Here is a 57,671-nt window from a genome sequence, read left to right as displayed (position 1 = left end):
TTTGACTTTTGAGCAGTTAAATCAAGGGCATGGCTATGTCTGGTACAGCAAAAACTTTAATCAGCCCATTAAAGGAACTTTAAAGCTTGATGGATTAAGAGATTATGCTATTGTATATGTGAATGGAGAAAAAGTAGGAGAACTTAATCGTTATTATAAAAAATATGAATGTAATGTTAATATCCCATTCAATGGAAAATTAGATATTATAGTAGAAAATATGGGACGAATTAATTACGGTTCTGAGATTAATAAGAATACGAAAGGAATCATTTCTCCTGTATTTATTAATGACAGAAAAATAACAGGAGATTGGGAAATGTACGGACTCCCTTTTGAAAAGGCTCCTGTAATTGACGCAAAGCAAAAGTCAGATGTAAAAGAGAGCCGGCCGTCCATTTACAAAGGAAATTTTGATGTATCGGAAGTGGGGGATACTTTTTTAGATATGAGACCTTTCGGAAAGGGGATTGTATTTGTTAATGGAATTAATCTGGGGAGATATTGGTCGGTAGGACCGCAGCAGACCTTATATTTACCAGGATGTTATTTAAAAAAAGGTAAGAATGAGATTGTTATTTTTGAACAGAAGAATGATAAAATTCAAAAAGAAGTAAACACATTATCCGAACCTATTGTAGACAAATTAAACACTGAAAACGGGTCAAACTGATATAAATAATAAACTCAGCATGAGTAATTCATTTAACAGCAAAAATCATCCTCACAGAAGATATAATCCTTTGTTGGACGAATGGGTTTTGGTATCACCTCAAAGAGCCCAGCGCCCGTGGCAGGGACAACAGGAAAAAAGCCTGACAATAGTTGAAAATCACTATGATCCGGAATGCTATTTATGCCCCGGAAATTCAAGAGTTAATGGAAGTCAAAACCCACATTATGAAGGAGTGTATGTATTTGATAATGATTTTGGAGCTTTATTAAATGCAGAAGTAAACACAGATGATACTGAGTATGAAATGGGTGAGTTATTTAAAATGAAACCTGAAAGAGGAATCAACCGGGTAATCTGCTTTTCACACGACCACTCATTGACTCTTCCTGAGATGTCTCTTGAAGCGATTACAAAAGTAGTGTCGATCTGGAAAAAAGAATATCAGAAACTTGGGAAGCTGGATTACATTAATCATGTTCAGATCTTTGAAAACAAAGGGGCAATTATGGGCTGTAGTAACCCTCATCCTCATGGACAAATTTGGGCACAGGCATCCATCCCTTCCCAAGTGAGAAGAACACAGCAAAATTTGAGAAACTATTATGATAAACATGGCACAACTCTTTTATCCGATTATCTCCAAAAGGAAATTGAAATTAAAGAAAGAATTGTTATTGAAAATAAAGCTTTTGTGGCTTTGGTTCCATTTTGGGCAACCTGGCCATATGAAACCATGATTATTAGTAAAAAAACTTTAAACAGTCTATTGGCTTTTTCTGACGAAGATCAAACTTTACTTGCTCAAATATTGAAAGATTTAACTACAAAATACGATAATATTTTCTCAATTTCTTTCCCTTATTCTGCCGGGATACATCAGTCTCCTACAGACCAGGATCCCCATGAAGAATGGCATTTTCATATGCATTTTTATCCCCCTTTGCTCCGCTCGGCCAGTGTGAAAAAATTTATGGTAGGATATGAAATGTTAGCAGAAGCCCAAAGAGATATTACCCCGGAACAAAGTGCAGAAATTCTAAAAAAATGTTCAACAATTCATTATAAGAATAAATAAAATAGCTCTTAATAAAAATAGACGGTTTTATAAACTAGATAGAAATAAATGGCAGGTAATAAATATATTGATTCTTTAATTAATGAAGGTAATATTCCTCAATTTAGAGAGTTGTACGGACAAAATTCGGAATTATTATATCAGCAAGCAATCCGGTATACCAAAACATTATCCCGTTTCAAAAACATTTTTGGAGAAAAAGAGGTTTCTGTTTTTAGTTCACCGGGACGAACCGAAATCGGAGGGAATCACACGGATCATAATCATGGTCGGGTACTAGCGAGTGCTGTAAATTTAGATAATATTGCCGTTGCTGCTAAAAATAATTCAAATATAATCAGGATTGAATCTTCAGGTTATCCATCATTTGAAGTAGACTTAAATCACCTTATTCCCAAGAAAAATGAGTTTTTAACCTCAGGTGCTCTTGTTCGTGGAATTAATGCCCGGTTAAAAGAATTGGGATATACAATAGGAGGATTCGATGTTGTAATTGATGGATGCGTTCCTAAAGGTTCCGGATTAAGTTCATCAGCGTCATTTGAGGTTTTAATTGGTGCAATTGTGAGCCATTTATTTAATGAAGGTAATATCGACCCCATATTAAATGCCCGTATAGGACAATATGCAGAGAATGTTTTTTTTGGAAAACCTTGTGGATTAATGGATCAGGTAGCTTGTTCGGTAGGAGGATTGGTAATGATTGATTTTGAAGATGTAACCAATCCTGTTGTTAAAAAAGTAGATTTCGATTTTGAATCTACTGGTTTTTCTTTAGTGATTACAGATACTCGAGGGGATCATACCAATTTGAATGATGAATATGCTGTTTTACCGAAAGAGATGAAAGAAGTTGCAGCCCATTTAGGATGCAGTGTGCTGAGAGAAACTACATTAAAAAAAGTAATGGATATTGCTCCTTTTATCCGTAATAAAGTAGGAGATCGGGCTATTTTAAGAGCCATTCATTTTGAATGTGAAAATGATCGGGTAGCAGATCAAGTAGCAGCACTGGAGAATAATGATTTTAAAGAATTTTTGCAATTGGTAATAGATTCCGGACATAGTTCATATATGTACAATCAAAACGTTTATGTATCAAACAATATACAAGAGCAAGCCGTTTCACTGGGATTGGTCTACAGTGAATTAGTACTGAAAGGTGCTGGAGCATGGCGTGTGCATGGGGGAGGATTTGCAGGAACGATACAAGCCTTTGTACCTGAAAATTTGCTTGATGAATATACCGTAACTTTAAATCATTTATTTGGAGCCGGTTCATGCCACCCTTTATTCATCAGACAAAAGGGGGCTGTTAAATTAAACTTTTAAAAACGGTTTCATTAATCAAAAATAGGAGCATATACAAACAAAAAAACCTCTGACTAATCAGAGGTTTTAAAGTGGTTTCTCCAGGAATCGAACCAGGGACACATGGATTTTCAATCCATTGCTCTACCAACTGAGCTAAGAAACCATTATATTTTTGTTTGACTTACTTCATTGTTTTAAAGTGATGCAAAAGTAGTAAGTTTTAGTATACAAAGCAAGTATTCATCGTACTTTTTTTGAATAAAGTTAAAAACCTACTGATTATCAGCCGGATTATTTTCCTGCTCTTTTCTGATCTGTTCACTCATCTCTTCCAATACCGGTTTAATCGTGTTTTCCGGAAGATCACTGATTCGGATATACATCAATCCATCGATCGCATCATTGAAGTTTGGATCTACGTTGAAAGCAATTACTTTTGCGTTTTGTTTGATGTATTTTTTGATCAGGACAGGAAGTCTCAGTTCAGGTTCAAGATCATCAATAATCTTGTCCAGCTTGTTGAGGTCAGACTCCATTTCTTCAAAGAAAATATTTTTATCCCTGTCGCGAAGCTTTACCTTATATTCATTTCTTGGAGTGATATATTGTGCTACTGCAGAATCAAAATAATTGGAACGCATGAACTCAATCATCAGCGATTTCGAGAACTCAGAGAACTTGTTCGAGATACTCACACCACCCATAAGGAATTTATGGTCCGGATTTCTCAGACATACATGCACTATTCCTCTCCATAAAAGGAAAAGAGGAAGGGGTTTCTGCTGATATTCCTGGCAGATGTATGCACGGCCCATTTCAATCACCTTTTTGAAAAAAGGATGGATATCCTGCTCAAACTCAAATAAAGAGCTTGTATAGAACCCTTTGATGCCGTATTTCTTCATTACCTCTCTACCCAATGCCATTCTGTAAGCTCCGGCCAGTTTTTTCTCACCGTTATCCCATAGAAAAAGATGGTGGTAATGTTTGTCATACTCATCAAGGTCAAATGGAAGATTACTTCCTTCACCTACCGCACGGAAGGTGAGCTCTCTCTGACGTCCGATTTCCCTCATAATAGAAGGGATTTCCTCATAAGTCGTAAAGTAAATCTCGTAATTTCCGTTACTAAAAAGCATTTTTTCAGTTCCTCTCAGTTTATCAACATCTTTGATAATGTCTTCCAGAGGTGTTTCATCAATGATATTCTGAACAATATTTTCCTCTTTGAGTAAAGGAAATTTGACAGATAAATTTTGAAGGTTAATGCTTTGAGCAAGGGATTTTCTTTTTTCATAGTAAGATTTCATCATATAAACCTTACGTTTCAGAAACTCTCCCAATTCCTCAATCGTTTCCATGTCGTCCATTGCCTTTACGGTAATAGGACGTCCGATTCTGATTCTGATAGGTTTTTCCCTGTCATTCATCATTTCTGCAGGAAGCATAAGAGTTTGTAAATTCGGGTGAAGCTTGGCTACCTGATAAAAAAGTCTGCTGTTCTTGGCATGGAAATACATAGGAACTACCGGCACTTTAGCCATTCTGATAAGCTTAAGTGCCGTCTTTTCCCAATCTTTATCTAAAATCTCTCCGTAAGGATTGTTTTTGTTGGAAACTTCTCCTGCCGGAAAAATACCTACACAGCCTCCGTTTTGTAAATGCTTGAGGGTTTCACGCATTCCAGAAGAGCTGCTGTAAGCTTCTTTTCTGTTTTCAAAAGGATTTACAGCGATTACATACGGCTCCATAGGTTTGATCTTTTCCAAAAGAAAATTCCCCATTACCTTGAAATCCGGACGAACCTCTGATAAGATCTTGCACATCAGAATACCGTCAATAGCACCCAGCGGGTGATTGGAAACCAGAATAAACGGTCCCGTTTTCGGAATCTTTGCCAGATCCTCTTCAAAAGCTACATAGCTTAGGTTTCTTTCTCTCACAAATGAGTCGAAAAAGTCTTTGCCTTCCTTGTCTTTTAATTTATCGTATAATTTATTTACTTCGTTTATTTTAGCAATGCTCATCACAGCAGATGCTACCGGGTTCTTGAGAAACCCAATTTTATTTAAGCCGGAAGCTTTGATCAGATCGTTTTTCGAAATTAAACTCATGTGTGTTTAGTCGCAATTAATATTATTGTGTTACCATTTGAAGAGTATTCTTGGAGATTTGTTCCAATAATACATTTTTTTCATGGTAAAATTTATCAATGTGATCCTTCTTCGCATTTCTTACTGTGAATAAAGATACATTTTTAATTGCTTCGGTTTTAAAAATTTTTTGAAGCTCTTCATTGAGCTCATCAATATGATTAAATTTATCCTCAAGGCACAGTGCCAGAGAGATTGCAGAATTCTGCATCAGGGAAACTTTGATCTTATATTTGGATAAATATCCGAAAATCAGGCTCATATGGTCTTCTGCGATGAAAGAGAAGTCCCTTGTAGAGATTTTCAAAAGATCCTGGTTTTCTTTCAGAATATAAGATTCTTCCTGTTGGTTTTTTTCGGAAGCACCTACTTTTGTTCCTTCTTTGCTTGGATCCACGAAAGATTTTACATAAAAAGGAATATTTTTTTGCTGTAGCGGCTGTAATGTTTTCGGGTGAATAACACTGGCACCATAATAAGCCATTTCTATAGCTTCCTCATAAGAAATATTGGAAAGAAGGGTTACATCACTGAACTTTCTCGGATCCCCGGTCATTACTCCCGGAACATCTTTCCATATCGTCATTGCTTCAGCATTTAAGCAGTAAGCAAAAATAGCAGCGGAGTAGTCAGAACCCTCTCTTCCTAATGTTACCGTAAAATTGTTGTCGTCAGAACCGATGAACCCCTGAGTTACATAGCAGATTTCAGGATTAAGATGGGAAATAAATTCTTCCGTTCTTGTCCAGTCTACCGTACCTTCCCGGTATGAATTATCCGTTTTTATATAATCTCTGGCATCCAGCCACTGATTTGTAAATTGGATCTCATTCAGGTATTCACTCACGATTTTAGTAGAGATCATTTCTCCACAGCTTACCACCTGATCGTATACGAAGTTGTAGTTGGGAGATTTATTTCTTCGTAAAAAAGAATCAATATCATCAAAGAAAAGATTGATTTCAGCAAAAACCGCATGATTTTCAGGGAAAAGCCCTTCCGCAATCTCAATGTGCTTTCGTTTTATCTTTTCAATCTCAGTTTGATAATTATCTTTTTTGAAATAAAGTTCTACAACTTTTTCCAACTCATTTGTCGTTTTACCCATTGCTGAAATCACCAGCAAGCATTTGGTAAATCCCTGGCTTTTTAGAACCATGGACACGTTTTTTACACTGTCAGCATCTTTTACCGATGCTCCACCAAACTTGAAAATTTTCATTAAATTGTTAAAAATAAAATTGTTAGATAAAAAATTACATGAGTTTTTTACGGACGTCAAAATTATAAATTTACAACGAGATATGAAATAGCCTTATGCGGAGATAGAATTAAGATTTCCTTAAAATCAACAATTCATGAAATAATCTCAAATTTTTATGAGCATGAAACAGCAAATTCGGAGGCATAATTTTCAATAAAAGGTTTGTGTAATGTTATGTTTTGCTTGTATCTTTCTGAAATACAGTGATTAATCTCTTTTTTAATTAAATTTTCTCAATGCGATAAATTTTCCGAAATTTGGGCAAAACGTAAAAAGAAAAATATGTCAAATCAACCATTACAGACTTTAGGAGAATTTCTTATAGATAAACAGGACGATTTTCAGTATTCTACAGGGGAATTTTCTCGTCTTCTAAGTGCAATAAGATTGGCTTCGAAAGTGGTAAACAGAGAAGTAAATAAAGCCGGAATTGTAGATATAACAGGAGCTGCAGGAAACCAGAACATCCAAGGGGAAGAACAGCAGAAACTTGATGTAATCGCTAACGAAATTTTTATTACGGCTTTGTCTCAGAGAGAGGTTGTTTGTGGTATTGCTTCTGAAGAAAATGATGATTTTATTGATATCAAATGCGGTGAAAACGGACATTTAAGTAAATATGTTGTACTGATTGATCCTTTGGACGGATCTTCCAATATTGACGTAAATGTTTCTGTAGGAACTATTTTCTCCATCTACAGAAGAGTTACAGAACCGGGAACACCTGTACAGCTGGAAGACTTTTTACAGAAAGGAATCAATCAGATTGCTGCGGGATATGTTATTTACGGTTCATCTACAATGATTGTTTATACAACAGGTAACGGAGTAAACGGATTTACACTAGATCCGTCTTTAGGAACATATTATCTTTCACATCCTAATATGACTTTCCCAAAAACAGGTAAAATCTATTCTATCAACGAAGGAAATTATATAAAATTCCCTCAGGGAGTAAAGAATTACCTTAAATACTGCCAGATGGAAGAAGGTGACCGTCCTTACACTTCAAGATATATCGGTTCTTTAGTGGCGGATTTCCACAGAAATATGCTGAAAGGAGGAATTTATATTTATCCTTCTTATTCACAGGCTCCGAATGGTAAATTAAGACTTTTATACGAATGTAACCCGATGGCATTCCTTGCAGAGCAGGCCGGAGGAAAAGCAACTGACGGATTCAGAAGAATTTTGGAGATAGAACCTACTGAACTTCACCAGAGAATTCCTTTCTTCTGTGGAAGTATCGACATGGTGGAAAAAGCAGAAGAGTTTATGCGTATCGACAGCGTAAAATAAATGGAAGCAACTTACTTACAATATTTATTACAATTTAAACGCCCGAGTGGAACATCTCGCGGCGTTTTGCTTGATAAAGAGACCTTCATTCTGACAATTTCCGAAGGGGGAAGAAAAGGAGTAGGGGAATGTGCTGTTTTCAGAGGACTGAGTTTTGATGACAGACCTGATTATGAAGAAAAACTGAAGTGGCTTTGTGAAAACATTAATCAGGATAGCGTTTTTTTGAAGCAGGAACTGCAAGAGTTTCCTTCGATCTGGTTTGGATATGAACAGGCTATGCAGAATTTAAAATATGGAGGCAGCCTGTATTTTCCAAGTGAATTTACCGATGGAAAATCTGCCATTACCATCAACGGTCTGATATGGATGGGCGATGCAGCGTATATGGAAGAACAGATTCAGGAAAAACTGGAAAAAGGCTTTCACTGTATCAAATTAAAAATCGGTGTGGATTGGAAATCTGAGCATATTATTCTTCAGAAATTAAGAGAAAAGTTTTCCAAAGATCAGTTGGAACTGCGTGTGGATGCCAATGGAGGATTCAATAAAGACGAAGCGGTGATGGTTTTACAGCAGCTTGCTGATCTTCATATCCATTCCATTGAGCAGCCTATCAAGGCCGGAAATTGGAATGAAATGGCTGAGTTATGTGCAAAAACACCTACTCCGATTGCATTGGATGAGGAACTGATAGGAATTATAGATCCTGAAAAGAAGAAACAGCTTTTGGAAACAATTAAGCCGCAATATATTATTTTGAAACCTGCATTAGTAGGAGGTTTTTCTGGTTCTGATGAATGGATTTCCCTTGCAGAAAATCAGAATATAAACTGGTGGATTACTTCAGCATTAGAAAGTAATATTGGATTGAATGCCATTGCTCAGTATACTTTTACCAAAAAAAATCCAATGCCTCAAGGTTTAGGCACTGGAGCTTTATTTGTCAATAATTTTGAATCCGTTTTAGAACTCAGAAATGAGTTGCTGTGGTTCAAAATATAACTGTGAAAGTTAATTAGCATAATGGTGGAGGTGAATCCGGGCATGTAGTTTGTCCACAGTAGTCAGGTGCCCATGCTCTGCAGCACATCACTGCAGTATATGTACTACTTGTCTGGTGGGATTAATAATAATTCCATCAGATAAATAATTCCACGAATATTTAGATAGTATTGAATATAGATTTGTATTTGTATGGTTTCAGTTTTTACCTGCAATCCCTTCCTGTTCAGAATAATTGAATTTTTTTAATCCGGTCTGTAGGAGGACCTGGCAGTTATAGATCGAATATTTTGTTGATTTAGAGGTTGTTACTCAATTAAATCACATCTTTTACGAAAATAGCTTTCTTTATATAGTTTAATATATTAGAAAACCTTTTTTTAATCTGTCCCATAATTAAAAATTGTAATTCCCTAACAAATGAATTAGCAATCATTGTGCCATACTGATGTTTTTTAGCTTATTTTTAACGTATAATTCATTTTTTGGAGATTATTTTAATTATTTGTTAAGAAAAAATTGTGAAAATGTTTTCATTATCTTTAGACCTGTTGGAAATAAGATTTCTGTCAATTCCATATAAATTTTGGAAAATATCATGCTGTACCTGCGAACTGGAAAGATATCCCCAATGGTTTCCTGCTTCATATTTAAAATTGTTAAGCAGATCATCTTTTACAAAGGTACAGTCGATAACAGACACAATATCTTTATATTGATCAATACCGCTCGGACCATTTTTACCAAGCCTTGGGGTAAGAATATTTTTCGTAAACTGAGAAGCCGCCAGAATAATATCCTGTCTGTTTAAGTAAATAGAAATCCTGTTAGCCAGTAAGGGAAGCTTATTAAATGAATCCTCAGCATCTTCAAATACTTTATAGCTCACGTCAGCATTTAACAGAAGGACCTGGTCGATAACACGGAGGATATTTTCCCTTTTAAGGCTGTATAACATACTTTGAAGTACCCTGTTTCCCATAGAGTGGGCCACAAGATGTATTCTTTGATTGCAGGGAGCAAGATCCCGGTTGGAAAAAATATCTTTTAAAAATTGAGTGTAGAAATAGAACAATCTCATCAAAGATGTTCCCGAATTGATGCTGGAAGCTTTATCATCAAAATAACTCAACGGGATTATACTGCCGGAGGCGGGCCAGCTTACAAATAAAATATGCTCTACAGGCGATGCCGGATTATCAATAAATATTTTTTTAAGGTCAAGTATAGCTTTTAATTCATCATCAAAATCATATAAATAACCATGGATGAATATCATTACATCACTTCTGTCTTTGGTAGAAGACATGTTTTTGTACAGTTCATAAAACATTCTTTGGGTTCCGCCAAGATTATTGGCTGTAAGAGAGGATTTTTTAATTCCTTTTTCGTTCAGCAGTACCTCCAGAACTTCTTCATAGCCCTGTTTTTCGGGTTCAGAAAAAAGCTTGTAATTTAAAATATTTCTGTTGGTATAATCCTTTTTCTTTTTGATTTGTGCTGAAGGCTCCTTATAGTTCTCAAAATTGCATTTGGCGATCCTGAAATTGGGAATCGAGTATTCTTCATTGGAAAAAGAGTCTACTCTTTCACCTTTATGCCGGATAATTTTCCGGTTGCTTAAGATATAAACAGCCATAACGGTTAATGGTTAAAATGGTATTAGCTTTCCGAAATTAGTGAAAAATATTGAAATACAACAGGTAATGCATTTAAATTACCACTTTTACAAAAGCTTATTTTTCCGTAACTTTGTGAAACTTTTTTTGCAAAAAAATAAAAGCTACTTTAATGGAAGAAGAAAAAAAATCACTCAATTTTATTGAGCAAATTATAGAAGATGATCTGGCAAACGGTCTGAAAAGAGAGCAGATTCGTTTCCGTTTTCCGCCTGAACCTAATGGTTATCTGCATGTAGGGCATACAAAAGCCATCTGCATCAACTTTGGACTGGGCGAAAAATACAATGCTCCCGTAAACCTTCGTTTCGACGATACGAACCCTGAAAAAGAAGAACAGGAATTCGTAGACTCTATTATGAAAGACGTTGAATGGCTGGGTTTCAAATGGGATAAAGTTTTGTATGCATCCGATTACTTCCAGCAGCTTTACGATTGGGCAGTTCAGTTGATTAAAGAAGGAAAAGCTTATGTAGATGAGCAGCCTTCTGAAGTGATTACCGAGCAAAGAAAAAATCCTGCAGAACCGGGAATTGAATCTCCATACAGAAACCGTCCTGTTGAAGAATCGTTAGATTTATTCGAAAGGATGAAAAACGGAGAGTTTGAAAGCGGCTCGATGTCTCTTCGTGCGAAAATCGACATGGTTTCGCCTAACATGAATATGCGTGACCCTGTGATGTACAGAATTTTGAATAAACCTCACCACAGAACAGGGACAGCCTGGAAAATTTATCCTATGTATGACTGGGCTCATGGTGAATCCGATTATATCGAACAGGTTTCACATTCACTTTGCTCCCTGGAGTTTGAGAACCACAGACCATTGTACAACTGGTATTTAGATCAGGTTTATGAAGAAGGCAGGGTTAAAAACAAGCAGAGGGAATTTGCAAGGATGAATGTTTCCTATATGATTACTTCCAAAAGAAAGCTGCAGAGACTGGTAGCTGAAGGGGTAGTAACCGGATGGGATGATCCTAGGATGCCTACTATTTCGGGGATGAGAAGAAAAGGATTTACTCCGGCTTCTATCAGAAACTTTATTGAGAAAGTAGGGGTTGCGAAAAGAGAAAACCTTATCGAAATTCAGTTGCTTGATTTCTGCGTGCGTGAAGACCTGAATAAGGTTGCCAAGCGTGTGATGGCAGTAGTAGATCCAGTGAAATTAGTGATCGAAAACTATCCGGAAGATAAGGAAGAATGGTTAGAAACTGAGAATAATCCTGAACAGGAAGATGCAGGGACAAGAGAAGTACCATTCTCAAGAGAAATCTATATTGAACGTGAAGACTTCAAGGAAGAAGCTAACAATAAATTCTTCAGACTTAAATTAGGAGGAGAAGTTCGTTTGAAGTCTGCTTACATCATCAAAGCCGAAAGAGTGGAGAAGGATGAAAATGGTGAGATTACAACGATCTACGCTACGTATGATGAGAAGAGTAAGTCGGGAAGCGGAACGGAGGAAAGTTTAAGAAAAGTAAAAGGAACTTTACATTGGGTATCTGCAAAACATGCTATTCCTGTAGAAGTAAGAATCTACAACCAACTGTTTACAGTGGAACAGCCTGATGCGGAAAAAGATGTAGATTTCTTAAACTTCATCAATCCTGAGTCTGTAACTACAGTGAAAGGATTTGCTGAACCAAGCCTGAAAGAGGTTGCTGTAGGAGAACCATTACAGTTCCAGAGAATCGGATATTTTACAAAAGATCAGGATTCTACTGAAGATACCTTGGTATTCAACAGAACAGTAACATTGAAAGATTCTTATAAACCTGAATAATTTTTTCAGGAATAGATAAAAATAAAAAGCAGAACTTCATTGGGAGTTCTGCTTTTTTGTTTCTGTTGGAAAAAGCAAAGACGTTAGGAAGTTTATACAGGTTGAATATTTTTAAGACGCGAGGAAATCGAAGATTTCCGGCATGTGTTATACTAATTAATTGATAAATGTTCTAAGCTCCAGGGATCAACAAATATCAATTTTATCGTAGATAAAATCTTTGCGTCTTAAAAACGGTTTAAAAAATAAACTTGCGCCTTTGCGAATTCCAACAGACAAAATTATAAATCAGAATTTAAGAATAATTGATTTTAATAGCTAAAAATCTGAAAATTATGATTCTACTTCAGGAAATCCTTGTCCTGATAGGCGGGATTTGGATATTTATAAAATCCTTCCCCGGTCAATACTCCCAGTTTTCCTTTATCAATATATTCTTTTTTTAATTTTTCTACAGCTTTTATCTTTAGTGGATCCTGAGTTTCTTCAGCTTCCATCTTATTGATATTATAAGCCGTCGTAATTCCTACAATATCCAGAATACCAAATGGCCCTGCTGGTGCTCCGGTAGCTACCATCCATGTCTTGTCAATCGTTTCTATATCTGATACTTCATCAACCCAGAGATTGACTGCAGCGCCAAGCAGCGGAACCAATAATGAATTGACAATATACCCAGGTTGTTCCTTTTGGATAGGCAGTGCTACCATTCCAATCGCTTTCGCAAATCTGATTACAGAATCAAATACCTCCTGAGAGGTACCCGGATGACGCATTACCTCTCCGGTATTATGCTTCCAGATTTCATTGGCAAAATGGAGTGCAACAAATTTCTCCGGTCTTCCTGTAGCTTCAGCGAACTGACTTGGAAGAAGAGTAGAAGAATTTGTTGCAAATACTGTTTTTTCAGGTGCTACCTGAGCCAGTTTATGATAGAATTCCGTTTTGATGGCTGGATCTTCTGGAACTGCTTCTATAAGGAGGTCGGCATCTTTTACTGCTTCAGCAAGATCAGATGAATAGCTGATATTTTTGAATGTGGCATCAAGTTGTTCCTGCGTTGCGCTCAGATCTTTTTTGTAAGCTTCACTTAGAGCAGTGAATTTACCTTTGGCTTTATCCAATACTTCATCATTGATATCATATACGGTAACTTTGAAACCGTGATAGGCAGTCTGGAAGGCGATCTGATATCCCAATACGCCGCTTCCCGCTATCGTTATATTTTTAAAATCCATGAGATTTATTTTTAGTCTTTTACTCCTTTTACCCATTCCTGAAATCTGGTTAAGAAAGACTCGTGTTCTTCTTTTTCTTCCGGACGGTTTACCAGAATATGTTCAAAATAAGTTCCTTTTAATATTTTTCTTAAGATTCCTTCTCCTAAGAAAGGTTTGTAATCATTCAGAGCCTGGGTCGCTTTTAATAAATGTCGGATGTCATACTGCAGCGGATTGATGTCCGGAACCTGTTTATTAAGGTTAAGAAGATTGTAAACAGCTATTCTCGCAGTTCTTACAGAGCTTTCCATGGTGAAGACAACATCATTATTGGTTTCTACAAACTGTCCTACAAGACCTAAGTTGGTACATCCTTCAGGAACCACTCTCGGACGGTCTCCCATCGCTCTCGGCATAAACATAGACGTGATATATGGCATGAATGCAGTACGTACAATGGTATTTTCTGTGACATTATCCAGCTGATCTGCTATTCCAAGGTGGTAGCACAGCTCGGCCATAATCTCGTTTCCGGTACACTGAGGCATTGCTTTTTTGATATAATTACCTTCTTTATCCATCAGTAAGGCATATACCCAAACTACAAGAATGTCATCCGGCTGAGTAGGGAAATGCGGTTGCCTGTTGCACGTAAAACTCATCACCCAATTAGAATCTGTGATGGTAATAATACCTCCTGTGGCTGTTCTTCCTGAATAAGGATCATTTACACACAGTTCTTTCAGTTTTTCTGTAAAAGCAGAAGGACGGCATGTTAAGGTAGCAGACTCCCATGAAGATTTTTCAATGTGGCTGCAGAATTTTTCAGGTTTCCCGAATACTTCAGATTTTGCAGCAAGATTTTTCCAAAGCTTCCATCCTGCACTTTGTCCGGCGCTGCTGTTGTCTATGGTGACTTCAGGAACGGTATTATTGTCTCCGTAGAATGTACTTTCAGTCATAGATCCGGTAGTCACAATTACGTAGTCGTTTTTACCAACCGGTATTCTTACTTCCTCTCCATTCTGTTCAGTAATGATTCCTTCTACAGTTTTTCCTTCTGTATTAATATGAATATCAAGATCTTTTACCAAAGTATTGAACTGGATCTGTACTCCTTTTTCCACCAGGAAGTTTTTTAAGGGAGTTACATACGTGTCATACTGGTTGTATTTTGGGAATACCAGACATGAGAAGTCTTTCATTCCGTCAATGGCGTGGAGGAACCTGTGCATATACAGTTTCAGTTCCAGTAAGCTGTGCCAGTTTTCGAAGGCAAACATAGAACGCCAGAAGAACCAGAAATTACTGTTCAGGAAAGATTCAGAAAAATAATCTTCAATCGTAAGATCATCCAGCTCTTCTTTTTTCTTTAGCAATAGTTTTACAATCGCCAGCTGATCTTTTTTCTCAAGTCCGAACTTACTGAAATCTTTGATCTGTCCTTGATTATGGATGAGTCTCGCTTTGGAATAATTCGGGTCGTTGTCATTGATAAGACGGTATTCATCCAATACGCTGTAAGGTGCAGGCAGCTCCAAAGCAGGAATATCCTGGAACATATCCCATAAATTTTCATAGGTCATATCCATTTCCCTTCCTCCGCGGATGATGTAACCATCTTTTGCGTTACCGGCACCATCCAGAGACCCGCCTTCCACATTCAGCTGATCAAGGAAAATAATGTTTTTGCCGGGTACACGGCCATCACGGATAAAATAATAAGCGGCAGACATTCCGGCAATTCCGCTTCCTACAATATAGATTTTACTGTTTTCGTAAGACTGCAGAGGAATACCTTTATTACGTTGATAATTTCCGATCTGATCGGAAAAAGGCATCGTTTTTTCAGGAGTGTTAATCTGAACTTCTTTACTTGAATCCGGTTCGTGGTTTACATTTCCAAACTGCTCAGAGGCATTTAAAACTTTATCGAATTTTGAATTGATCGTACTCATCTTTTATTGTTTTTAATTAACAGTATAAAGGTACCTCTATTCAGAAAGCGATATATATCCCCAAGTTCAGAATTATTATCCCCAAATTCTCATGACTGAATATTTTCTTTAGTTCTGTACTCCGAAGGGGAAAGTGTCGTATGTTTTTTGAAAAAACGGCCGAAAGCTGATGCCGAGTTAAACTGAAGCTCAAAGGCGATCTCTGATATGGTGACCTCAGGGTTTCCAAGCATGACATACGCTTCCTTCAGCAATGCTTCATCAATCACTTCATGAGGTGTTTTTCCGCTTGATTTCTTAATGATTTCGATGAGGTATTTATTGGAAACATGAAGTTGATCCGCATAAAACTGAACCGTTCTTTCCCTGGTGATATTTTCGCGGATCAGTTTACTGAATTTGAGATAAAGGTCTTTTTTTCCTTCTTCCTTTTCCGGATTTGCAGCATTTTCCTGTTCCATAATCTCAGCAGTCTCCAGCAGAAGATTGAAAATAATGGTACGGATAATCTCCTCTGTAAATTTTCCCTGCTTTTTCGATTTTTTATCGAGGTAATCCAGAAGATTTTGCAGAAGTGAAGAATTGGTTGCCGTAGTTTTTACAATGCTGTATGAACCTTTGGAAAAAAGATTCATTTTCTCAATGATAAAAGGATTGGAAATATTTTTAATCAGAAAGTTTTTGTCGAAGAACAGCAGTTTCATCGTAAAATCATTACTGGTTTTTCCAAATTTCACAATGGTAGAGGGGGCTGCAATAAGAAAGCTGTCAGCATCTACTTTGTATTTCTGACGGTCTATTTCAATATTGATTTCTCCTGCAGTACAGATACATAGTGCATAATAATCCATTCTGAAAGGAGCTTTTGGAAATTCAAAAATGGGTTTTCCGGAAGAAATGTAATAGGATTGGCAGCAGTCAATACTGTAAAAAGATAGCGTATCATGTAAATTTTCGTAGGTTATCATTCTTCAGTATTAGTTAAAATTTTATTATGTTTCTAAGTGAATTTAGTATAAAGGCATCTGTTGTTACTGCAATTTACGATTTTTATAAAAGTTTATTGTTTTTATATAGCAGATAAAATTTTTTTTTCAGATTAAAGTTGATTGTCTGTTGAAGGTTATTGATAAAAATAGAGTTTAAACAAAGACTTTTGGGTTATTTTTATCTAATTTTGCACTGTCAAATTTCCACAAAATATTATTGTGAGATTAATTAACGTATATACGAGTTCTTTCAAAGGACTCTCGCAGGAGAGTTGGATGCTGGCGTTGGTAATGCTCATCAACAGGGCCGGCTCTATGGTACTTCCGTTTCTGGGAGTTTATATGACGAATCATTTGCATTTCAGTATTGAAAATTCCGGAATTGTACTGAGCTTTTTTGGAATAGGTTCGGTTATCGGATCATGGCTTGGAGGTATGATTACGGATAAAATAGGAGAGTACAGGGTGCAGAGTCTGAGTTTGCTGCTCAGCGTTCCTTTATTCTGCTTGATTCCGCTTTTTACAACAGAAGCCGGATTGGCAGGAATTATTTTAGCCCAAAGTATTGTAAGTGAAACGTTCCGTCCCGCAAACTCGGTGGCGATTACCAAATATGCAAAACCTGAAAATATTACCCGTGCTTTCTCGCTCAATCGTATGGCCGTCAATCTTGGGTTTTCCATTGGTCCTGCGCTGGGTGGTATTTTGTCGGCTATTTCTTATGAATTTCTGTTTTTCAGCAATGCGTTGGCTGCTTTGCTGGCGGGATTGATGTATATCTGGTTCTTTAAAGACCGGGCACGATTAGCTAAACTGAAAGCAAAAAAAGTAAAAGAAACTATTATTATTAAAAAAGAAAGCTCACCCTACCGCGACAGTAAATTCCTGATTTATTGTGTATTCTGTATGCTGTTTTCCATATGTTTCTTCCAGCTGTTCAGTACCCTGACGATATTTTATAAGGATACAGCTCATTTGAGCCAGCAGAATATCGGATATATTCTGGGATACAGCGGCTTTCTGATTGTACTGCTCGAAATGGGACTGGTACAGATTGCTGAAAAATATTTTACTTTAGCCTTTACTATGCTGATCGGGACTTTCCTGTGTGGTATTTCCTATGCCATGCTCGCTTTCAATTACAGTCTGATTACCCTTGTGCTGTCTATGACATTGCTTTGTGTGGGAGAAATTTGGACACTTCCTTTTATGTCAACGATTACGGCATTACGTTCGGGAGAGAACAATAAAGGCGCTTACATGGGACTGAACGGAATGTCATTCTCCATCGCGTTTATTGTAACACCTTATATAGGAACACTGATAGCAGAAAAATTAGGTTTCAATGCATTATGGATCGGAACAGGAGTACTGGCGGCAGTTATTGCTATTGGTTTTTATTTTATCGTTCCATGGATGCTTAAGGATAAAAATAAGGTAGAAAAAGAGATGATATAACGCTTTTTATTTAATCAAAAGGTTTCGGGCAATTTCGTAGAAATTGCCCGAAACTTTTTTTAATATCTGTAATTTACGATGAAAATCTGGAAAGAATCGAATTGATGATCATGTTCGCATGAATCCTTGAATTTTCAATAAACCATAGATGAGTATCTTTTCCTCCGCATACAACTCCTGCAAGGTAAAGATTGGAAATATTGGTTTCCATGGTTTCAGGATGGTAAAATGGATTCAGGCAGTCTCCGTTGAGTTCTATTCCTGAATTTTTCAGAAAATCAAAATCAGGAAGATAGCCTGTCATGGCCAGAACAAAATCATTGTCAATTTCATGAATAGCTCCGTTCTCATCTTTAAAAACAACAGAGTTTTCTTTAATTTCGATCATTTCTGCATTAAAATGAGCTGTAATGCTGCCCTCTGCAATTCTGTTTTCAATGTCTGGTTTTACCCAATATTTTACACTTTTGGAAATCTCAGCATGACGGACAATCATCGTTACATCAGCTCCTTTTCTGTACGTTTCCAGGGCTGCATCCACAGCAGAATTACTGGAGCCTACCACCACAATTTTCTGCCTTGCATAGGGGTAAGGTTCCGTATAATAATGCTTAACTTTAGGAAGATTCTCACCGGGAATATTCATCAGGTTAGGAATATCATAAAACCCGGTAGCGATGACTACATTTTTAGCCAGATAATTTGTTTTGGTGGTTTTGATCTCAAATATTTCATCATTCTTTGAAACGCTCAGAACTTTTTCATACAGGTTAATATTCAGGCTTTTTTGTCTGGCAATTCCCTGGTAATATTCCAGAGCTTCCTGTCTTCCAGGTTTTGGAGCAGTAGAAATAAAGGGAATCTCATCAATTTCCAGCTTTTCAGCAGTGGAGAAAAAACGCATGTACAAAGGATAATTGTACAGTGAATTGACAATAGTTCCTTTTTCTATGATTACATAACTAAGATTGTTTTTTTGAGCTTCAAGGGCGCAGTTCAGACCAATAGGTCCGGCCCCGATAATCAGAATATCCAACATTTCCATCTAACAAATGTACGATGTAATTTTTAAAATGAGAAGCCGAAACCTTCCAATCCTCATAGTCTTTATCTCTTTAGATCATGTACCGCTTGGCATCAGTTTTGGTGTTTTTTACCCATTGCAAAATATAAAATATGAAAAAATTATTGATCGCGGTATTCGTTTTGAGTCTTGTTACAGCCTGTAAGAAAGAGGCCGGGAAACCTGTTCCGAACGAAATAGATTCTATTGCACAAAATAAAACAGACACTGCAGGTACGGTTCAGACCCATGCGGATAAAGAAGCCGCTTTAAAGTTGGCTAATGATGAGGTTTTGAAAGCACTGAAAGCTAAAGATTATGCAACTTTTGCTTCCTTCATTCACCCGCAAAAAGGGATCCGTTTTTCAATGTATGCTTTTGTTAATCTGAAAGAAGATAAACATTTTTCTAAAGCAGATTTTGAAAAATACCAGCCTACTAAAACCTTGTTTACATGGGGTACACAGGATGGTTCAGGAGATCCTTATAAAGCAACCATCAATGATTATCTTGGCAAATGGGTTTTTTCTAAAGACTTTACAGCTTCACAATATTCAGTGAATAAATTTATCGGCGGAGGAAACTCCCTGAATAATTTAAAAGAGATTTATCCTAAAGCTGATTTCACGGAAAATTATATCAAAGGAACCGAAAAATCCGGTAATATGGACTGGAAAACGGTTCGTTTCGTATTCGAAGAATTTGAGGGTAAATACTATCTGATTGCCGTTGTGAATGACCAGTGGACGATATAGAAGTTAGAAGTTAGAAGTTAGAAGTTAGAAGTTAGAAGTTAGAAGTTGGCGACTGGAATAACTTCCAGCTTCCAGCCTCTAACTTCCTTTCTTTTTTTATTTCAAAACTTCCGCCAGTTGTTGAGTAAGATTTTTTCTTGAGAACTGCTCAATATGCTGGGGGTTTTCAAGAATACTTCCGTTTTTCCAAAGATTGAATTTGTCAAGAATAAAGCTCTTGACTGCTTCTGTATCCTGATAGCTGAAATGTTTTCCAGCCTGGGTTTCTTCCAGAATTTTTGATACATCAGCTTTGTCAGGACCGAATGACAGGATAAGCTTTCCTGAAGCCAGGTATTCAAATATTTTTCCGGGGATAATTCCTTTTGAAGATTCATTGGGAAAATTAGTGATTAGAAGCAGATCGGAATTCTGCATCTCTTCTACGGCTTTTCCATGAGCGAGATATCCAAGGTTCAGAATATGATTTTTCAGGCTTGAATTTTCGATAGATTGTAGGATTTTATCATCTATTCTCCCTACAAATTTTAATTTAAAATCAGCCGCAAATTCAGCGTTTTCTTTGATAAGTTCATCAAGAGCTTTCCAAAGATTTTCAGGATTTCTGAGCTGTTCAAGAACCCCGATATAACTTAGAGTAAATGCTTGTCCATTTTGCAAATTTTGCCCTTCCGCTTTTTGACCAGAATCACTTTCATCATATCCATTCGTAATACAAACGGCATTGGCTCCTGCTTTTCTGAAGTTTTCGGCATCAGTATAACTTGTTGCCAAAGTGATGTCTGCATTCTTAAATACAGCACTTTCAAGCTGCCGGTGTTTTTTATCTGAACTTTTAGTTAATTTCAGATGTTTGTAGTAGGAAATCTCTGTCCATGGATCACGGAAATCGGCAACCCACTTCAGGTCCGGCATTTTATTTTTAAGCCCTAAACCAATCAAATGCAGAGAGTGTGGCGGACCGGAAGTAACGATGGTGTCTATTTCATTTTCTTTCAGGTATTTTTCCAGAAATGTAACGGATGGTTTTACCCAAAAAACTCTGGCATCAGGAATGAAAAAATTACCTCTTACCCAAATTGAAAGTTTAGATTTCCAACTTTGGTTTTTGCCTACATCAAATTGTCCGGCTTTGAATTTTTTATTGCTCTTATTCAGTTTTTCAGCCAGCTGATAAGGTTCCCATATTTTGGTTCTTACCATCTCAATGTTTTCGGGAACATCTTTCATCAATGTTTCGTCCAGCAATGGATAACTTGGGTTTTCCGGGGTATAGATAATAGGTTTCCAGCCGAAATCAGGCAGATATTTTGCAAACTTCAGCCATCTTTGAACACCAGGACCTCCCGCAGGAGGCCAGTAGTAGGTGATAATCAGTATTTTCTTTTGTTCCATTTTTTACTTAATGGTCTTTGTCATTCTGAACGAAGCGTAGCGCAGTGAAGAATCTCATTGCGCAACACTATTTATATTGTTTAAGCATTCTGTTCAGCTACAATCTCTTTTTTCTTGTTCTTATTCATCCAGAAAAGTCCAAATGCTGCCAACAGGATAAATAATCCGAATGAAAGAAGAGAAAGCCATTTCCCTTTTTCAATCACTTCAGGCTCGAAAACCATTCTGATATGGTGGTTTCCTGCCGGAACATGTACGGCACGAAGCAAATAATCTGCTTTGATGTATGGAACTTCTTTTTCGTCTACCAGTACTTTCCATCCGTGAGGATAGTAAACTTCAGAGAATACAGCCAATTGAGGCGTCTTCGACTGAGATTTAAATTCAAGTTCGTTAGGCTGGTATTTCGTAAGATTGATGAATGCGGTAGAATCTGCCTGAACAGGTTTGTTATCAAAATAAGATTTGTCAGATGAAGCAATGACAGCTGTTTTCTTGTTGTCAATAGTCCCGATAGCTTTTATTTCCTGATTAGGAGTATCTACGAATTTTAAATCACTTACAAACCATGCATTTCCATTGGCTTTTGGATTAGGAACAACCTGTGGCTGGTCAGGACCTCCGAAAATCATGTATTTGGCATTCAACAGGTTTAATACATTAGGTGTTTTTACACTGTCGATGCTGTTGATATATTCATTTAATACATCATCGTATCTTCTTAATTTTACAGCATGGTAACCACCAATGGAAGCCTTAAAATAAGAGGTATTGGTTTCGCTGGTAACTCCCAGTGTCTGATTGTAGATTCTGTAGTGAGTTTTGTCTTTTTCTGCAATCGTTTCCAATGTTTTGTTGATGTTGACATTGGATAAAATAGATTCCAGATTTGGATTTCCCTGTACTTTTTCAGCCAGCAGATCTGAACTTTCTGTCTGGAAAGGATTTTCAGCAAAGATTTTATCTACATAGTTTTCATCATTTAAGTAACGTTTGTTTACGGACCAAAGATCAAATAAACTTACCACTCCGATGATAACCAAAGCTATATTCTGGTTGAGCTTTTTCTTTAAAGTTAAGAATAGGGCAGCTGCAGTAATTGCTACATAAATGAATGCTTTTATGGCATCTATTCTGAACAGTTTGTACCTTTCATCTACTAGATAGTCGAGCAGGAAAGGAGGGAAATAAGTCTTTTCGTTTTCTGTAGCAAAACCTAATAAAGACTTTCCAAAGATTAAAAGAATCAATAAAAAGCCTAAAGTTCCTCCTCCTACGTAAAGAAGGATTTTCTGTTTGTATTCTTCAGTCAGTTTTTCATCCGTAAAGAATCTGTATAATCCCAGAATGGCAATTAATGGGAATAATAGCTCTACCACAACCAGGATTGAAGAAGGAGCTCTGAATTTATTATAGAACGGCACATAGTCGATAAAGAAATCAGACAATGGCATAAAGTTACTTCCCCACGCCAGTAAAATAGTAAGGATAGAAGCTCCCAGAATCCAGTAACGGTATTTTTTCCAGGCAAAGAAGAATCCTAATAAAGCAAGGAAACATACAATCGCTCCCTGGTAAGCAGGTCCTGATGTTCCCGGCTGGTCTCCCCAGTAAGTTACGCCGCTGAAACCTTTGGAAATTCTGTCCATTTCAGCCTGTGAACCCACATTTTCCTGAACCAGCTCCTGAACTCTGTTCATGATTTCTTTTCCTTCAGGTTCCTGGCTTCCGCCTCCCATTAATCTTGGAATAAAAAGGTTTAAAGTTTCCAGTTGCCCGTAGCTCCACATCAGCATACTTTCTTTGTCCATTCCGGATTTTCCTGAAGTATGGCTGTCGTTATTTAAAATCTGCTTTCCACGAACCGTTTCTTTTACATATTCTGAATTGGCCATGATTCTTTGTGAATTCATTCCAACCCCGATAACACATGACGCTGCGATAATTCCTGATGAAATAAGGAAGTGCTTCATCGGTGTTTTTTTCTGGATGGCTCTGATCAGTTCAGAAAGGAATAAGAATCCTAAAGCAAGAAACAGATAATAGGTCATCTGCGGGTGATTGGCAGCGATCTGAAGCCCCATAAAAAGTGTAGTGATGATGAATCCCCAGATGTATTGTTTCCTGATATACACCAGTAAAATTCCGGCTAACAGCGGTGCGAAATATTCAATGGTATTTACTTTACCATTATGTCCGGCTGCAATAATAATATAAAAATAGGTGGAAAGTCCGAAGAAAGTAGCTCCCAAAAGAGCATATTTCCAGTTTCTGACCACTACCATTCCCAAAAGGAAAAAACCTGCAAACAGCAGGAAGAGATAATTAACCGGCCTTGGCAGGAAATTCAGATTGCTGTCGATTTTTTTGATGATATCACCTTTGAACTGGCTTCCCATCTGATAAGTCGGCATTCCCCCAAACATGGAGTCACTCCAATAGGTTTCATTTCCGGTATTGGCTCTATAGTCGAGCAGTTCTTTTGCTCCTCCTCTGTACTGTACGATATCATGCTGGAAAAGCTGTTTCCCTGAAAATACAGGAGTGGAATATAAAAATGCTAAAACTATAAATACTACTAATGAAGCTGCAATATAAATTAAGTTTTTATTTTTTGCCATGCTGGTTATTATCTTTTATTTCTTGGAATTTACCTTTTGTCATTACTCTCTTTCACCTCTTCGTAGTCTACCGTTTCAGCATCCCACTTAAGGTTCTTTTTGTTATTCTTATTCGAGTTGTTGATGTCCTGCTGCCCGTTGTTTTGATTATTGTTATTAAAACGGTAACTATAGAATGTCTTAAAGAAAATTCTTTTCAGAATATTCCAGACAAAGAAAATAATAATGGCAGTGAGTACTAACTCAAGAATGTACTTCATAATTTTTTTGTTTAAAGTTCAGGGTTTAAGATGTAAACTTTAAACCCTGAATGTTTATTCAAGTTATTTAGCAGATGGGTTGACCATTACCGAAGAATTGGAAACGCTCTTCATAGACTGAGACTGTTTTCCATCTGAAATGGTTTCTATCTGAGTTGTTTTTACGTTGATATTCTGGTTGGTTATCCATCCCGTGCTTTCGTCAAACTTAATGGTTCCGTTCTGAACAAGCTCACTGCTCAGGCTATGGGTGATAGGTCCCTGAGTTTTCTTTTCTGTTTTCTTGGGAATGCCTCCGGTTACTGCAATTTCTGCAGCTCCGTTTCCTAAGCTTTTCATTACATAATTAGAGGTTACTTTAACAGCTCCGCTAGCGTCAGCATTTTCAGAAGTCGACCATTTTTCTCCGATTTTAACTCCTTTTTTAGGAATAATCATCAGGTTTTTATGGAACTGGTCTTTCAGTACTTTTTCGTTGAATGACTGCTTAAGACTTGCTACTACGCTTGCTTTTTCATTGGCATCTTTGATAAGTGTACCAACTGCGTTACCTACTTTTGTGTAAACAGCATCAAATCCTGTAATAGAAATCACATTCCCTTTTGTATCCATCTTCATCTGAAGTTTGTTTCCGGTAAGCGCTTTGTTTACATTCCAGATCATTTTAAGATCATCTTCTTTAGGAAGAGGAAGTTTGGTGTCTACTACTACCGTTTTTCCCTGTGCCGACTGAGAGCTTCTCTTTGCTACAAGGTTAAGGGTCATTTCATATACGTTTCCTTTGATGTCATCCACTACAAAATTCATTTCATCTGTAGATTCGCTGGTAGCGGTGATGGATTTCCCCTGAGGGTCAGTCATAGTCTTCACATCTCTCTGATAAGTGGTAAGAGGGTATGTTTTACCTTTTTCCAGCTTGAAAGTCTGTGTAATAACTCCCGCAGAATCTTTGATAGCCGGGTTTTCTGAAACTTTCGCTACAGAATCAGCAGGAACTTCTACCGTTACTGTTTTTCCGGTTTTAGGATCTACTTTCGTTATTTTTGCTGTTTCTTTTTTACAAGATACAAGAGCTATTGATGATATAAGCGCAAGCGCTGCAATATTCTTCATTCGATTTTTTTAACTTTATTTTTTACTACTGTTTCTTAATATATTATCTGCAATATCATGCAGTTTCCCCTGGGATTCTCCATCCGATTCATTGGAAAGTACTACGACTCCCATATTTTTTGATGGATACATCTGAAGAACACTTGAAAAACCAAATGTACCTCCTGTATGATAAACAGTTTGCGTTCCGTCTTCATAAGTGTGCAGCCTCCAATACAATCCAGTGCCATCTCCTTTACTATTTACAAGAGGAGTATGGGATGCTTTTACATACATATTACTCTCGTCCAGATGATACTGCATATATTTCACGAGATCCTCCGTGGTGGACATAATTCCACCGGCAGGAGCAAAGATTGTTGTGAAATTTTTCGGCATTATCTTTCCTTTTTCGTTATAACAAGTCAATAGCTGTGCAGAATTCGTACCAATAATGGTCTGATTCATTTTCAAAGGCTTTGTAATATACTCTGAAAGGAGGTCTGCATAACTTTTATGGTACACTTTTTCCAGGATATCCCCGGCAATCTGTGTTCCGACATTTGAATATTTATATTCTGTACCCGGAACAAAATCCACTTTTGCCTGATGAAGGTCTTCATAAAACTTTTTCCTTGAATAGTTCTTATAAAAATCAGACAGTGCCAGGGCAACAGAATCCATTGGTTTTTTGAATGTTTCAGACTGATCCGGCAAAAACTGTGGCAACCCCGATGAGTGATTGGTAAGAGTGCCAATTGTTATCGGATGCTTTTCAAATTCCAGATTAGGATAATTTCCATCCAGATGTTTCCGGATATCGTCATCCATTTTGATTTTTCCATCTACTAAAGCATGAGCCAGAAGTGTTCCGGTAAAAGTTTTGGTGATAGATGCAATCTCGTACAGACTTTTAGAGGTCGGAAGTTCTGATTTCCCTATTTCTGTTGTCCCATAATTATAAAAATAACTTTTACCATCTTTGAAAATGCCTATTGAAATTCCTACACGTGCAGGATCCTGCATGTAAGCAACAGCTTCTTTCTGAACCATCTTATCAAGATCAGTGGTAAGACGGTTGTCTGTTGCTATTTTTTTTGTCTGGGCGTTAAAAGCCAACGGGACAAAAAATAAGGGTAAAAGTGATTGTATTTTCATGGTTTATGGATTAGGTATCACGGACATTTTCTGTCTTACCGCTTCATACAAAATCGCTCCACATGCTACAGAAACATTCAGGGATTGGGTTTTTCCTTCAATAGGAAGTTTTATTTTTTCATCCGCATGATGCAATACTTCTTTAGAAATTCCGGTTTCCTCATTTCCCATAACGATAGCACATGGCTCAGTCATATTCACATCATAGATTAACTTCTGAGCTTTTTCGCTGGCTGCATATACGGAAATTCCGCTTTGCTGAAGGAAGTCTACCGTGTGGGCAAGATTGTTTTCCTTACATATTTTGATATTATAGATCGCTCCGGCAGAAGTTTTTATCGCATCAGAATTGATAGGAGCGGCTCCTTTTTCAGGAATGATTACTGCATCTATTCCTACGCATTCCGCCGTTCTGCAAATAGCTCCAAAGTTTCTAACATCAGTAAGTCTGTCCAGAATTAAAAGGAAAGGTGTTTTACCCTGCTCGAATAACTGTGGAACAATATCCTCCACTTTATGAAAAGGTACGTCCGAAATAAAAGCAACCACACCCTGGTGGTTTTTTCTTGTAAAACGGTTCAGTTTTTCAACCGGAACATAATTGGGACGGATTTTATTTTTCGCTAAAATGGCTTTTAATTCAGCATAAATAGGACCCTGAAGTGCATTCTGCACAAAGATCTTGTCAATCGTTTTTCCCGCTTCAATTGCTTCAATCACGGGACGCAGCCCGAAAATAAAATCGTCTTTCATTGAGTTGTTAAAATTTTATGTTTAAGGTTCAAAGTCTAAAGTTCAAAGTTTAAAGTTTTGAATTTAAGGTTTGTACTTTGTTCCTTTTAAATCTGTTGTATTTAAATATTTTATAAAAGAGCTGATCTTTTTACTTAACGTTTCTGTCTGCTCAATTAATGTTTCAAATTTTTCCTGCGAAATAAAGCTCCTGTCAAAAACTCTATACAATTGTGATCTGGTTTCTCCACAGGAAGCTTTCGCGATAGAAAGAAATTGTATAAATTCTTTATTCCCGTTTCTTTCAAATCCTTCGGCAATATTATCCATTACAGACCCCGAAGATCCATCAATTTGATTGCTAAGTTTAAAATTATTCTTAAGGTTTGTAGATTCAATAATATTATAAATCTCGTTACATAGTTGTCGGGATAATTTCCAGATCTCTAAATCCTCAAATCTATTAATAGTCCCCATAACCTTAAACTTTAAATCTTAAACTTTGAACTAATACTTCTCTCCTAAAATTGCTCTTTTTTGTGCCATCACATATCCATAGTGAAGGGTTTCGTGCATATTGTTGAAGATGATAGCATCCTGAATGCTTTTCAGATCCATTCCGAAACTTGTGGTGTAAGGAGTGTAGTCTGAGAAGAAATCACTGTCATAATCCTTCATTAAAATCTTTGAAGTTTCTGTAAGTAAAAATTCTAAATCTTCCACTTCTGATTTCTGAACATTTAAGTTGGGTAAAGTCCCTTTCTTATAGGTTTCAATCCAATACTTGTCTATACGGAAAGGATTTCCGCTCAGGTAATAGTGCAATAGCTGCTGTGTGGCAACAGTATGAGCAATATTCCAGTAAATATTGTTGTTGAAACCATCCGGAATCAGGATCAGATCTTCATGAGAGGTATTCTGAAGGATATCTAAAAGGTTCTTTCTAACCTGTCTGTGTGCTTGAAAATGATAATTCATTTTGCAAAATTTTTAATCACCAAAAATAGCTTAATAAACTGGAAATGACAATTTTTTTGGGTAGAGGATTAAAGTTAAAATTTTTTAACTATTTGAAAAAAGAGCAAATTAAGGTTGTTTTTTGGCAAATTTTTATTGATAACAGAGCATTTTTTGATGTGTATTAATATGTGATGATTAATAAAAAACCTCCCGTGAAAAGTTTCAGGGAGGGTTTGTTTGCATTATTTCTGAAAAATCTGTCGGCAGTTATTTTTTGATGATTTTATGGGTAAAGGTCGTTCCGTCTTTTAAAACAATATGTAGAAAATAAACCCCTGCACTGTATGAAGAAAGATTTATTCTGTTTTCGTTATAAGTTTCGGAAAGTTTTCGGCCTTCTGTATTAAAAATACTTATTGAATTGACTTCTGCTTTTGATTTTACATTGACAAATTCCGTAGTAGGATTGGGATATATGTTCACGTCAACTGTTCTGATATCTTTTACATTCAGTGCTGTATTGCTTTTTCCCTGCATGTAAACCGATAACCTGACTTCTCCCTGCTGTTGATTGAAAACAGCGGTTGGTATCGTATGTTTGAAGGTATGATTCCCGGCAGTCAAGCTAGGGAGTGTAAATTCTCTGATGGGAACAGAATTTCCCGGACACCAGTTATTCCATGAAGTCCAGTCAGCAAAGGTTTGGGGAGTAGAACCGTAGATTCCGTTTCCTTGGGTATTGTATACACGATAGGGTTCACATGAAATTCCTCCGGGAGTATAGGTGAGAACCTGTACATCATCTATATAGGTATAGTTTTGTCTTCTGACATATTCTTCACCGCCACTGTTGGCCCCATGGGGAGTAGAAATTACAAAAAAGCGGGCATTTGTAACAGGGCTTGGCAGATTAAAAGTAACAATTCTAACCGTTTCTCCGGTAACATCGGTGCTGTTGTAGTTATTGAGGCTGTTGTAACTTAAGAGAGGTACAACATTATTGCTATCTGCAGGAGTTGCTCCTGTATCCGTTGAGAAAAAAGTAAGGGTGCCTGAAAAAACATCACTTCTGTCTATGCAGCCTGAAACCTGGGTTCGAGCTGAATATGGAACCCCGAAAACATCCAGTTCCATATACAGATCGTACATATCGCGCAATGCTGTATCATGAAATATGCTGTACAAATTGCTGACATCATAGGTGTAAGGAACTTCAGAAGGCGTTTTGTTTTTATTCATAAAAGGAGTAATATACCTGCCTACTTCTATTCTTTTGACATTAGTGTCATTGATCGTATAAGTAGCTTGATTTTTAGGAACCATTGCTAAAAAGACTTCTCCAAGGCGGTCATAATTGTCACACAATGCAGCGATTGTTACCCGCATTGCAATCTTAGCTTTGAAAGAGTCTAATTCGGCGTCAGTAAGCTTTCTTGTGTATCTGGCGTTAGTCAGCCTGGTCAAGCCCGCAGGGGTAGGGTTGGATACTGTTTGGGCATAGCCATCATAGTACACGGCATCTGAAATGATATTGGTCATTGTCGTTTGGGCGAAAACGAAATTGGCAATGAAAAAACTGCAAAAGGATAGCTTTTTATACATAGTATTGATGTTTAGTGTAAATATATGAAATATGTATTAAAATTACATTTAATTTATTTTATTTTTGGTTGATTGTTTGATATTTTTGTTAAATATTTATTTTTTTTAAGCTTTAATTTATTTTTGTTTAAATTATTTCTTAGTATCGGGTTATGTGATGAAATATATTTTTTATTGCTATAATCAAAGTATTTATTATTAAATTAGCATTGTATTTTATATAAATGTTATTAATAATGAAAAGAATTTTACTTTTAGCTTTGTTTTTTATATTTGCGATAATGGATGCGCAAATCAATATCAATATTGGTAGTTCAAATGTTGGTGTTGCTCCGGTAAGCAGTTTTTTTTCCTATTCCTATGTACAGCAGATATATCGTAAACAGGAATTAAATGCCAGTACGGCAGGTTCTATTACCGGCCTTACATTTTATGTGGATTCTTCCTCCACCATTACTGAATCTTCAAACTGGACCGTATATCTCGGGCATACTTCAAAAACAGCCTTTTCTTCCGGCACAGACTGGATTCCTGCTTCGCAGCTGACACAGGTATTTACGGGAGCTGTCACCAAAAACAATAATAAAGTCGAAGTTGTTTTTACTACGCCATTTACTTATAATAATGTTGATAATTTAGTTGTTGCAGCAAAAGAAAACTCTCCGAATATTGATATTAATAATTTTGATGAAGCTTTCCATGTCTATCCTCATTTTCCATATTCAACACTGTATTATAAAGGAGATCGCGCTGTAGTGGATATTGCATCTCCTCCCGGAGGAATAAGAGCAGATTATAAATCAGCAGTTACAATTTCAGGTCTTATACCTAATCCTTGTCCTTCTATTATTTATCCGGAAAATAATACTCAAAATGTTTCTCTGTATCCTGGTTTCAACTGGTATCCTGTTTATGGTGCTGCATCCTACAAAGTTTCCGTGGGGACAAGTTCAGGAAGTTCAGATATTATTAATCAGCAGACCGTATCCGGAAATAGCTTTACCCCTTCTGCAGCTCTTCCGGCCGGAACAACTTGCTATTTAAGAATAACATCAGTTTCAGGAGGTATTGAATCTTCAGGATGTTCAGAACTTGTTTTTAAAACTGTACCTCCAACACCTGTAAATGATGCATGTGCGGGAGCATTGCTGGCCTCAGTATTTCCTTACAGCTACACTCAGGATGATGCTGTATCTACAACTAATAATGCAGGAAATATAAGTGTATGTACAAGTAATTGGGACACAGGAATGAATGATGGGACTTGGTTTAAGTTTACGGGTGATGGCAGTCAGTATAAGATTGAGGTGACTATGCCTTCCGGAAGTAGTTATGATCCGCAGGTAGCTGTGTATAGTGGCAGCTGCAGTAATCTGTCATGTACAGGGACTGTAGATACGGGTGGCGAAGGTGATACAGAAACGCTTACCATTACCACTGTAGCCGGAACAGAATATTTCGTAAATGTCGGAGCTTATGAAGATACTATTGATGCTCCTGAAAATATATTTACCCTTACAATAACCAAGCTTTAAACCCTAACAACTCTGGATTGATAATTTAGACACACAATTAAAAAAATGTTGCAGAAGTAATTTTGTAACATTTTTTTTCGATAGTATGAAGAAATAAAGGATGGCTTAATAGTAATAATTTGAATTGTTGGATTTATATATAGATAAGAAATTCAGTATTATAGCATTAAAAATATTGTTAATGCCGGAATTTTTAACAAACTTTAACTCAAAAATGGCATTTATTATGTTGATTAATGCAAGTATTTATCAGAAATTTACCACTTATTTTAAATCAAGCTATGTCAGAGATATATCAAGCTGAAGATATCCGCCAATTGACGGAAAAAGTAAAAGAAAAAAACTACTTATTTACTCTTCTGAGACAGGAAATCAACAAAGTTATTATTGGGCAGGAATACATGGTAGACCGTCTTTTGGTAGGGCTTTTGGGAAATGGACACGTTCTTCTTGAAGGAGTACCGGGACTGGCTAAAACCTTAGCGATAAAAACATTGGCAGATGCTGTTCATGGAGATTTTTCAAGGATTCAGTTTACGCCGGATTTACTTCCTGCAGACGTAGTGGGAACGATGATCTTCAATATCAAAGACAATGATTTTTCTATAAAAAAAGGACCGGTATTTGCAAATTTTGTTTTGGCAGATGAGATCAACCGTGCGCCGGCAAAAGTACAGTCAGCGCTTCTTGAAGTTATGCAGGAAAAACAGGTCACGATTGGTGATGAAACCATGAAGCTTCCAAAGCCGTTCCTGGTACTGGCAACACAAAACCCGATTGATCAGGAGGGGACTTACTTGCTGCCTGAAGCTCAAAGCGACCGTTTTATGCTGAAGTGTACCATCGATTATCCCGCTTTTGAAGATGAAAGACAGGTGATGAGAATGGTTTCAACCTCACATCAGCCGACAGTAAAACCTGTAATCTCCCTTCAGGATATTGTAGATGCGAAAGAGCTAATCAATCAGATTTATCTCGACGAGAAAATTGAAAAATATATCCTGGATATGGTATTCGCAACACGTTATCCGGAAAATTATGGTCTGTCTGAACTTAAGAATTATATCAGCTTCGGAGCTTCTCCAAGAGCATCCATCAACCTTGCTATTGCCTCAAGAGCCTACGCCTTCTTAAAAGGAAGAGCATTTGTCATTCCGGAAGATGTAAAAGCATTGGCAAAAGACGTATTGAGGCACAGAATAGGCTTAACTTTTGAAGCTGAAGCAGAAGAAATTTCAACGGAAGAAATTATTAACAGGATTTTAGCAAAAATACAGGCGCCGTAATGAGGGATGTGATCATAAGAAAAGCAGTTCAGCAGGACTGTGCTGCTATGCTGGATTTGATAAAAGAATTGGCAGAATATGAAAAAGCACTGCATGAAGTAACGGTGACTTTGGATAATTTTACTCAGGATGGTTTTGGTACTTCTCCTGTTTGGGGAGCTTTTGTAGCGGAATATGAAGGAGAAATAGTTGGAATATCCCTGTATTACGACAGATATTCAACCTGGAAAGGAAGAAGGCTGTATCTTGAAGATCTTGTAGTAACTGAAAAGCTAAGAGGAAAGCAGATTGGAAAAAAATTATTTGATGCAACACTGGAATATGGTCAAACCAATAATTACAGTGGAATGGTGTTTCAGGTATTGAACTGGAATGAGCCAGCCATCAATTTTTATAAAAAATACAACACAAAGTTTGATAATGAGTGGTCGAACGTATCCATTGAGTTTAATGACTAACCCAAAACCCGGATACCTCACCCAACATTAAACTTTGAATGTTAAACCTTGAATTTTGAACTCGTCTATGCAGATAAAAGATATTGTAAAAAAAGTAAAGCAGATTGAAATCCGTACCAGAAAAAAGACGGAGGCTGCTTTGATGGGGCAATATCACAGTGCTTTTAAAGGGCAGGGGATGACTTTCTCTGAAGTTCGTCCTTACCAGTTTGGAGATGAGATCAGAAGAATCGACTGGAATAAAACCGCACGTTTCCGTGAACCATTCGTAAAAGTAATGGAAGAAGAAAGGGAACTGACAATGATGATTCTTGTTGATATTTCCGCTTCCATGGATTATGGAACAAAAGTCCAGCTGAAAAGGGAATATGTAGCTGAAATTGCTGCCAGTTTAGGATTTTCAGCAGCTGGTAATAATGATAAAGTAGGATTGATCCTGTTTGCTGATAAAGTATATAAAGTCATTCCTCCTCAAAAAGGAAGAAAACATATCCTTTCCATTATCAGCAATATTCTCACTGCAGATTATGTTCCGGCAGAATCTAAAATAGATAAGGCAATGGAATATATGATGGGAATTTTTAAAAGAAAATCTCTGGTATTTCTGTTTTCAGATTTTGAGGATGCCTATGACTCCAAAATGCTGAGAGTAGCTTCAAAGAAACATCAGTTGCTGGGAATGAGGATTTATGATGAAAAAGATAATGAAATTCCTGACGTTGGGTATGCCCGATTACTTGATGTAGAAACCGGAAAAGAGATCTGGGCCAATACTTCCAGTGCAAGATGGCGGTATACCTTCGCAGAAGCTCAAAAACAAAAACTCAGAGCGCTGGAAGAAGACTTTGCCAACAGCTCCGCCAGTTTTATGAATATCAATACCGGTTCGGATTATTCAAAATTATTGTATAATTACTTTCAGAAAAAATAACATCGGGCTGAGCCCGTAACTTAAAAACATCAGGCGTTTTGCCTTATTATTTAACATTGAGAAAAATACTTTTAATATTATCTTTTCTGATCTGTGCAAATGCTTTTTCACAGATATTATCCTCTAACGTAGAAAAGAAAACCCTTGCTCTCGGAGAAATCAATCATCTTACCATAAAGATTGATAACCTTAATGAGCAGCAGGTAACTTCAGCAGCCAAAAATGAGCTGCTCCCTTTTCATTTTGAAGAAACCAAAGACAGTATCGGACAAACAGCCAACACCTATGAAAGGAAGATAGAATTTGCTGTTTTTGAAGAAGGGAAATTTACCATTCCGGAACTGGAATTCAAAGTAGGTGACAGAATACTTAAAACAATTCCTTACGAAATAGATGTTATTAATACGGCTCAAAAAGCAGATCAGATCAATGATATCATGAATAATAAGCAGGTGAAACTTGAACCCAAAGATTATTGGGAGCTTTATAAGTTTTATATTCTTGCGGCATTGGCTGGTATTGCATTGGTTATTGCCATTATTATGTTTGTAAAATGGGGAAGAAAATCAAAGAGTTCTCCTGTAGTGGCAACCAACCAGACCTTAAAAGAGCTCGACTCTCTTAAAAAGAAAAAATATATTGAAGGAGGAAACTTCCGTTCGTTTTATGTGGAACTGATCGATATTTCCAGAACCTTCATTACAAAACAATACCGCCTTCCGGCAGATGTACTTCTTACCGATGATCTTATTGAGGTCATGAAAAAAAATAATACCATCTCGCAGGACAACGAAAAAATAATAGAAGATGTTTTCCTTAGGGGAGACCTGGTGAAATTTGCCAAAACATTTCCTGATCAGGAAACCATGGAAAGAGATTTTGCCAATATCAGAGATTTTGTGAAAAGATCATCCAAAGATTTAGAATTCGAAAACTTAAGAAAGGATGTTTAATTTTGAGTTTTACAGCCCGTGGTTTTTGCTGCTTTTTCTGCTGTTTATTCCACTTTTAATTAAAGATATTGGAAAAAATAAAAGAAAGGGTATAAAAGTTCCTACCGTAAAAAATATGGATCACAGCGGGAGTATCCAGGGTGTACTTTTTTTGCTGAAAATATCAAAATATATCATTCTTTCAGCATTGATTATTGCCATGGCAAGGCCGAGAACGTTTACCATTTCTCAGGACAGAGATGATACAAAAGGAGTGGATATCATGCTATCCATTGATGTTTCTCTTAGTATGCTGGCGAAGGATCTGAGCCCGGACAGAATTACCGCCCTGAAAGATATTGCTGTAAAATTTGTTCAAAAACGCCCGAATGATAGAATAGGAGTCGTAGCATATGCTGCAGAAGCGTTCACAAAAGTTCCGGTTACCTCAGATCATCAGGTGGTTATTGATGAAATCAAAAACCTGAATTCCGCAGGTCTTGAACCCGGAACGGCTATAGGAGAAGGACTTTCCGTTGCAGTGAATCATTTGATTAAAAGTAAAGCCAAAAGTAAAGTGGTGATCCTGATGACGGATGGGGTAAGCAATATTCAGAATGCGATTCCACCACAGGTTGCTGCCGAACTGGCAAAAAATAATAATATAAAGGTATATTCAATCGGAATTGGAACCAATGGTTATGCGCTGATGCCGACATCGCAGGATATTTTTGGTGATCTCATCTTTACTGAAACAGAGGTTACCATCGATGAAAATACCTTGAGAGAAATAGCTCAGACAACGGGAGGCAGATATTTCAGAGCTACTTCAAACAGCAGTCTGGAAGAAGTATACAATGAAATCAACCAATTGGAAAAATCAGATGTGAAGGTTTCCAAGCTGTACAATTATGAAGAGTATTTCAAAATATTCCTTTGGGTTGCACTGGCCATGCTGGTGCTGGATGCATTGTTGAGATGGGTGTTTTATAAAATTTTAAGCTGATGAGTTGGTCTTTAGGAAATTATTGGTATTTATTTTTACTGTTGCTTCTGCCGTTGTTAGCTTCTTTTTTGATCCGTTTTTTACAATGGAGAAATAAAAAAAGAGAAATTTTTGCTGCCAGCCAGTTTCACGAGAATTTATTCGAAAAAAGATCAGGATTTACAAAGTTTTTTCCTGCATTATATTTATTGGGAACATTATTTCTGATATTCTCTATCATTGATCTTCTGAATGGCTCAGAAGAGGTAAAAAGTACCCAGAAACTGAATAATGTCATCTTTATGCTGGATGTATCCAATTCTATGAATGCTGAAGATATAGATCCAAGCCGTCTGACAGAAGCTAAAAATCTGATGCTGGCTACCATGAAGAAAATGAATAATGACAAAGTAGGTATAGTGATTTTTGCTGGGAATGCCATGTCTATTATGCCTCTTACAACGGATTATAATTCTGCGGAAACTTATATCAGCGGTATTGAAACCAGCTCTATGCAGATTCAGGGGACGGATTTTCTGAAAGGAATGCAGGCTGCTGTTGAAAAATTTAAAAATGTAAGCAAAGGATCCCGGAAAGTGATTCTGCTGAGTGATGGTGAAGATAATGAAGGAAATGATAATGCTGCCATCAGATTAGCTAATAAAGAAGGAATAAGCATTACTTCTGTAGGAGTAGGTACAGATGAAGGTGCTCCGGTTCCTGAATATGTGTTCGGACAGCTGATGGGATATAAAACCGATGCCAACGGTGGTACCGTGATTTCAAAAAGGCAGACAGAAGCATTAAAGAAAATGGCTGAATCCACAGACGGAACTTATATTGACGGAAATAATATCAATGAAGCTCCGGACAGGATTGTAGATGCAGTGAATAAAAAATCTGCCGGTGCGGAAACTATGGTGAAATCACAGAATGCCAATCATTATTATCAGTATTTTCTTGCAGTATCTCTTCTGTTTTTCTTTTTAATTTATATTTTTAATCCTAAAAAAGATTTTAATGTGTAGAATTCCTTTATTTATAGAAGAAATTCTACAAGTACTTTAACCGAACTTTAACAAATAAAACTCTGTTTCTTAACATATAAAGGAATAATTTTGCAAGTGATGAATACTAAAATCATATTTTTATCGTTTATTGTTGCCATTTCTTTCTCAGGCTTCATGTTTGGGCAGGAAAGCTATAAGAATTTAGTGTATGAAGGCAATCAGAAATTTGACGGTAAAGATTATGAAGGTGCCTCTTCGAAATATATGGAAGCGATAAAATCCAATGATAAAGATTTTACCGCTCACTATAATATGGGGAATGCATTGTATAAAAATAAAAAATACGAAGAAGCAAAGGCTGAGTTTGAAAAAGCAGAAAAACTTTCACAGACCCTTCCTGATAAAGCAGCTGCTCTTCATAATTTAGGGAATGCTTATATGCAGATGAATCAGCCGGAAAAAGCGGCCGACTATTATAAAAAAGCTTTGAAGCAGGATCCCCACAGTGAGGTAACCAGAAAAAACTATGAGATTGCCAAACTGAAAGAGAAAGAAAAACAACAGCAAAAAAACGAACAGAATAACTCAGGAAAAGGTGGCGGCGGAAATGATCAGAACAAAGGAGATGATCAGAAAGGCGACAAAGACAAAAAACAGGATCAGGGTAACGGCCCGCAAAACGAAGGTAAAAGTGACCAGGGTGACAATCCTAAGCAGAATCAAAATAATGAAGGCAGAATGCCAAAGAATCTTGAAAATGCGATCTTAGATAAAATAAACGAAAAAGAAAAAGAAACCGCCAGAAGAATTTTAAACAAAAATTCTTATTCGATGCCTGAAAGCAACGAGAAAGATTGGTGATGCAGCATAAATTGATTTACATATTGCTAACGCTGGCATCCGTAATTACTTACGGACAGGTAAATCTATCTATGGATGCAGATAAAACGGAATATGCTGGTAAGGATATCATCAACCTGACCATCGTTCTTGAACTTAACGGTAGTGATCTTGTACAGCAGACAGGTTTCCAGCTTCCGGATCTTTCAAAATTTAATATTATAGGAAGCGGGTCTGTTACGAATACCGTGATTGATCCGGCTACCAATACTTTAATTACCCAAAAAGTCTCCAGAATTGCTCTGGAACCTAAGAAAAAAGGGAAAATAAAAATCGGTTCCGTTCTTGTTACCGTCAACAACAGAATCTATAAAACCGAACCTTTTGATGTCAATATCCGTGATATTGTCGACAGAAGATCTCTGGCAGCAAATACTTCCAATGATGTGTATCTGAACATGGAAATTGATGATCGGGATGTCTATCAGGATCAGCCTACTGTAGCTGTTCTGAGAGTGTATTCAAGAAATATGGATAACCTGAGAAAGGTGAAAAATATCCACCTTCCGCAGCAGGACAATATCAACGTGCATCCTATTAATTTTAATAAGTCTGAGATAGATCCGTCCGGATATGGAAATATGCCTTCGCAGGTTCTGGCCATGTTTATGGTATTTCCTAATGAAGCAGGATATGTGGAAGTTCCCGGAGTATCTGCTTCAGTAAGTACCTATTCCAATAAAACAAAAATTGTTTCCAATAAAGTCAGAATCAACGTAAGAAAGCTTCCTGAAGGAGCTCCCGAATGCTTTAAAAATGCTGTTGGAAACTTTAATGTAAACGTATACAATGCTTCCAAAGAAAAACCGGAAGCCAAAAAGCCTCTGAATGTAGTGGTGAAAGTTTCAGGAGAAGGTAATTTACCTGATATGGAACTTCCTAAGATTGCTGCCTCTCCGGACTATGAAGTTTTTGCCCCGAAAATTACCTCAAAAGTTGCTCCGGGAACTTCCGGAATGAAGGGTGAAATCCTGGCTAATTATGTGATTATTCCTAAAAAATCAGGAGTAATTTCAATTAAAACGGAACAATTTGCTTTCTTTGATCCTGAAAGCAAAGAATACGTAGATCTTGGACAGAAAACACTGGATCTGAACGCATTTTCCCACGACCAGATTTTGGAAGCACGTTCTACAGTGGAGAAAGTAAATGAATATACCAATAACCTTTTGGAGACGGTCAATACTCCAGTATTAAAAACCACTTCTTTTAAAGTAAAAGAAAAAAGCAAATTCCACTGGAATATTCTTCTGACCAATATTGCTATTCTGATCAGCTTATTCGTTGCATATCTGCTATTTAAAAATTGGCAAAAAAAACGTACATTAGTTAGGGAAACTGTACCGTCAAAACCTTTAGGTTCAGTGGCCGAAACAGAAAAAGAGATCAGAGAATTGATGAAAACAGATATCAATGATTATTTTGGATATCTGGAAAACCTTAAAGATAACGGAGAGTATGAAAAGTTCTTTGTAACGCTGGAAGAATTGGATGAGGAAGTAAGAAGCCAGTATTTCCAAGGCTCTACCCCTGAGTTTAAGACTTTTCTTGAAAAACACAAGGGTTCTTCAGTTGCAGATGAATACAGCAGACTGCAGCAGAAAGTTCAGATGGAAAAATACAATCCTGTGAAATCTGCTGAAGCTTTGGAAGAACTTTTGAAAACTATTGTTAATTTATATTCACAAATTAGCAAATAGTCAGTTTATTTTCATATTTTTGCGAAATTTTTAATTACAAAGAGATGGAAATTTTTGATGGTTTTTCTTTTAAAGAGATTGTTACCAGCTTTATGGTTCTTTTTGCCGTTATCGATATCATCGGCTCAGTTCCTATTATCGTAAGCCTTCAGCAGAAGTTTGGACAGATTGAAGCCGGAAAGGCTGCCATTACTGCGGGAGCAATTATGATCGTTTTCCTGTTCGTAGGAAATAAGATTCTGAAGCTTATCGGAGTGGATGTAAATTCCTTTGCCATTGCCGGAGCTTTTGTGATTTTTGTCATAGCCCTGGAAATGATTTTAGGAATTGAAATCAATAAAACCACTGAAGCAAAGGCTGCATCCATTGTACCCATCGCATTTCCGCTGGTTGCAGGAGCCGGAACCCTAACAACCGCACTGTCTCTGCGAGCTGAATTTCATGATATTAATATTATCTGCGGAATCATTCTTAATACAATTTTCGTATATTTGGTGCTGAAATCAGCGAAATGGCTGGAGAAGAAAATTGGGGATGCTACTTTGATGATCCTTCAGAAAGTTTTCGGAATTATCCTTTTGGCAATTTCAATTAAATTATTCACCGCAAATTTTGCTCAACTCGTGCAGAATTATATTAATTTTTAAGAGTCATGAAGAAGTTTTATAAAGTATTTTTAGTACTGTTTATCGTATTCATCGCCATCAATCTTTATGCTATCAACTGGCAAGCGACAGATATCCTTGGAGATGAAGATAACATCAAGTTTGTATTCTCTGCTGGCGCTGCTGCCATAGGCCTTATCCTGCTTTTTGTAATGGATACCTGGAGCAGAATCGGTGTAAAGAAATAAATTGATTATTTCAATATAGATATAGACCTCTTTCTTTTGAAGGAGGTTTTTGTTTTTTAGGTGGTAGATAAAAGGAATTAGGTAGCAGCGATTAGGAATAAGGGATTAGAAATTAGGTGTCTTAAATGCAATACTGTTTTTTTGTATCAATAGGAACGGGCTTTAGTCCGTTCAAAAGAAGGAAATATATTCCATTGGCTTTGGAGCCAAAACTATAATTATCGCAATATTCTCACTTAGGTTTTTATGAATGGTCATAAACTCGTTTTACTCAGTAAGAAAATGCGCGCAAATATCTGTGCAAATCTGTGCGATCTGTGGGAGAATCTAAAAATATCAGGAAATAACCAGGTTTTTCAATATCGCTTCAGACTTCAGTTCTGTTTCTCTCCATTCCTTTTCCGGATCACTTTGAGCTGTTATTCCGCCTCCTACAAAAACATGTACCGAGTCTTTATAAAGTCTTGCACAACGCAGATTGACAAAGTACAGAATACTCTCATCCGTTTCAACCTTGATATAACCTGCATAAAATTCACGGGGAAATTTTTCATATTTACGGATATTCTCATTGCAAAAATCTTTTGGAATACCGCAGACTGCAGGAGTAGGGTGCAGATCCTGGATAATTTTATCAAGATCTTCAGGTTGTATACTGGTTTTAAAATCTGTTCGTAAATGTTTGATATTACCGGAAATATGGTCATAGGTTTCCGATTGTTCTACATGGTCAGAATAGTTTTTAAGAATATCCTGAATGTAGGCAGTAACCGGCTTTTGTTCTTCAATTTCTTTCTCAGACCATTCCTCAGACACAGGAAGAGTTCCGGCAAGAGCCATGGTTTCAAATTCGTGAGTCGTTTTATTAAACTTCCCTAATACTTCTGAGAAAGCTCCCATCCATGCATTTTTCCCATCATTAAACAGATATCTGAAAGCATTGGGGTAATTTTTACATACATTTTTGAAGCTCTCTTTATAATCGATGGAACTAAAGTCTTTGAAAATCTTTCTTCTGGAATAAACCAGCTTTGGCAGGTGATTTTCTTTAATCACTTCGATCACTTTCTGTAAGGTTTCGCAGTATTCATCTTTTGTTTCGGCAGAAGAATTTGTAGAATCACTGATCAGGTTTTCGTTGGTAACAGAAATATGGGCAAATTCAACAGTATCAATTTCACAAATTTCTCCGTTGAAGCTGATTTGATCCAGGCCGTTATAAGAAAAAAAGTTGACAGCATTTTTTGTATTATTTTCATCAGCAGACAGGAGTCTCTCGTCAAAAGGAAGTTTGAAATAAATCATGAGTTATGAAAGATTTTGAAAAATCATCATGGAAATACATAGAAATTCCCGTTGTGATTTTCCTTTTTACAAAGGTATTACTAGTCTTAAAGATGTCAAAATAAAAAGAGCTTAAATTTAATTTAAGCTCTTTATTTTTTATGTTGCTGCAACTTATCTGTGAATAATATTATTCGTCATTGTAGTATGATTAATCAAAACGCCTTTTTCATCACGGATTTCAATTTCAGAGACATGCATGGTTTTGCCTTTTCTGATAAAACGTGCGGTAGCGGTTACAATACCATCTTTTTTACTTCTTAAATGATTGGAGTTGATGTTGGTTCCCACTCCATAATATTTTTCACCATCGATAAAAATATTAGACAGGCTTGACCCTAATGTTTCCGCTAAAACGCAGCTGGCTCCTCCATGCATGATGCCAAACGGCTGGTGGGTTCTTGGGAGAACAGGCATTGTGGCTGTAAGGGTTTCATTTTCCAGATCAATATCGATGAATTTGATTTCAAGTGTTTTAGCAAGAGTTACGTCTCCCCAGTTATTGATGAATGCTAATATTTCTTCTTTTGTCTGACCTTTCATTTTAATAGTTGATAAATGATGATTAATTTTGCTTCTAGCTTCTAGCTTCTAGCTTCTAGCTTCTAGCTTCTAGCTTCTAGCTTCTAGCTTCCAGCTCGGTTCCCATAATATTGGGATTCCAGTTGGCCGGAACTTTTGGAACAATGTCATTTTTTACATAATAGTCCTGGATTTCCTGCATGATTTCTGAAAAAGGTACTGAGGCTATTCTTTCATAAGGAATGGTGTAACCCAGATACACAATTTTTCTTTTAAAATCTCCTGCTGCCAGAACGATAGGAACTTTTGCTGCCAAAGCCATGTGATAGAATCCTTTTCTCCATTTCGGTACCCAGCTTCTGGTTCCTTCCGGAGTAATAACAAGACTGAAATCTTCCTTTGCAAACTGGTTGGCCACGAAATTCACAAGGTCGTTTTTCTGGCTTCTGTCGATTCCTATACCTCCAAGTCCTTTTACGATACTTCCATACCAGGCTTTGGTGTGCGCATCTTTGATGATAATTTTTAAAGGTTTTTCCAAGGACCAATAGGCGAAATTTCCTAAAATGTACTCCATATTATGGGTATGTGGTGCAACCACAAGGATACACCTGTTCAGGTTGTTGACATCACCCTGCAGGACGACCTTCCAACCTAATAATTTTAACATTGCTTTGCCTAATAGCTTTTTCATAGATTTCCCGGATTAAAAACAAAAAAGTATAACCAAACTTTGGTTATACTTTACAAATATATTGAAATATTATCGCTCTTAAAACAAACCGCTAATTAAATCTACGATTTTCATTACGAATTCCATTGCAAATTGTATCATGATAAGGCTGCGTTTTTGATTGGTTGGTTATTAAATTTTAGCTTTACGAAATTAAAACTTTTTTTTCACATAAGAAACTAAATGGAGCTTTATTTTCACTTTTCTGAGAGAAGAAGGGTGTGAATTTCAAACGGTTGCCATCCACCCACACCTTCTACCACTCTCTGAAGTTAATTATTTAGTTTGTATGGAAATTTCGTTTTTTCCGTCTTTGATTTTGATGTCCATATCTTTATTTGATTTTTTAATATTGGACACTGCAGAATCAATAACTTTCTTTGCCTGGTTGTTCGGAACTTTTTTACCGTTTACAATGATGCTGTCTTTGTCATCAGAGTTGTACTCAATGCTGGAACCGTTTACCGTGATTTTATTTTTTTCGATTCTGACACCGTTGTTGTCTTCATCACTGTCCTGATCATTATCATTGATTCCGTCTCCGTCTAAGTCTCCGTCCATGTTGATACGGTCTTTTTTCATCGATATAACCACCATTTTCTGAGGAACTACAAGTTCATAATCAAGGCTGTAATCTCTGAATCTGTGCTCATATGGATACTTGATGTAGTTCGGAAGTAATACTTTATTGTTGACCACTTCTACAGGAACTGTAAGCTGGATAGGGAAGTTATACCCTTTTCCTTCTTTTTTGATGATCAGATACGGTGTTTTGATGTCCGGTTTTCTGGTTACATCTACAGAAATATAATCTTCTTCATACACTGATTTTTTATCAGAATAAATATCATTGTCATACGCTTTGAAGCTTTGAGGAATGTTGATCTGTTTTACATCTACATACACTGTATCTGAAGTAGTATTGATGGCAACATTTTCTACATCTTCCTTACTTCCTCTGTAGATCATATCTTTCTTAGCCATGCTGATACCGAAGTAAGTTCCAAGACCGATCAGAAGAAGGAATAAACCTCCTACAACCCATCCGATATTTCTCAGTTTTGTTTTCGGAGAGAATATTTTGATACTTAACAAGCTGAAAAGGATTGCCGGAATTAAACTTCCGATCACCATCATCGCAGCCAGTACTTTATCCAATCCCTGATCATCCATATAGAATCTGATCTCATTAGCTCCCGGGAAGTCTGTGTCCATTGCGAAAAGGGCAAATAATACAAACACTCCGATAATGCTGCTTACAGCCATCAATACAAAGAATCCTCCTACAATATACTTAAATACATTCCAGATTCCGCTTCCTGCATTGTTGATGTACGGCTTGTTTTCGTTATAGATTTCTCCGACCCTCTGAGTAGATTCATTGGCAAACTGTACCAATTTATTAGACTCATTCTTAAGATTGTCGAAGTTCATAGGCTTTCCCTGCATTTTCAGGAAATCTGCTGCTGTTTCAGCTTTTGGAAGTACGATCCAAAGGATTACATATAGAAGACCTATTAATGAAGAAGAAATGGCTGCTGTAAAAATTCCTAATACGAAGATTCCCAGCCAGATTGCTCTCATGGTAGTAATATCCATTCCTACGTACTGAGCTAAGCCTGCGCAGACTCCGGCAACTTTTTGTTTTTCGGGATCACGGAACAGCTGCTTTTTATCGGTATAATGAGTTCCTGAATTATAGTTTCTGGCAGATGTTTTTTCAGAATAATACGCTTCTTCCTGCTCTTCGATTTTTTCAGGGCTTCCGATCTGTGCGATTACCCTTTCTACATCGGTATCGTTGATCACTTCACGTTTTCCTAAAGAATCTTTGAAAATTTCCACCATTCTTATTTCTATGTCATGCATTACTTCATCAGCCTCAGAAGCATCCAGAGAGCTTCTCAGTGCGTTCAGGTAATCGCTGAGCTTTATATATGCGTGTTCTTCTATGGTAAAAGAAAAACCTGCGAGTCCTATTGAGAGTGTCTTGTTCATAGCTTTGTTTTTTAATTTTGTTGGGTGATTTGGTTTACTGAGGCTGTCAGTTCATTCCATGTATTGAGAAGTTCATCCAGGAAAAGTTTTCCTTTTTCTGTGATCTGATAATATTTTCTGGGTGGTCCTCCGGTAGATTCTTCCCATCTGTAAGAGAGAAATTCTCCGTTTTTAAGTCTTGTAAGAAGAGGGTAGAGGGTCCCTTCCACTACATCCAGTTTTCCTTTTTTCAGTTCATCAATAAGATCAGAAACATACATTTCGCGGTTATTGATGAGACTTAGAATACAGAATTCCAGAATTCCTTTTCGCATTTGCGCTTTGGTATTTTCGGTATTCATCTTTGATAAGTTTTGTTAATTAGTTATATTTTTAGAAAAATGCCCCTAGCTAGCTGAGCCTATTCCAATTTTACATTACAAAGATATGTAAATAAAATGGTATTATGCAATACAAAGTAGTGAAACTTTTAAAATAAATAATTTAAAATACTGATAATCAGATGAATAATTTTTATCATGATTTTTAAGTAAAATGAATTTTGGTTGAAAATGGCTGAAAAGTTTAAATTTTTTTAATGAGATTGAGAGAAATGAAGAGAAAAAAATGAACTTTTATTAATTATTACTCATTACCCATTACTGATTACTCATATCATAGCCCCGATAGCAGCGGTTACCCCACAGCAGCCACGGCTTTAGGCAGGCGCGAGGAGTATGAGCGGATAGCGGGAGAAAGCTTCTTATCTGTGAATACTGTTTTATGGAAAGGGAAATTCTGGCAGATAATGAGAACGTGGATTTTGAGATCGGTATTATGATTCGTATTTTTGTTAGAAATAAAAAAACATCCAAATCATTCCTATTACCATGAATATTTTAAATAAGTACAGGCACTTATCAGTATTTCTTTTGGGACCGCTCTGTTTCGGGCAGTATCAGTTTGAAATTAAAAATGTATCAAAGAACTATGATGCAGTCATTCAGACAGAAAACTGTTACGATGACCGATGTGGAGGAAAAGGAACGGTGGAACTGTTTGACCATAAAAACAGCAAAGTACAGACTTTTGTTTCTGATGATCTTGTTGTATATGCGGAACAAGGCCAAAAACTGGTTCGCGGGAAATTGATTCCGCTTTCAAAGGATCAGCGTAGTGTAATTGTAGATGATTTTAATTTTGACGGCACCGAAGATGTAGCGATAAGAAACGGAAATATGGGAAATTACAGTTCGGCTTCTTATGATGTTTATGTATTCAATACTACAAGAATGGCATTTGTAAAAAGTGAAGAACTTACAGATCTGGGCTCAAACGGTTTTGATTTTTTTGAAACAGACGCCAAACGAAAGCGTCTTATTTCCTACGGTAAGTCCGGTTGTTGCAGGATTTTTACAACAGAATATGCCGTTATTCCGAACAAAGGGCTGGAGAGAGTGCTGGAAAAAGAGGAGGATATGACCAATGAGGATCAGGTAAAGGTCATAACGAAAGAAAAGATCAATAATAAATGGATTACCAGAACAAAGGTATATCCGTCAGATCAATATAACAGAAATAAAAAGTAAGATGAAAATTCAGAAAGAGATAGATTTTATTCTGGCAGTAGATGCGCTTAAAAATGTACAACGAAGAAATTATAATGCAGACGATTCCCGAAGAGAGAATACGGCTGAACATTCCTGGCAGATCATTATTCTTGCCCAGATCCTTTATCCATATGCTAAAAACCGAGCTGATATTGATTTGCTAAGAGTGATAAGAATGCTTTCCATTCATGATCTTGTGGAAATAGAAGCCGGAGACACTTTTATTTTTGATGAAAAAGCTATGGTCGGAAAGTTTGAAAGAGAGAAAGCTTCAGCCCAAAAGATCTTTGGAATTCTGGATGAGCCTTTACGTACAGAATTTTTTAACCTGTGGCTGGAGTTTGAGGAAGAGAAAACACCGGATGCTATTTTTGCCTGTGGAATCGATAGAATTATGCCGTTTATTTTAAATTCCCATACTACAGGAAAGAGCTGGACAGAAGCCGGAGTGACGGAAAGACAGATCCGGAATATGCTTGAAAATGCAATCAGCAGAGCATCAGACGAAATGGGAGAGGCTTTTGAACTTTTATTGAACAGAAGTCTGGAAACAGAAAAGGTATTGAAATAATGTCAATGAAAATATTTAAAGCTTCGGGCGGCCAAAGGCCGCCCGAAGCTTTATAATTTATAGTATCTGGATTGGTTTCTTGAATTCGTCGATGGCTACAAAAGTAAAATCACCTACAATAGCTTTTTCTCTTTCATAGGAGTACATCTGTTCAGTGTAAATTTCAACATTAACCTTCATACTGGTTTTTCCCACGTAGGAAACTTTCCCGATCAGTTCCACAATAGTTCCGGCAGGAATAGGTTTTTTGAAATCGATCTTATCACTGCTCACGGTTACCACTCTTTTTCTGGCAAAACGGGTTGCGGTGATAAAAGCTACTTCGTCCATCAGCTGCATGGCAGTACCTCCAAAAAGGGTATCGTAATGATTGGTTGTGTTTGGGAAAACCGCTTTAAAGATTCTGGTTTCGGATGCTTCAATTCTTTCTTCTGTAGTCATATATCATTATTAATTAAAGCGAAATGAAAGGATACTAAAACAACAGAATAATGACAGGAACTTATAGAATTCCTGAAACAATCCATCAGATCAATACAACTTCAAATCGCGAAAGTTACATGTTTAAGAAAAAGGCAGGTCTCCTGACTTGTAACATCATTTATCTCCTTCCCATGCCTCGCACAGTGGATCTTTGATAAAGACTTCAGTTACTTTACAGTTGCGCGACAGTCCGTGATTTTCACACGGTTCCCTTTTAATCTGCAGTGATGCAGAACCAATTTCTGTGATGAATAAGCGTAAAAACTTTTCGAATGCAAAAATAATGAATTTATTCCGGATTATGATAAATAATCTGACTGATTACTCTTCCCTTCTTAATTGTCCAGAGTGTTGTATATCTGTTTTCCCCTGAACCATTGATCATATAAAGGAAAATATTATCATTGTCGAGAGAAGTTACCCCGATGTTCTCAAAATCCATGGTAGGCTGGAACATGTTTTTGATGGCTTCCCTTACAAAAACAGAGCCTCTTCCGGGCTGCTGCACTCTGATGGATTTGATTTCGGTCATTCCTTCAGGAAGGTCATTACCAATTCCCCATGGTTTTACTTTATCAATCGTAAGAATTTTTCCATCTGCATCTTTTTCCTTTTTACGGTAACCTGCATTGGAAGGGTAAATATCAATCACTACTTTGCTTCTTTGGGCAGTAGGGATTTTAGGATCGGAATTGTCGGTAAAAATCAAAGATCTTCCGTTTTTAGATTTGGATGGAGTATAGGCGGGAAGCTGGTCCACATAGGCAATACGTCCTTTATTCACCATTCCTTCTTTATCCAGAGTTTCATAACGCACAAAAGGTTTGTCGTCATCCTGTTTTTCGGGATATTTGATCCAGATCCATTCCGTTTCTCCCGGAGCCGGCTTTACATAAACAAATACATCACCTTTGCGCATACGGATCTTATCTACAATTTTTCGGTAGTCGTCTTTATGTACGCGTACGTTGGCATATCCTTCCTCAGCTTTTACCACTCCAAAAGGAACTTTAGTCTGTCCTTTTACAAAGACAACAGATAAGATACTGAAAGCAGATAAATAGAATGCTTTGTTTATGAAAGTCATCATGAAATTTTTTTGATCCCTCAAATATATAAATTAAATGCTTTTCGGAAGATAATTATACCGTTGCAGTTCTTTTAAATCTTGTATTTGTTTCAGATAGCCTTCACGCAGAAGAAATATTTGGTGTGAAATATCAAGAACTTCCTGATAATTATGATCAGAAATAATGAATCCCTTATACGCAGACTGTTCAATGATTGCAGCTTTCAATGCTGCAGAAATTTTCGGAGAAAGGCTATGGAAAGGTTCGTCCAGTAAAACAAAATCAGCTTCAGAATAAATTGTCATTAAAGCTTCAATGACTCTCTGTTCACCTCGGGAAAGATTTTTAGGTTTTTCTGACAAAAAAGGACGGATCAGATCTGAAGTCAATAATAGATCTGTATTTTTCTTATTGCAAAAAAGAGGAATTAAGGTTTTAATGGTATTGTACTTCGGTAAGAAAATATCCTGTGGCAGGTAAGCAATTCTGTTTTTTCTATCGGAAATGCTTTTCAGAACTTTGTCATTGTATCTTATAAACTGGGTATCACTACTGACAGTTCCAAAAATAATTTTTAATAATGTTGATTTTCCGGCACCATTTCTGCCCAGAATTCCAATAATCTTTCCGGTTTCACATCCTAAATAAATATCCCGCAGGATATTATTATCTTTAAAAGACTTGGTTATGCTGTCAATATGAAGCTTACTCATAAAATTCCTGTTATTATTTTGATAATCACACAGACAGATACTGTGAATCCCCAAAGGAAACTTCTGGAAAACCCTAAATTGGCATAAAAGTAATATTCGTTTTTAAACCTGAGTTCATATATAAAATAATGAAGGACAGGAGATATTAAAAGAAAACTCAATCCAAAGTTCTCAATATTGAAAGAGGATAAACAAGAAGCTAATAAAGAAAATATCAAGGTGGGAATTATTATTTTTTTATAAAAAATCCAGAGAGTAGAAATACTTTTGAACATATATTAAAGCATAGAGTTTCTGTGTGTTTTACACTTTATTGTCAAAAATATTAAAAAATACAATGCTATATGGAGAAAGTATGAGCTATATTCGAAAAAACACCCTATTTTTCAAGAAAATTTTAAAACTAATAAACATGACCAAAAAACTACTTTTTGTATTCTCTTTTATGTTGGGAATATCCAGCTTTCAGGCAACTCACAAAATAGATGAAGAATCCCAATCTTTATTGTATTGTGATACCAATGCTCCAACAGGGCTTCAGATGTCGAATATAACGCTTACAACGGGAACAGTTACCTGGACTGCAGATCCCAATACACCCAATAACAGGATCAGATACAGAATACCGGGAACTACTACATGGATGGCAGCTGATGTTGCCTCAGGACAAAATTCTTTCACAATTACAGGTTTGCAACCTTGTACAACGTATGAAGTACAGGTTGTGAAAGTGTGTACGACACAGGGATTATGGTCTAATCCTATATTTTTTACGACTACCATTAATTATTGTGCAAGTGCTTCTACAGATACCACGATGATGCATATTTCCAATGTGACTGTAAATTCTACAGGAGTTAACACACCAATGGTAAGTGACTCCGGACCTTCCAATTATACTGATTACAGAAGTGATCTGAGTCGTAGAGTTAAGTTTTTTATAGGAAGTACAGGAAATAAGCTTTCAGTAACCAATACGTGGATGGGGACACCCGGGACAACAACAGTAACGGCGTGGATTGATCTTAATGCCAACGGAATTTTTGAATCCAACGAAAGAGTGATGGTGGCCAATAATGTTACTCAGGCTGCTCCGGCTGTATCTGTGTTTACGATTCCAAGTCTGGCAGCAGTGACACTATGTGGCGTTACCATGAGGGTTATTTCCAGTCAAACAATACCTTTAGATGCCTGCAGTACATTTACCTATGGGGAAGTTGAAGATTATGGAGTAGATTTAATCAATCTCACCCTTGGATTGGAAGAATCAGGAAGGTCTGTAAAAACTGAAATTTATCCTAATCCCACATCTGATATTTTAAATATCTCCGGAATTTCAGAAGCTGCCGATTATGAAATTTATAATATAGCAGGACAGAAAATTGACGAAGGAAAAGTTTCAAATCACCATGTAAACCTTAACCATTTATCAAAAGGAGTTTATTTTATCCAGCTGAAAGATAAAGAAAAGGTAACCCGATTAAAATTCATTAAGAAGTAAAAATAAAAAAGAGAGAGTACCTTTGGGTGCTCTCTCTTTGTATTTGCGCTAATTTAATTTCTTATTTATTAAATTCTTTCAAGTTCATCTGCATCAATGGTTGTCTTGAAAGTTCCGTAATTGACAATCACTTTGTTTCTGGAAATTTTCTCAATGGTTCCTACACTGGTACTTCCTGTAATACGGACACGTTGTCCGATTTTCATCCATACGGCACGATCGGTTTTACGCTTTTCCTCAAGTTTTTCATTGGTTTCAGCAATTTTTTCAATCACTTCTTCTTTTTTCAGCTGTTGAGTGATTTTTCTCTTAACAACCTGAAGGCGCTTGGATTCATCCTTGTCTGTCCCCAGTTTTCGGAATTTTTCCTGTTCAAGAAGCTTTACAAAATCTTTTACCACATCCTTTCTGGATTTTCCTTTGGTATAGCTGTCGATGAATGCTTCAATCTTATTTCCGAACTGAAGTTTGCGGTGTTCCTCTTCATACAGTTTCTGGAAATTGAAAAGTTTCTGCTGAAGCTGGTCATTCAGTTTCTGAAGGTTATCACGTTTATCTTCTACGGATTCTTTTCTTTCGGCAAGATCGGATTTCAGTTTCTCAACCTCAAATTTTTCCTGCTGCAGTTTTACAATCGTCTTATCAAGATTCACAATATCATGCTCTACCTTTTTCTTGGCCGAATGGATGATAAATCTTGGAATTTTATTCTTTTCTGCAACTTCAAAAGTAAATGAACTTCCTGCCTGCCCCACTTCAAGCTTATACATCGGCTCCAGTGTTTCTTCATTGAAAAGCATGGCTGCATTCTGGGCGTTGGGAAGCTGTTCTATCACCAGTTTAATATTGGTATAGTGCGTTGTGATAATGGCAAAACTCTTTTTATCATAGAAAAACTCCATGAAACTTTCTGCCAGCGCACCTCCAAGCTCCGGATCAGAACCTGTACCGAACTCATCAATAAGCAATAGCGTATTGGCGTCTGCTTCACGGATGATTCCTGACATTTTCTTCAACCTCGATGAATAGGTTGATAAGTGGTTTTCAATAGATTGGTTATCACCAATATCCGTCATAATTTTCTCAAAGAAAAACATTTCAGATTTTGGATGAACCGGAACCAGAATACCACTCTGAATCATCAGCTGTAATAATCCTACCGTTTTCAGGGTAATTGACTTTCCACCGGCATTCGGACCGGAAATACAGATGATCCTGTTATGTTCTGTTAAGGTAAGTGTCTGAGGGTGAATGGTTTTGTTCTCGACTTTGTTTCTTAACCATAAAAGAGGATGATAAGCATCTTTTAATCTCAACGTTTTATGATGATTGATTTTTGGAAGAACTCCGTTAATCAGTTCACCAAATTTCGCTTTAGCTCTCGTAAGATCAAGGTCAAAAATATACACCTGATATCTCCACAGCTGAGGCTGAAATTCTGCCAGTTCTGCTGTAAGCTTACGGAGAACTTTATCAATTTCTTTTTTCTCTTCCTCTTCATTCTCACGAAGTTTGAAATAGTGCTTTACAACACTGTCCGGCTGAATATATGTGATGGAACCTGTTTTGGAAATTCCTAATGTTCTTCCGGCAACCCTTTTTTTGAATCCTGACTTTACTGCCAGAACCCTCTGGTCGTCAATAATCGTTTCCCGGATATCATCCAGAAAGTCACTCTGTCCGTACGTGGTAAGAGCGCGGTTGAAATTTTCCTGGATTGCTTTTTTAGCAAGCTGAATTTCGGTTCTTATCCCTTTCAGAGCTGGGGAAGCTTCGTTTTTTACTTCACCAAAACGGTTAAAAACCTTATCCACCTTCTCAATGATCTCTTTTCTGAATTCCAGTACAGAAACTTCTTCCAATAAAGTAGGAAACGTTTCCGGCATGGTTGGGAAGAATTTCTGAAGTCTTCCGATCTGTTCCGTGATGGTTTTTATTTTGATGAAAGCAGCATTTTCCAGACGGTAGTTCTCGATCAGCATCAATTTCAGCTCACTTTCAATATCTTCATACTCATCAAACGGAATCGCATTTGAACTTTCAAAACTCGACAGATATTCTGAGGTTTTTTTTAATGAAAGTTCCGCCTCGTCAATTTCCATCGGACGAAGTTGAAGAATTTTTTCTCTTGTTTTCGGAGAATACGCAAATGGGGAGATTTCCGCGAGCAATTGCGGAAACTCTAATTCGTCTAAATCTTCTTTATCTATATACACAGTGCAAATTTAGTGAGAATTTTGATTATTACGTATATCTGAGAGATTTACAGAATAAATTAACCGGGATTTAAAGTTTTAACACTAAAAAATAAACCAATGATATTCTTTTATTAAATTTGAAATATGAAACTGGAAACCCAAAGATTATTACTGAGAGATATCAACGAAAGTCATGTTGATGATATTTTGCGAATCCGAAGCAATGAGGTGATCAATCGGTTCGTTATAAGGAAATCTCCTGAAAATAACTACGATGCGCTCCAGTTTATTCTGACGATTAAAGAAAAAACTAAAAATAACCAAACCATCTATCTGGGAATTTCTTTAAAAGATCAGCCGAACCTTATCGGAACCATCTGTCTCTGGAATTTTTCTGAAGACCGTAAAACAGCAGAAGTTGGTTATGAATTACTACCCGAATACCACAGGCAGGGAATCATGTCTGAAGCTTTGAAGGCCGTTCTGGATTTTGGATTTAACGAACTGCATTTACAGGAAATTGTGGCTGTTACCAACAAATTCAATGAAAGCTCAAAAGGGCTTCTTTTAAAACATCATTTCATTTTGCAGGAAGGAAAGCAGGATGAAGGTTTTCCGGATAATATTATTTTCAGACTGCAAAAAGCCTCTCGCAGCCCTTATCAAATCTAGCTGGTTTTTCTTTATCTTTATTGCCGATTGAAAGTACATATGAAAAATGAAGTAAAATCTTTAACGGGGCTTAGAGGAGTTGTTGCATTATGGGTAGCTTTTTTTCATTTTAGTTTTTTCAGGAACGAATTTATTCAGAATATAGTAGGAAAGGGGTATGTAGCGGTTGATATCTTTTTTGTATTAAGCGCTTTTCTACTGACGGTTTCCTATTCCGGAAAGTTGAAAGATCTGAATTATAAAGGAGTTGAGGTTTTTTATAAAAAAAGAATCAACAGGATTTATCCTGTATATATTATATCAGTTATTTTTATTGCATTGTTTTTAGTGAAGACTTCTGTAGCAGGATTTCTCATTAATGCTGCCTTATTACAATGCTTTTTTAATCCGGATTATCTGTTGAATGTTGTCTACTGGTCGCTGAGTACAGAATGGATTTGCTATCTGATATTCCCCTTTATGTTATGGTTTGTCCTGCAGTATAAAATACGCAGCGAAATTTTAATTATTACCAGTTTGGTTTTGAGGTTTGCACTTCCGTATTTACCCGGCCATTTATATATAGGTTCTGAGCATCCCATGGAAGTAGGGGAATCACCAAGATACCTTGATCTTCCATACGGTCTTGTTTCTCTTCTAAGGACAATTTCTTCTTATTTTCTTGGTATTGGGGCTGCCCTTTTACCACAATTTAAAATGAAGAAAGAAAATCTGATCATGTATATCATTCTCATATTATTTGTATCCATGTTGTTTGTGGAAAAAGGATTATTGTTTATTCCTTTGCTATCAGCATTGATGATCAAATACCTTTATGAAGGAAAGTCAAATCATCTAAAAGCATTTTTAGAAACCAAAGTCATCTATTTATTGGGAAATATCTCTTATTCATTATATATTATCCATTATATGGTGAAGAAACAGGATTTTGTTATTGTGAATAATTATCATCTTAATAATCTCTTGTTAATCTCTTTTTCATTATTGCTGTCTTACTTTTCCTATATGGTGATTGAAAGAAAAGTAAAGATATTTAAGGTATAATGGAAGCCCTTATTTTAATATTATTATTTTTGCACTATGACCTGGACAGAAATTTTAGCCCCGATAAAAAGTACGGAATACTTTACAACCCTTTGGGAGAAAGTGAAGAATGAATATGCAACAACCAAAGTTTTTCCACCAAAAAATCAGATCTTCAGAGCATTGGAACTTACTGCTTTTGATGATGTTGAAGTCGTGATTATTGGGCAGGATCCTTACCATAATGATTATCAGGCGAATGGTTTATGCTTTTCTGTTTCCGAACAGGTTGCCGCACCGCCATCCCTTAAAAATATTTTTATTGAGTTAAAAGATGATCTGGGAGTAGTAAGGACTTCCAAAGAACTTGATGATTGGGGAAGACAGGGCGTTTTACTGTTGAATGCTACCTTAACGGTTCGTGCTCATTCACCCAATTCCCATAAAGACCTTGGCTGGGAAAAATTCACCAACTTTATTATTAAGGAGATTTCAGATAAAAAAGAGAATGTAGTGTTTGTATTGTGGGGCGCTTTTGCACAAAAAAAAGCCGAACTCATAGATCCGGCTAAACATTTTATTCTGAAATCGGCACACCCTTCACCCTTTTCTGTGCACAGAGGTTTTTTTGGAAGCAAGCCTTTCTCAAAAATTAATGAATATCTTGTTTCCAAAGGGAAGAAGCCTATTTCGTGGTAGAATCAGCTGATGGTTCAGCCTTTTTTATTGTAATTCCGATTTTATATTTTCCGGCTAGTGCTTTTGTTCCGTCCTGTGATTTCGGATACGGAGCAATATCCTGTAATGTAATCGTGTAACCATTAAATTCTGTCGACTGGTGGTAATTTCTTGCCGGAAAATCCCCGCTGGCGAGGTTCAGAATCATCGGCCGGGTAGAAGTTCCCATGACTTCCACCTGAGCAAGAGCAACGCCCGACCAGATACAATTGACTCCTTCAGGACAACGGCTGTCTTCAGAAACCCCTTTGAATGTCACATTCATCTGGTATTCTCTTAAAAACTTATTCTCGCCTTCACTCAGGTAGATAATACCATCTTTCTGATTATCAGGACTTGTTGATTTTGTGCCTGTAGACATTTCAGGGGATTTTGTATTAATTCTGGATTTCTTTTGGGCATCGCATCCTGTTAATGCAAATATTCCCAGACTGAGTATGATAATTTTATGGAACATAGTTTCTTATATTTAATTAAATGACGTTGAACATATCAAGTAATACTACCAAAAACATTGCCACTCCTACCACAAAGCTGAATCCGGTTCCGTAAATGAATCCAATCAGTGCTCCTTTGGTAGATTGTAAGGCCTTATTCATATCCTTACTGTCGTGAAGTAATTCACCAATAAATACCCCTGCAAACATTCCTATCAGAAAACCTAATGGAATCGGAATAAATATCCCGACAATGGTTCCGATAACAGAACCTATGCTTCCCCAGCGGGTGCCCCCGTATTTTCTGTTGGTCTTTGCCGGAATCACGTAGCTTAGCACTACAGAAGCTGCCGTAAGAATTCCGAAGGCCCAGATATAAATCATCGGAAGATCCGCATCTGTCCCGAATTTATAGATCAACAGTCCGCAGATACTCAGTAAAAGACCGGGCAATACCGGGAGAAAAGTTCCTAATATTCCTATAAATAATAAAATAAGGCAGAAAATATTAATAATCGTTGTATCCATTCTTTAAAAAAATATACATGCAATATAAAAAAAGTGGCCTTATAAAAAGCCACTTTGAGAACTGAGTTATAAAATTTTATTACAAATTTAAGATTACGTATTCCAGAATCGGTCCTGCTTTACCGATATTTCCGCTTGCGTGGTTATGGAAGGTGGTATAGTAGATATTTCCGCTGGTAGAGTTTCCTGTGCAGGATCCCATGGTATCTCCATGTGCCTGGTGGGCATTCCAGGCATTCTGGTTGATGGTAATGGTGATGTTATTTCCACTGGCTGTGTGATGACAGATGGTGATGTGGTTGTTGTTTAAAGAAGTTCCTACAGGAGTCTGTGGGGCAGAAGGATTGGTATAATGTCCTGTTCTTATCATCAGAGGTTCGTTACCTTTTTGTACCAGAACATCCCAGAATGAAGGGTCATAGTTTTGAATTTTTTCCCATGCGCCCATATCATATTGAATATCCAGGGTATTAAATCCTAATGCATTTGCCAAAGCCGTGTTTGAAACGTTACAGCCCATATAAGTGGTGGCTGTGCCTGTATCCTGCAGACAAAGAAGGTTATCATTGATAAAACCTCCCGGAGCATTACAGTTTTCAGTATTTGTATTTCCCCCTACCAGATAAGCCGAAGCCCAGTCTGAGCTGTAAAGGCTTCCGCCATTAGTTACAAAGGTGGAAAGATTGTTATAAACACTGGTATCATTGGATGGCGTGGAAGTTCCTGTTTGGGGGTAAGTACGGGATCCGCAATTCAGGAAAATAATATCATACTGGGAAATCGTATTGATATTTTTTAAATCCTGATACGTAATTTCAGTGGCAGTATATCCAAGAGAGGCTATAATGGCTTCAATTTCGTCATAGCTTCCTTTTATATAAGCCATTTTTGCTATCTGATCCAATTTTGAATCTGTGGCAGCTACAGTCACTGTTTCATCCTTCTTAATGGTAAGAGGAAGTTCTGTTCTGAAATTTTTACCGTCACCTGTCTGAATGTGAAGGGTTGTCTTGCCTTCAGGAGCTGTTAAGCTGAAACTTCCGTCAGCATTGGAATAGGTATGGTAAACATTGCTCTGGCCGTCAGTAGTAAATACAAGAGCTCCTCCAATAGGTTGGGTCCCGTTTTTGGCAAATACTCTGCCTTCCACTGTTCCTGTGGATATTACTTTAGTGGGGTTTTCTTCGGGAGTAACTGAGTCGTCTCCTTTACAATTAGCTAAGAGCAGAAGGCTGCATAGCATAATCAACAGGTAGTTTTGTTTCATATTTAATTGATTTTGATGGGTTTAGTTTTAATCAAATTTAATAAATTTTTAATATTAATACATTGAAATTGAAATTTATTTTAATTTTTTTTACTTAAACGTGTTGTTTGTAGTATATTTTTCAATCGTAATGGTAAGCTGTAGCCGATTTAATATTTTTTAATATAATCGGTATATAAT

53 protein-coding genes, 1 tRNA gene and 1 riboswitch (1 of these 55 running past the window's edge) are annotated in these 57,671 nt (G+C 36.9%); of the genes, 25 read left to right on the top strand and 29 right to left on the bottom strand.

What is annotated here, in order from left to right; genetic code table 11:
• The 3 genes in view from LIV57_RS13315 to LIV57_RS13305 are tightly spaced (at most 48 nt apart) and all read left to right on the top strand, a layout consistent with a single transcriptional unit that may run on beyond the window.
• On the top strand, positions 1 to 673 hold the final stretch of the coding sequence (locus LIV57_RS13315; RefSeq protein WP_227942955.1) for a glycoside hydrolase family 35 protein. It extends 1,211 nt beyond the left edge of the window; 673 of the gene's 1,884 nt are visible here — the last part of the coding sequence; the start codon falls outside the window, past its left edge; it ends in the stop codon at positions 671 to 673.
• A gap of 19 nt (positions 674 to 692) precedes the next feature.
• Positions 693 to 1,751 carry a UDP-glucose--hexose-1-phosphate uridylyltransferase gene (locus tag LIV57_RS13310; protein WP_227942954.1) on the top strand — a complete coding sequence of 353 codons (1,059 nt, stop codon included), beginning with the start codon at positions 693 to 695 and terminating at the stop codon, positions 1,749 to 1,751.
• Between the two features lie 48 nt (positions 1,752 to 1,799).
• On the top strand, positions 1,800 to 3,083 hold the full coding sequence (locus LIV57_RS13305) for a galactokinase (protein ID WP_227942953.1): 1,284 nt from the start codon (positions 1,800 to 1,802) through the stop codon (positions 3,081 to 3,083).
• Positions 3,084 to 3,155: 72 nt separating this feature from the next.
• Here LIV57_RS13305 and LIV57_RS13300 read toward each other — a convergent pair.
• The 3 genes from LIV57_RS13300 to LIV57_RS13290 form a co-directional block, all read right to left on the bottom strand.
• Positions 3,156 to 3,228 (bottom strand) — tRNA-Phe (locus tag LIV57_RS13300).
• A 109-nt stretch (positions 3,229 to 3,337) separates the two neighbouring features.
• Positions 3,338 to 5,179, bottom strand: coding sequence for a lysophospholipid acyltransferase family protein (locus LIV57_RS13295; protein WP_227942952.1), 1,842 nt, complete (start codon positions 5,177 to 5,179; stop codon positions 3,338 to 3,340).
• 22 nt (positions 5,180 to 5,201) lie between these two features.
• Complete coding sequence (locus LIV57_RS13290; protein WP_227942951.1) at positions 5,202 to 6,440, bottom strand: aspartate kinase; 1,239 nt, start codon at positions 6,438 to 6,440, stop codon at positions 5,202 to 5,204.
• 324 nt (positions 6,441 to 6,764) lie between these two features.
• On the opposite strand from LIV57_RS13290, the gene fbp reads away from it, so the two are divergent.
• Both fbp and menC read left to right on the top strand, forming a co-directional pair.
• Complete coding sequence (gene fbp, locus LIV57_RS13285) at positions 6,765 to 7,781, top strand: class 1 fructose-bisphosphatase (RefSeq protein WP_110010152.1); 1,017 nt, start codon at positions 6,765 to 6,767, stop codon at positions 7,779 to 7,781.
• Positions 7,782 to 8,786, top strand: a complete 1,005-nt coding sequence (gene menC, locus LIV57_RS13280; RefSeq protein WP_227942950.1) for an o-succinylbenzoate synthase — start codon at positions 7,782 to 7,784, stop codon at positions 8,784 to 8,786.
• Positions 8,787 to 9,294: 508 nt separating this feature from the next.
• On the opposite strand, the gene LIV57_RS13275 is transcribed toward menC, so the two are convergent.
• On the bottom strand, positions 9,295 to 10,425 hold the full coding sequence (locus LIV57_RS13275; protein WP_227942949.1) for an alpha/beta hydrolase: 1,131 nt from the start codon (positions 10,423 to 10,425) through the stop codon (positions 9,295 to 9,297).
• 152 nt (positions 10,426 to 10,577) lie between these two features.
• Between LIV57_RS13275 and LIV57_RS13270 the strand changes: the two genes are divergently transcribed.
• Positions 10,578 to 12,251 carry a glutamine--tRNA ligase/YqeY domain fusion protein gene (locus tag LIV57_RS13270; protein WP_227942948.1) on the top strand — a complete coding sequence of 558 codons (1,674 nt, stop codon included), beginning with the start codon at positions 10,578 to 10,580 and terminating at the stop codon, positions 12,249 to 12,251.
• A gap of 341 nt (positions 12,252 to 12,592) precedes the next feature.
• Here the strand turns inward: LIV57_RS13270 and LIV57_RS13265 are convergent, their stop codons facing one another.
• The 3 genes from LIV57_RS13265 to LIV57_RS13255 all read right to left on the bottom strand — a co-directional run bounded on the left by LIV57_RS13265 (position 12,593) and on the right by LIV57_RS13255 (position 16,397).
• Positions 12,593 to 13,489, bottom strand: coding sequence for a 3-hydroxyacyl-CoA dehydrogenase (locus tag LIV57_RS13265; RefSeq protein ID WP_227942947.1), 897 nt, complete (start codon positions 13,487 to 13,489; stop codon positions 12,593 to 12,595).
• An 11-nt stretch (positions 13,490 to 13,500) separates the two neighbouring features.
• Positions 13,501 to 15,429 carry an oleate hydratase gene (locus tag LIV57_RS13260; protein ID WP_227942946.1) on the bottom strand — a complete coding sequence of 643 codons (1,929 nt, stop codon included), beginning with the start codon at positions 15,427 to 15,429 and terminating at the stop codon, positions 13,501 to 13,503.
• An 89-nt stretch (positions 15,430 to 15,518) separates the two neighbouring features.
• The gene (locus LIV57_RS13255; protein ID WP_227942945.1) at positions 15,519 to 16,397 is read right to left on the bottom strand and encodes an AraC family transcriptional regulator; all 879 of its coding nucleotides are present in this window, start codon (positions 16,395 to 16,397) and stop codon (positions 15,519 to 15,521) included.
• A gap of 297 nt (positions 16,398 to 16,694) precedes the next feature.
• Here LIV57_RS13255 and LIV57_RS13250 point away from each other — a divergent pair, with 297 nt between their 5' ends.
• The gene (locus LIV57_RS13250) at positions 16,695 to 17,876 is read left to right on the top strand and encodes an MFS transporter (protein WP_227943007.1); all 1,182 of its coding nucleotides are present in this window, start codon (positions 16,695 to 16,697) and stop codon (positions 17,874 to 17,876) included.
• A 73-nt stretch (positions 17,877 to 17,949) separates the two neighbouring features.
• On the opposite strand, the gene LIV57_RS13245 is transcribed toward LIV57_RS13250, so the two are convergent.
• Entirely contained in the window at positions 17,950 to 18,921 is a 972-nt protein-coding gene (locus tag LIV57_RS13245; protein ID WP_227942944.1) for a YpdA family putative bacillithiol disulfide reductase, read from the bottom strand.
• A 131-nt stretch (positions 18,922 to 19,052) separates the two neighbouring features.
• Between LIV57_RS13245 and LIV57_RS13240 the strand changes: the two genes are divergently transcribed.
• The gene (locus tag LIV57_RS13240) at positions 19,053 to 19,694 is read left to right on the top strand and encodes a hypothetical protein (RefSeq protein WP_227942943.1); all 642 of its coding nucleotides are present in this window, start codon (positions 19,053 to 19,055) and stop codon (positions 19,692 to 19,694) included.
• Between the two features lie 96 nt (positions 19,695 to 19,790).
• On the opposite strand, the gene LIV57_RS13235 is transcribed toward LIV57_RS13240, so the two are convergent.
• From LIV57_RS13235 to LIV57_RS13195, 9 genes are all read right to left on the bottom strand, one after another.
• Positions 19,791 to 21,089 (bottom strand): glycosyl transferase family 1, encoded by a 1,299-nt coding sequence (locus LIV57_RS13235; RefSeq protein ID WP_227942942.1) that lies wholly within the window; start codon positions 21,087 to 21,089, stop codon positions 19,791 to 19,793.
• 80 nt (positions 21,090 to 21,169) lie between these two features.
• Positions 21,170 to 23,710 (bottom strand): YfhO family protein, encoded by a 2,541-nt coding sequence (locus LIV57_RS13230; protein ID WP_227942941.1) that lies wholly within the window; start codon positions 23,708 to 23,710, stop codon positions 21,170 to 21,172.
• 29 nt (positions 23,711 to 23,739) lie between these two features.
• Positions 23,740 to 23,970, bottom strand: coding sequence for a hypothetical protein (locus tag LIV57_RS13225; RefSeq protein ID WP_110010142.1), 231 nt, complete (start codon positions 23,968 to 23,970; stop codon positions 23,740 to 23,742).
• A gap of 63 nt (positions 23,971 to 24,033) precedes the next feature.
• Complete coding sequence (locus LIV57_RS13220) at positions 24,034 to 25,083, bottom strand: DUF6263 family protein (RefSeq protein ID WP_227942940.1); 1,050 nt, start codon at positions 25,081 to 25,083, stop codon at positions 24,034 to 24,036.
• Positions 25,084 to 25,098: 15 nt separating this feature from the next.
• A complete protein-coding gene (locus LIV57_RS13215) occupies positions 25,099 to 26,220 on the bottom strand; it encodes a serine hydrolase domain-containing protein (RefSeq protein WP_227942939.1) in 1,122 nt (373 codons plus the stop codon).
• 3 nt (positions 26,221 to 26,223) lie between these two features.
• On the bottom strand, positions 26,224 to 26,973 hold the full coding sequence (gene rlmB / locus LIV57_RS13210) for a 23S rRNA (guanosine(2251)-2'-O)-methyltransferase RlmB (protein WP_062674398.1): 750 nt from the start codon (positions 26,971 to 26,973) through the stop codon (positions 26,224 to 26,226).
• Positions 26,974 to 27,036: 63 nt separating this feature from the next.
• Positions 27,037 to 27,429, bottom strand: coding sequence for a four helix bundle protein (locus LIV57_RS13205; RefSeq protein WP_227942938.1), 393 nt, complete (start codon positions 27,427 to 27,429; stop codon positions 27,037 to 27,039).
• A gap of 30 nt (positions 27,430 to 27,459) precedes the next feature.
• On the bottom strand, positions 27,460 to 27,930 hold the full coding sequence (locus tag LIV57_RS13200) for a DinB family protein (RefSeq protein WP_202838931.1): 471 nt from the start codon (positions 27,928 to 27,930) through the stop codon (positions 27,460 to 27,462).
• Positions 27,931 to 28,179: 249 nt separating this feature from the next.
• Entirely contained in the window at positions 28,180 to 29,514 is a 1,335-nt protein-coding gene (locus LIV57_RS13195) for a peptide-N-glycosidase F-related protein (protein WP_227942937.1), read from the bottom strand.
• 236 nt (positions 29,515 to 29,750) lie between these two features.
• On the opposite strand from LIV57_RS13195, the gene LIV57_RS13190 reads away from it, so the two are divergent.
• From LIV57_RS13190 to LIV57_RS13140, 11 genes are all read left to right on the top strand, one after another.
• The gene (locus LIV57_RS13190) at positions 29,751 to 31,049 is read left to right on the top strand and encodes a hypothetical protein (RefSeq protein WP_227942936.1); all 1,299 of its coding nucleotides are present in this window, start codon (positions 29,751 to 29,753) and stop codon (positions 31,047 to 31,049) included.
• Positions 31,050 to 31,330: 281 nt separating this feature from the next.
• Complete coding sequence (locus tag LIV57_RS13185; RefSeq protein ID WP_227942935.1) at positions 31,331 to 32,335, top strand: AAA family ATPase; 1,005 nt, start codon at positions 31,331 to 31,333, stop codon at positions 32,333 to 32,335.
• Positions 32,335 to 32,793, top strand: a complete 459-nt coding sequence (locus tag LIV57_RS13180; RefSeq protein WP_227942934.1) for a GNAT family N-acetyltransferase — start codon at positions 32,335 to 32,337, stop codon at positions 32,791 to 32,793. Before LIV57_RS13185 ends, LIV57_RS13180 begins: the two co-directional genes overlap by 1 nt.
• A 67-nt stretch (positions 32,794 to 32,860) precedes the next feature.
• A complete protein-coding gene (locus LIV57_RS13175; protein WP_076597442.1) occupies positions 32,861 to 33,724 on the top strand; it encodes a DUF58 domain-containing protein in 864 nt (287 codons plus the stop codon).
• Between the two features lie 56 nt (positions 33,725 to 33,780).
• Positions 33,781 to 34,677 (top strand): BatD family protein, encoded by an 897-nt coding sequence (locus LIV57_RS13170; RefSeq protein WP_227942933.1) that lies wholly within the window; start codon positions 33,781 to 33,783, stop codon positions 34,675 to 34,677.
• Positions 34,670 to 35,662, top strand: a complete 993-nt coding sequence (locus tag LIV57_RS13165; RefSeq protein ID WP_227942932.1) for a VWA domain-containing protein — start codon at positions 34,670 to 34,672, stop codon at positions 35,660 to 35,662. The genes LIV57_RS13170 and LIV57_RS13165 overlap by 8 nt, the downstream gene beginning before the upstream one ends.
• Complete coding sequence (locus LIV57_RS13160; protein WP_227942931.1) at positions 35,662 to 36,669, top strand: vWA domain-containing protein; 1,008 nt, start codon at positions 35,662 to 35,664, stop codon at positions 36,667 to 36,669. Before LIV57_RS13165 ends, LIV57_RS13160 begins: the two co-directional genes overlap by 1 nt.
• A 99-nt stretch (positions 36,670 to 36,768) precedes the next feature.
• Positions 36,769 to 37,512, top strand: coding sequence for a tetratricopeptide repeat protein (locus LIV57_RS13155; protein WP_227942930.1), 744 nt, complete (start codon positions 36,769 to 36,771; stop codon positions 37,510 to 37,512).
• On the top strand, positions 37,512 to 39,251 hold the full coding sequence (locus LIV57_RS13150; RefSeq protein WP_202838937.1) for a BatD family protein: 1,740 nt from the start codon (positions 37,512 to 37,514) through the stop codon (positions 39,249 to 39,251). The genes LIV57_RS13155 and LIV57_RS13150 overlap by 1 nt, the downstream gene beginning before the upstream one ends.
• Positions 39,252 to 39,295: 44 nt before the next feature.
• Positions 39,296 to 39,898 (top strand): MarC family protein, encoded by a 603-nt coding sequence (locus LIV57_RS13145; protein WP_062674416.1) that lies wholly within the window; start codon positions 39,296 to 39,298, stop codon positions 39,896 to 39,898.
• Between the two features lie 5 nt (positions 39,899 to 39,903).
• Entirely contained in the window at positions 39,904 to 40,104 is a 201-nt protein-coding gene (locus LIV57_RS13140) for a hypothetical protein (protein ID WP_110010130.1), read from the top strand.
• Positions 40,105 to 40,440: 336 nt separating this feature from the next.
• On the opposite strand, the gene LIV57_RS13135 is transcribed toward LIV57_RS13140, so the two are convergent.
• From LIV57_RS13135 to LIV57_RS13115, 5 genes are all read right to left on the bottom strand, one after another.
• Entirely contained in the window at positions 40,441 to 41,409 is a 969-nt protein-coding gene (locus LIV57_RS13135; protein WP_227942929.1) for a chorismate-binding protein, read from the bottom strand.
• 153 nt (positions 41,410 to 41,562) lie between these two features.
• A complete protein-coding gene (locus LIV57_RS13130) occupies positions 41,563 to 41,991 on the bottom strand; it encodes a PaaI family thioesterase (RefSeq protein WP_002977570.1) in 429 nt (142 codons plus the stop codon).
• 76 nt (positions 41,992 to 42,067) lie between these two features.
• Positions 42,068 to 42,664 carry a 1-acyl-sn-glycerol-3-phosphate acyltransferase gene (locus LIV57_RS13125; protein WP_227942928.1) on the bottom strand — a complete coding sequence of 199 codons (597 nt, stop codon included), beginning with the start codon at positions 42,662 to 42,664 and terminating at the stop codon, positions 42,068 to 42,070.
• 315 nt (positions 42,665 to 42,979) lie between these two features.
• A complete protein-coding gene (locus LIV57_RS13120) occupies positions 42,980 to 44,701 on the bottom strand; it encodes a PspC domain-containing protein (protein ID WP_227942927.1) in 1,722 nt (573 codons plus the stop codon).
• A gap of 11 nt (positions 44,702 to 44,712) precedes the next feature.
• On the bottom strand, positions 44,713 to 45,042 hold the full coding sequence (locus LIV57_RS13115; protein WP_002977573.1) for a PadR family transcriptional regulator: 330 nt from the start codon (positions 45,040 to 45,042) through the stop codon (positions 44,713 to 44,715).
• Positions 45,043 to 45,570: 528 nt separating this feature from the next.
• Between LIV57_RS13115 and LIV57_RS13110 the strand changes: the two genes are divergently transcribed.
• Positions 45,571 to 46,269, top strand: coding sequence for an XAC2610-related protein (locus LIV57_RS13110; protein ID WP_227942926.1), 699 nt, complete (start codon positions 45,571 to 45,573; stop codon positions 46,267 to 46,269).
• A gap of 1 nt (position 46,270) precedes the next feature.
• Positions 46,271 to 46,861 (top strand): HD domain-containing protein, encoded by a 591-nt coding sequence (locus LIV57_RS13105; protein ID WP_137905730.1) that lies wholly within the window; start codon positions 46,271 to 46,273, stop codon positions 46,859 to 46,861.
• A 57-nt stretch (positions 46,862 to 46,918) separates the two neighbouring features.
• Here the strand turns inward: LIV57_RS13105 and LIV57_RS13100 are convergent, their stop codons facing one another.
• The 3 genes from LIV57_RS13100 to LIV57_RS13090 all read right to left on the bottom strand — a co-directional run bounded on the left by LIV57_RS13100 (position 46,919) and on the right by LIV57_RS13090 (position 49,127).
• Entirely contained in the window at positions 46,919 to 47,302 is a 384-nt protein-coding gene (locus LIV57_RS13100; RefSeq protein WP_002977578.1) for an acyl-CoA thioesterase, read from the bottom strand.
• Positions 47,303 to 47,417: 115 nt separating this feature from the next.
• Positions 47,418 to 47,599, bottom strand: a riboswitch (cobalamin riboswitch).
• 34 nt (positions 47,600 to 47,633) lie between these two features.
• A complete protein-coding gene (locus LIV57_RS13095) occupies positions 47,634 to 48,434 on the bottom strand; it encodes a hypothetical protein (protein ID WP_227942925.1) in 801 nt (266 codons plus the stop codon).
• 30 nt (positions 48,435 to 48,464) lie between these two features.
• On the bottom strand, positions 48,465 to 49,127 hold the full coding sequence (locus LIV57_RS13090; RefSeq protein ID WP_227942924.1) for an ATP-binding cassette domain-containing protein: 663 nt from the start codon (positions 49,125 to 49,127) through the stop codon (positions 48,465 to 48,467).
• 412 nt (positions 49,128 to 49,539) lie between these two features.
• Between LIV57_RS13090 and LIV57_RS13085 the strand changes: the two genes are divergently transcribed.
• Entirely contained in the window at positions 49,540 to 50,628 is a 1,089-nt protein-coding gene (locus tag LIV57_RS13085; RefSeq protein WP_227942923.1) for a GEVED domain-containing protein, read from the top strand.
• A gap of 68 nt (positions 50,629 to 50,696) precedes the next feature.
• Here LIV57_RS13085 and LIV57_RS13080 read toward each other — a convergent pair whose 3' ends face one another.
• Complete coding sequence (locus tag LIV57_RS13080) at positions 50,697 to 52,844, bottom strand: endonuclease MutS2 (RefSeq protein WP_227942922.1); 2,148 nt, start codon at positions 52,842 to 52,844, stop codon at positions 50,697 to 50,699.
• A 126-nt stretch (positions 52,845 to 52,970) separates the two neighbouring features.
• Between LIV57_RS13080 and LIV57_RS13075 the strand changes: the two genes are divergently transcribed.
• The 3 genes from LIV57_RS13075 to LIV57_RS13065 are packed head-to-tail and all read left to right on the top strand — an operon-like array spanning position 52,971 to position 55,220.
• Positions 52,971 to 53,498 carry a GNAT family N-acetyltransferase gene (locus LIV57_RS13075; protein ID WP_227942921.1) on the top strand — a complete coding sequence of 176 codons (528 nt, stop codon included), beginning with the start codon at positions 52,971 to 52,973 and terminating at the stop codon, positions 53,496 to 53,498.
• Between the two features lie 39 nt (positions 53,499 to 53,537).
• Positions 53,538 to 54,542 carry an acyltransferase family protein gene (locus tag LIV57_RS13070; protein ID WP_227942920.1) on the top strand — a complete coding sequence of 335 codons (1,005 nt, stop codon included), beginning with the start codon at positions 53,538 to 53,540 and terminating at the stop codon, positions 54,540 to 54,542.
• A 36-nt stretch (positions 54,543 to 54,578) separates the two neighbouring features.
• Positions 54,579 to 55,220 (top strand): uracil-DNA glycosylase, encoded by a 642-nt coding sequence (locus LIV57_RS13065; RefSeq protein ID WP_227942919.1) that lies wholly within the window; start codon positions 54,579 to 54,581, stop codon positions 55,218 to 55,220.
• Here LIV57_RS13065 and LIV57_RS13060 read toward each other — a convergent pair.
• The 3 genes from LIV57_RS13060 to LIV57_RS13050 form a co-directional block, all read right to left on the bottom strand.
• Entirely contained in the window at positions 55,207 to 55,716 is a 510-nt protein-coding gene (locus tag LIV57_RS13060; protein ID WP_227942918.1) for a hypothetical protein, read from the bottom strand. The two genes, LIV57_RS13065 and LIV57_RS13060, sit on opposite strands and share 14 nt — an antisense overlap.
• 16 nt (positions 55,717 to 55,732) lie before the next feature.
• Entirely contained in the window at positions 55,733 to 56,224 is a 492-nt protein-coding gene (locus LIV57_RS13055) for a DUF456 domain-containing protein (protein WP_110010116.1), read from the bottom strand.
• Between the two features lie 79 nt (positions 56,225 to 56,303).
• Positions 56,304 to 57,491 (bottom strand): carboxypeptidase-like regulatory domain-containing protein, encoded by a 1,188-nt coding sequence (locus LIV57_RS13050; protein ID WP_227942917.1) that lies wholly within the window; start codon positions 57,489 to 57,491, stop codon positions 56,304 to 56,306.
• Positions 57,492 to 57,671: the final 180 nt, after the last annotated feature.

The organism is Chryseobacterium sp. X308 (assembly GCF_020733145.1).
Taxonomy (GTDB): Bacteria; Bacteroidota; Bacteroidia; order Flavobacteriales; family Weeksellaceae; genus Chryseobacterium; species Chryseobacterium cupriresistens.
The sequence above is the reverse complement of the archived record's forward strand: the minus strand, read 5'-3'. Positions and strand labels throughout refer to the sequence as shown.

Bases quoted from the DNA above. Each gene is read 5' to 3' on its own strand.
- LIV57_RS13100 (WP_002977578.1), bottom strand. From the start codon at position 47,302: ATGACTACAGAAGAAAGAATTGAAGCATCCGAAACCAGAATCTTTAAA.
- LIV57_RS13240 (WP_227942943.1), top strand. From the start codon at position 19,053: ATGAAAAAATTATTGATCGCGGTATTCGTTTTGAGTCTTGTTACAGCC.
- LIV57_RS13250 (WP_227943007.1), top strand. From the start codon at position 16,695: ATGCTGGCGTTGGTAATGCTCATCAACAGGGCCGGCTCTATGGTACTT.
- LIV57_RS13205 (WP_227942938.1), bottom strand. From the start codon at position 27,429: ATGGGGACTATTAATAGATTTGAGGATTTAGAGATCTGGAAATTATCC.
- LIV57_RS13235 (WP_227942942.1), bottom strand. From the start codon at position 21,089: ATGGAACAAAAGAAAATACTGATTATCACCTACTACTGGCCTCCTGCG.
- LIV57_RS13230 (WP_227942941.1), bottom strand. From the start codon at position 23,710: ATGGCAAAAAATAAAAACTTAATTTATATTGCAGCTTCATTAGTAGTA.
- LIV57_RS13135 (WP_227942929.1), bottom strand. From the start codon at position 41,409: ATGATTTATTTCAAACTTCCTTTTGACGAGAGACTCCTGTCTGCTGAT.
- LIV57_RS13200 (WP_202838931.1), bottom strand. From the start codon at position 27,930: ATGAATTATCATTTTCAAGCACACAGACAGGTTAGAAAGAACCTTTTA.
- LIV57_RS13055 (WP_110010116.1), bottom strand. From the start codon at position 56,224: ATGGATACAACGATTATTAATATTTTCTGCCTTATTTTATTATTTATA.
- fbp (WP_110010152.1), top strand. From the start codon at position 6,765: ATGTCAAATCAACCATTACAGACTTTAGGAGAATTTCTTATAGATAAA.
- LIV57_RS13305 (WP_227942953.1), top strand. From the start codon at position 1,800: ATGGCAGGTAATAAATATATTGATTCTTTAATTAATGAAGGTAATATT.
- LIV57_RS13050 (WP_227942917.1), bottom strand. From the start codon at position 57,491: ATGAAACAAAACTACCTGTTGATTATGCTATGCAGCCTTCTGCTCTTA.
- menC (WP_227942950.1), top strand. From the start codon at position 7,782: ATGGAAGCAACTTACTTACAATATTTATTACAATTTAAACGCCCGAGT.
- LIV57_RS13160 (WP_227942931.1), top strand. From the start codon at position 35,662: ATGAGTTGGTCTTTAGGAAATTATTGGTATTTATTTTTACTGTTGCTT.
- LIV57_RS13255 (WP_227942945.1), bottom strand. From the start codon at position 16,397: ATGATAACCTACGAAAATTTACATGATACGCTATCTTTTTACAGTATT.
- LIV57_RS13215 (WP_227942939.1), bottom strand. From the start codon at position 26,220: ATGAAAATACAATCACTTTTACCCTTATTTTTTGTCCCGTTGGCTTTT.
- LIV57_RS13120 (WP_227942927.1), bottom strand. From the start codon at position 44,701: ATGAACAAGACACTCTCAATAGGACTCGCAGGTTTTTCTTTTACCATA.
- LIV57_RS13270 (WP_227942948.1), top strand. From the start codon at position 10,578: ATGGAAGAAGAAAAAAAATCACTCAATTTTATTGAGCAAATTATAGAA.
- LIV57_RS13095 (WP_227942925.1), bottom strand. From the start codon at position 48,434: ATGATGACTTTCATAAACAAAGCATTCTATTTATCTGCTTTCAGTATC.
- LIV57_RS13310 (WP_227942954.1), top strand. From the start codon at position 693: ATGAGTAATTCATTTAACAGCAAAAATCATCCTCACAGAAGATATAAT.
- LIV57_RS13220 (WP_227942940.1), bottom strand. From the start codon at position 25,083: ATGAAGAATATTGCAGCGCTTGCGCTTATATCATCAATAGCTCTTGTA.
- LIV57_RS13060 (WP_227942918.1), bottom strand. From the start codon at position 55,716: ATGTTCCATAAAATTATCATACTCAGTCTGGGAATATTTGCATTAACA.
- LIV57_RS13145 (WP_062674416.1), top strand. From the start codon at position 39,296: ATGGAAATTTTTGATGGTTTTTCTTTTAAAGAGATTGTTACCAGCTTT.
- LIV57_RS13150 (WP_202838937.1), top strand. From the start codon at position 37,512: ATGCAGCATAAATTGATTTACATATTGCTAACGCTGGCATCCGTAATT.
- LIV57_RS13185 (WP_227942935.1), top strand. From the start codon at position 31,331: ATGTCAGAGATATATCAAGCTGAAGATATCCGCCAATTGACGGAAAAA.
- LIV57_RS13175 (WP_076597442.1), top strand. From the start codon at position 32,861: ATGCAGATAAAAGATATTGTAAAAAAAGTAAAGCAGATTGAAATCCGT.
- LIV57_RS13225 (WP_110010142.1), bottom strand. From the start codon at position 23,970: ATGAAGTACATTCTTGAGTTAGTACTCACTGCCATTATTATTTTCTTT.
- LIV57_RS13115 (WP_002977573.1), bottom strand. From the start codon at position 45,042: ATGAATACCGAAAATACCAAAGCGCAAATGCGAAAAGGAATTCTGGAA.
- LIV57_RS13130 (WP_002977570.1), bottom strand. From the start codon at position 41,991: ATGAAAGGTCAGACAAAAGAAGAAATATTAGCATTCATCAATAACTGG.
- LIV57_RS13075 (WP_227942921.1), top strand. From the start codon at position 52,971: ATGAAACTGGAAACCCAAAGATTATTACTGAGAGATATCAACGAAAGT.
- LIV57_RS13190 (WP_227942936.1), top strand. From the start codon at position 29,751: ATGAAAAGAATTTTACTTTTAGCTTTGTTTTTTATATTTGCGATAATG.
- LIV57_RS13295 (WP_227942952.1), bottom strand. From the start codon at position 5,179: ATGAGTTTAATTTCGAAAAACGATCTGATCAAAGCTTCCGGCTTAAAT.
- LIV57_RS13140 (WP_110010130.1), top strand. From the start codon at position 39,904: ATGAAGAAGTTTTATAAAGTATTTTTAGTACTGTTTATCGTATTCATC.
- LIV57_RS13195 (WP_227942937.1), bottom strand. From the start codon at position 29,514: ATGTATAAAAAGCTATCCTTTTGCAGTTTTTTCATTGCCAATTTCGTT.
- LIV57_RS13105 (WP_137905730.1), top strand. From the start codon at position 46,271: ATGAAAATTCAGAAAGAGATAGATTTTATTCTGGCAGTAGATGCGCTT.
- LIV57_RS13065 (WP_227942919.1), top strand. From the start codon at position 54,579: ATGACCTGGACAGAAATTTTAGCCCCGATAAAAAGTACGGAATACTTT.
- LIV57_RS13085 (WP_227942923.1), top strand. From the start codon at position 49,540: ATGACCAAAAAACTACTTTTTGTATTCTCTTTTATGTTGGGAATATCC.
- LIV57_RS13090 (WP_227942924.1), bottom strand. From the start codon at position 49,127: ATGAGTAAGCTTCATATTGACAGCATAACCAAGTCTTTTAAAGATAAT.
- rlmB (WP_062674398.1), bottom strand. From the start codon at position 26,973: ATGAAAGACGATTTTATTTTCGGGCTGCGTCCCGTGATTGAAGCAATT.
- LIV57_RS13245 (WP_227942944.1), bottom strand. From the start codon at position 18,921: ATGGAAATGTTGGATATTCTGATTATCGGGGCCGGACCTATTGGTCTG.
- LIV57_RS13290 (WP_227942951.1), bottom strand. From the start codon at position 6,440: ATGAAAATTTTCAAGTTTGGTGGAGCATCGGTAAAAGATGCTGACAGT.
- LIV57_RS13265 (WP_227942947.1), bottom strand. From the start codon at position 13,489: ATGGATTTTAAAAATATAACGATAGCGGGAAGCGGCGTATTGGGATAT.
- LIV57_RS13070 (WP_227942920.1), top strand. From the start codon at position 53,538: ATGAAAAATGAAGTAAAATCTTTAACGGGGCTTAGAGGAGTTGTTGCA.
- LIV57_RS13155 (WP_227942930.1), top strand. From the start codon at position 36,769: ATGAATACTAAAATCATATTTTTATCGTTTATTGTTGCCATTTCTTTC.
- LIV57_RS13275 (WP_227942949.1), bottom strand. From the start codon at position 10,425: ATGGCTGTTTATATCTTAAGCAACCGGAAAATTATCCGGCATAAAGGT.
- LIV57_RS13180 (WP_227942934.1), top strand. From the start codon at position 32,335: ATGAGGGATGTGATCATAAGAAAAGCAGTTCAGCAGGACTGTGCTGCT.
- LIV57_RS13260 (WP_227942946.1), bottom strand. From the start codon at position 15,429: ATGAGTACGATCAATTCAAAATTCGATAAAGTTTTAAATGCCTCTGAG.
- LIV57_RS13110 (WP_227942926.1), top strand. From the start codon at position 45,571: ATGAATATTTTAAATAAGTACAGGCACTTATCAGTATTTCTTTTGGGA.
- LIV57_RS13165 (WP_227942932.1), top strand. From the start codon at position 34,670: ATGTTTAATTTTGAGTTTTACAGCCCGTGGTTTTTGCTGCTTTTTCTG.
- LIV57_RS13125 (WP_227942928.1), bottom strand. From the start codon at position 42,664: ATGAAAAAGCTATTAGGCAAAGCAATGTTAAAATTATTAGGTTGGAAG.